Here is a 57,671-nt window from a genome sequence, read left to right on the forward strand (position 1 = left end):
AGATTGGCCTTTTGCAGCCATTGGTAGAGCGATTGATCGGCGAGATCGAAGAGGTTGCCGCCATTGACTGGCGCCTGCGTGCCATCGAATCCGGCCAAGGTAAGCACATAGACCACGTGGTCCTTTTCGAGCTTGGCCACCGTGTCCTGCCAGACCCAGGGGCCACCGGCCAAGCCGGGAATCAGGACGATTGAGCTGCCGTGGTTGCCATGCTGCTCGATCTTGAGGCTGCCCGTAGTGACAGGCGCTGAGTTAGCTGCCCAAAGCGGGGCGGATGCCAGAGCAAGCAACAAAACAAGGGACCATCTACGCATGAGACATCTCCATGTATGTCAAGGAAGCTTGACACGCGCAGATTAGATGCATCCCTCCCGGAATGTCAAGCATGCTTTACATCGGGCGTCTCGCAGGTGTCCGTTACATGCCGTAAATGTCTTGGCACCCCGGCATCATTTCATTCCAGAAAACGCCCTACCACAGATAGACGCCACCATTGTGTCCATGCTTGGCATGCGCGGCCATATCGACCAAGACCATCTTGTAAGGCGCTTCGAGATGGTGCCAAGTCCACTTACCCTTGCGCAAATGGGTGGTCGTGGAGGCCGTTCCTTTACCATGTTTCTTGGCATAGAGCGCATCGCCGATGGCAAAGTGCTGGGCGCGGTTCTTCTTGTCAATCGTCTTGCCGGCATGGCTTAGTTCGACCTCTGAATTGGGTAGTACCGGGTTACTCCATGCCGTTCTCGCACTAGGGTTGGTGAAATCGATCGAGCCCTTCCCGCCCAACCTATAGGAAACGTTGGTGAATTGTCCGAAATTGCTCGAAGCGTACGATTTTGGACCGGACAGCGTCCCGCCCTTGCGGGCCAACTGCGCCACTCCAAACTCGCCCATTATGTACTGGTCGATTCCTTCAGGATTTTCAAAATTATCCAATCCGCCATGATCGGCGACATTCATGGCATCCTCGTCGCTTTCGTTGAATTCGCCGGAAATCCCGCCTTGGTAATCGCCAAAAACATCATCATCAACGCCACGCTTGGTCTTTGACCAGATTCGATTGATGATTTCCTCTATCTCACTCTCCGAGACGCGCCCGCTCAAGAAACGTCTCATGTCAGCGGCATCGTCCTCATCGGTAAAGACGGTTTCATTGATCGTCTTTTGCATCGAGCGCGTTATGACGAATTGGGCAACGCCTGGCGACGATGCTGTGGCTGCTGCCGTGCCAGGTTCCTGATGTTCATGCCCTGGGGAGGGTTTCAATTGGGCCGCCTTCGCGCCCATGACATCAGCCTCACGCTCCAGGTGACGATCGTCGTTGACCAGGGCGCCCTGGTTCATCTGCATCGTCGGCTTCACTCGACCCTGCCGCTGTTGAACCACATGCCACGCTTCATGAGGCAGATGCTGCTCCTGCCCCGGACCAAGATGAACCTCGTTGCCTTGGGCATAAGCCGCCGCATTGAGCTGGGCCGGTTTCGTGGAATTTCGATGCACGGTGACATCTCCCACATCGACGCCGGATAACGCTTCGATGCCGTTACGCAGCTGGCTTGGCAGGCCATGGGGATTTTCGCGCACAGGTTCAGGCTGCAGCTGTTTCAGGCGCTGCAACTGCGCGGCCTGGCGCTTGCTCGAATCCACCAGGCGCTGCAACGGATGTCCCGGTCCCTGCCCCGAATGCCTGTCGAGTTCTATCGGTCGCGCCAAAGCGCGTTGTGCCGGCAGTGCTTCTTTCATTGTGCAAGACTCCATAGGGTCCCACGGCATGGCGAAAACACGCTGAACGCCACGGCAAACACCATCGACATCAGGCGTCCCGAGTGCGGACGCTTGAGGCAAGCAAACAGCATTGCCGCGAAAAGGCCCATCAGGGCCAGTCCTGGGGCGAGGACCATGAACACCAGAATGGACGCCCTAACTGGGTCGGCCTTTCCGTGGTTAATTACTTTGGCAACCTCGTCCGGCGTCTTCACATCATCCCCTTTTGATGACGGGCAAGCTGTGCATGTCGAAGTTTTCGAACTTTATCCGCTCTATTTTCAACTAACAATCCAGTCCCCCTTGCCGATGTTCTGCGCCATTGGCTAAAAAACGACCCCGCCCTCAATCGGGACGCACCGTTTGGCCTGAACGGAGCGGGCAAAGTATGCCCGCTCCGTTCCGTTACCGATCACGCTAATTCCAGGGATTGGCCGGCTGCTCGTTGATGGCGACCCAGAATCGGCCCAGGCCACCGGGCGTCGTGCCATAGCTCCAGTAACTCCAGCCGCCGCCATCATGGAACTCGGCCATGCGCCAACCGCTGCCGAAGGCGGTAGCGCACTTGCCGTCCGCCACCTCCCGGCTGGTCAGCTGCGATCCCGGCATCGCCCCGGTGAAGGCAACCGTACCGCTGGTCCATCCATCGTAATAATCAGTGGTGATGCCATAGGGCAGCGCACTGCTGCCAACGTTGATGCACATTACAGGCAACGCCGAAGTTGTTGCGGTATCCCCGCTGTAGGGATTGGTGCTGCTGTCGTTGCCTACATGGACCAGGCCCGCCGTGTTGGTCGGAAAGAAGCTGGCCCAGGTCATTCCCAGATGAGTGGCCCCGCCGGAGCCGCCGGAAATGAAACCCGGATTGGTGGCGATGAAAGCCTTGGCGACCTGAATGTCGAAGCTGCCCCAACCCGTTGCATCGTTTCGCCCCGCGGTGGCGCTGCAATAGCCGTTATTGCCGGACGTCACGTCGTGGAAAGGAAACATGCCGGCATAGGCGCTCAACGATGGCGGCGCAAAACCCAACGCATTGCCGTTGGCCGTCTCTAGCCGCGCCCAGGCGCCCATGAACAATGGCTAGGCCAAGCTGGTGCCGACGATGGCCTGCGCATCCATGCCTCACTCGCCCTGGCCGGAATCGTCGCCATTGTCGCCGCCGAGGATCACCACCTGGGTCGATACGGCGGCAAGGCCCTGGCCGCTTTCCATTTGGGTCAGGTCGTTGACCGCATTGGTCATGCTGCCCCAGCCAATGATGGCCGCGGTCGTATTGGTCGCGGCCGGTGCGCTGCCGGCGTCGTACACGGTTGCGAATTCCTGCGGATAATAGCCGTGCGCATTGGTGTTGCCGTCGGGACTGGTAACAATGTGGTAGCCCGGGAGCGGCCGCGAAGCCGCCACCGGCTGCATCCGGCCATGCCAGGAGAATGTCTGCGCGTGATCAAGCGTTTGCAGGCTGAGTGCGTGTGAGACCCTCATGGGGGATATCTGAATGAGCACGCTAACTGATTGCCGGGTCAAGAGCTGGAATCAAAGCACCCGGATTATCGATATCGCCTTTCCCCACGCCCTGGATCTAAAAGGTGGGGTCTGCTACGGCAGCTGTGTCGAATGGCTCAAGCGAATCCGACAGGCTACCAATGAGAGCCCTGACAATCGGATGGCCTTCAAGTCATGAACCAACTGATCCAGATCGGCAAATGGAGCAAACGCGCGGGGACAAAAACGTAGGGATATCTCAGCCCCAGCCCTCCCCTGCCAAGCAAGGGGGCGTCGTTTTGGGCTAGGTGACCCCATCGAGTACGGCACGAACTTTGGCGGCTAGATCGCTATACCGGAATGGCTTCGTGATGAGCTGTACGCCACGATCCAATCTACCTTGATGGACGATCGCGTTGCGTGCGTAGCCGGTGGTGTAAAGAACTTTTACTCCCGGCTGGATGGTGGCCGCCTCCCTGGCCACGTCCGCCCCCGTCAGGCCTCGAGGAAGCACCACGTCAGTAAAGACAAGATCGACCTTATGACTGGCAAGCAAGGCGATGGCTGAAGGGCCGTCAACGGCTTCGAGCACCCGATAGCCGAGATCGCTTAACGCCGCGACCGAGTAGCTCCGCACATCCCGATCGTCTTCCACCACAAGAATGGTTTCGCCGAATATTGATTCAGGAACGGCACTAACGTCTTTGACATCTTTGTCCTCAAGCTCTCCCTCAACGCGCGGTAAATAGATCTTTGCGGTCGTTCCTTGCCCCACTTCCGAATATAACTTCACATGACCATGGGACTGTTTGACGAAGCCGTAAACTTGGCTGAGCCCCAAGCCCGTGCCTTTCCCTTCCGCTTTCGTCGTAAAGAACGGCTCGAAGACGCGCGAGACCGTCTCTTCGCTCATGCCGATACCTGTATCGGTGATACTGATGACGACGTATTGCCCGACCGCCACCTCTGCATATCGCGCGGCGTAGATTTCGTCGATATACCCGTTGAACGTTTCAATGGTCAGTTGACCGCCAAAAGGCATGGCATCGCGTGCGTTTACGGCCAGGTTGAGTAATGCGTTTTCCAGCTCGTTAGGATCAACCTCCGCTTTCCAAAGCCCCGAGCCAAGCACGGTCTCGATTTCAATGGTCTCACCCAGAACCCGATGAAACATTTCCGACATACCGTGGACAAGCACGTTGATGTCGATGGATTTCGGGCTAAGCGGCTGTCGACGCGCGAAGGCGAGCAAGCGCCTGGTCAGGGTTGTCGCTCTCTCTGCGCCTGCCATGGCGTTTGCGATTGCACGGCGAAGCCTTCCCATGTCTTCTGGAAGCTGACGTGAGACAAGGTCGAGGTTGCCCACGATGATCTGCAGCAGGTTATTGAAATCGTGGGCGATACCGCCAGTCAGTTGGCCTACCGCCTCCATTTTCTGTGCTTGCCGCAATGCCTCGCTTCGTTCGCGTACTTCCTTTTCCAGGTCGGCATTAAGCGTGCGCAACGTCTCCTCGGCCCGCCGGCGTTCCTCGATTTCCATCTGAGATGCCCGGAACAACTGCACATTGTCGATGGCTATCGCCGCTTCGCCCGCGAGTCCCCCGAGGTTCCGTTCCGACTGGTCCGTGAACACACCAGGCTTGGAATGGCCGAAAAACAAGCCACCTAAAACCTCGCTGGAACGAGAGATCACGGGCACGGCGAGGTAACTTCGAACAGGAAGATGACCCTGGGGCATTCCCGAGTAGGGTGCGTTTTTTCCGTAGCGTGGGTCTTGCATGATGTCGTCGGAACGGACGATCCCTTCGCCTCTGAACGTCGGCCCAAAGATGGCCGTGTTGCGGGGCATGGGGAACTTCGAAAACTCCTCCCGAGGCACGCCGGAAATGGTATAGAGCGTGTATCTCTCACCGGCATCATTGGTCAGGTTGTAGAAAAAGGCACCAAACTCGGCGCCGCTTAAAGCGACACCTGCGTCGGTGACGGCCTGCACGATCGTGTTGAGGTTATTTTCGCGTGCAAGCACCGTACCGGTTCGGTTTAAAATTTCCAAGATCCGCGTTTGCTCCCGAAGCTTCAGCTGAGCCTCATGCTCGTCCGTGCGATCGCGTAGAATTTTCAATAAGCCAACAGTTTGTTGTGCGTCATCCAACAGCGGTTTGGTTTCGCCGATAGCCCAGAGCCGCCTGCCGCTCTTACGAATCCGCCATCCTTCCGATCCACCTCTGCCCAACCGAAGCGCATCGGCAATTTCGTTCTTCAAAAGCTGATCGCCATCGCTTTCCGGAGGGAAAATCCGACTTAGCGACTGACCTATCATCTCCTCCTCCGACCATCCCAGCACGCAGTGGGCACCTTCGCTCCATCCTGTGATGACACCATGGGTGTCCATGGTGATAAGGACTGTCTCCGAAGCACTTCGGAATATTTGAGCGTATCGCTCAACCAGCGAAGATAGCGCTCGGTCATCACTCGCATCGGTAGGCAAGCCAAGAAAATAATCCATGGAAAGCGGTACCGCTGAGCTTCCTGGATGCTTCTCTTGCTCAGTCATGCCTGCCTCGCATGAGCAATGTTGCCCATTTCTGCGGGCCCGTTGTCGGCAAAAAGATCCAGGCTGCCAAGTCGATATAAGGTGGAGTCTTCGCCCACCTGTGCAATGGATTTGGCTTCACTAGCCAGCTGTCGGGCAAGAAATGCAGGTCTCACTACCGAGATTCTCAAGTCTGTCCGTTAAGCACACACCTCAGCATGGAAGGCTTGGACAGATTGGCAAGCTCGCGTGAAGGGTTTGTCGAAGGCCTATCCGCCGATTGACGACGGATTCGCTGTTGAGCTTGCGACCCCAATTTTTTTGGCGGCGCTATTTGCCGCAACCGCCATTCATGCCACGACCTCAACCCCCGATTCACGAAGGGATGACCTTAGTGCGTACTCGTAAAGACGAGGCATGCATCGGGTTTGCCGGAAGCCTCCACCCATACGTGGGAAGGGCTGCGAACGAATTGTTTCGACACGCCGATGTCTTCGTTTCGCAAGAACGGCGCATAGACCATCACGTGAGGTGGATACAGGGGCTTCGCCGTTCCCGTTTTCGGGTCGAATTTCACGAAGTCGTGCGAGAGCATGTAGGCAATGCCGGGCTTAGTGGGCGGTCGCAAACGTCCGGCGCGGTATTCGTCATCGATCATGCGATCGGCGCTCGGTCCATCAACACCGCTCGCCACGATGCGTGCTCGTTCCAGGCTGGCCTGAAGATTGCTGCGCGAACCCTCGGCGTCATAACAGACGGGGGCGGTCACGTGACTGTCGCGTTCGACGAGACAGTTGAAGCCATTACGACTCGCTCGAACCAAAACAAATCCGGAACGCCCCAGCACGTATACACCAGCGTCCGCTTGCAGCTCCGGCGGCGCGGCGCTAAGTGCCATGGCGATTTCTCGATTTCGGTCGAGCTGGGGAATGTCTGTCGGGGTCGGGCTGGCCATCGTGCTCGTTGTGGCCAATAACGTCAGGATGGCGGCAAGGCCTAGCGTGTGATGAATCATTCGCAAGTTTTCTCGTAACGTTGAGATCTAAAAGCGTGCAGCGACGAGAAGCAAGGTAAGACCCCCGCGGCGATTGATACAGATTCAGATGGAATCAAAGTAGACAGGTACAGATTGGCCTACGCACCGACGAGCGCCTGCCACTGATCTAGCACCTGGCGCAGGGCTACGGTGTCGGAGGGAGCTATGGATGCAACTGCCCGCGTGAGGCTCCACCTGCATTCCAAAAGGGGCAGAACACTTTCGTAGAATAAAGTGTTCTGCCCTCAATTTTGCTTTTACTTGATCATGCCTGGGCGCGGCGGCTTGAGCCAATCGATGGCGTAGCCATCCGTGACGCGCCAGTCCCTGCCGTCACTCAACGCGATAATATGAACTTCGCTAGGCAGGGTTTGATCCCTGCTACTGGCAGGGGTCATCGTGCGATTAACCAGAATTTGCTTGCCATCCGGCGACCAGGCAGCGGGTATCCATGCGATATGAACGCCTGCCGGTGGGTGCGGATCCTCCGGGGTGACCTGTCGAAGATGCGTTCCATCGGTATCGATGGTGTAGAGGGCGCCTTCGGCCCCATCGGTTGTCGGCATCGTGAAAGCCACCTTCGACCCGTCCGGCGAAAGCAGTGCCACGGCATACCAATAGTCTGACCACCAGCTGCGTGATAGCTGGTTTTCCCACACATTCTGTGGAAAAAGGTCGGTCACCTTACCCGTGTTCATGTCCTTCACGCACAAGTCGACGCTTTGATATCTGAAATAGTTGAAGTCGCCGCAATGCACCAGGTCGTATTGCTGGTAGAGAACTTTCGTGCCGTCATAAGACACATCGCCCGATGGCGGATCGCTAAGGAGGGAAGCCACTTCCCGGGCAGCACCCGTTCGGACGTCGATTTGATAAAGGGACGCATAGCTACTGCCGCCGATCCCTGGTTGTGACCCAATTGGCCACCCCCAGGCGACGTACGCGAGCAGGCTCTTGCCGTTGCCCGCCCATCGCAGCGATTCCACCGCCAGCGTTGGCGTAGGGCCGCCCGATGTTTGCACTTCCGCCGGTGCACACCACAAGCGATGCCTGCCGCTGCCATCCGGATGCATAAGGTAGACACAGCGGGTCGTGACGGGAATTTCGCTGGTAGAGTCGGTATAGGCAATTTCATTGCTGCCCTCCGGCCCCCAGGCAAGATAGCCTACCCCGGGAGGGGCATTGTCGTTGTGGCCGGGAAACAACGCCTTGGATAGACCTGTCTGCCGGTCCATGACGCGGTACTTGCCGTCGTAGGGACCACCGGAGGTCGGATTGGATGATCGGCCCGCGAAATACTGGATGCTGCGGCCATCGGGCGAGAAATTCCTGGTCGGCCAATAGCCGGTAAGGAGGTTGTTCGCGGGTCCCGCCAAATAAGCAACGCCGCTTGGCATAGAGTAAGAACCGGGTGCCAAAGGGGTGAGCTGTCGTAGTTGGGTTCCGCTGTCCTCAATGGTGAAAAGCCCCGATCCCAGAGGCATACGTGTACCGTTGTAGAAGCCGTTGACGGGGCGAGTGAAGAGAATGGTGCCATCCGCATAAGCAACGGTCGCCGATGCGCAAGTCAGCATCGCTGCGACGGAAGCGCGCAAGAAAAGACGCATGTGGATTTCCTCCTGGAGTGACAAAACGAAAAGCCCCTGCCCTGTCGCGTTACACGCGACATATTGAGATATCGCTGATCATCCGCGACGGGAACCTACGCTGGCGAAAGTCTATGGAGTGTGAGTCAAACCGTTCGATTGGCATGGCGATTTTTTGCTGAATTGGCTCTTTCTAGTTAAAGCTGATGTTATGACGATGCGCCGTCACGACTGGTTATGAAGCGATGATTTGCGATTCATAACGAATTCGCCGCACGTTTGGCGATAGAACGCCCGCTCCCCACAAGTACTCAAGCATGTTTTCGTCTGTCTGCCTGCTCGGGCGGCCTGCTACCTGCTGCCCGCGTCACTAAGCCGAACCACCCTCAGTAACACACGTGCAAGCCACCACCAAGGAGAAAGGGTTATGAGTAACCGCGTATCCCCGAGAGGCACTCGCACCTTTTATTTGCTCGGAAGAGTCATCGCCGTTGTGGCGTTGGCTGTGCTTTTGTCGGCAGCCTGCGTTCAACCGCCGTGGTTCGCAACCTGGTATGCGGCGCCACAGAACTACAACATCCTTTACCCGGGTATCACCGTTCCACCTGCCACCATCTCGAACCAGTCGATCCGCCAGATTGTCCACACCTCGCATGGCGGCAGCCTGATCCGCGTCAAGCTGTCCAATTTCTTCGGAACCACACCTGTCACGTTTGCCGCGGCCCGTATTGCACGCAGCACGGGCAACGGCGGCATCGACCCCACCACTAATCGCACGCTGCGATTCGGCGGACAAGGCGCCGTAACGCTCGCGCCCGGCGAAGAGCGGTGGAGCGACCCGGTCTACCTGCAGGTACCAACGCAAGCGGATCTGGCGATCAGCCTGTACGTGCCCCTGAATACGCCCGTCGTCACTACCCACACGATAGGCATGCAAACCAATTACCTATCCCCGGGCGACCAGACAGGCGCCTCGATGATGGGCAATGCCACGGCAACTACCATGTACTACTGGCTCAGCGAGGTTGATGCATCTACGGTCGATGCGTCCGGTGGCAACACCGACCTGGCGGCGCCACCGTACAAGGTGGTCGTGGCCTTCGGCGACTCGATCACCGACGGATACGGTTCGACTCCCGATACCAACCGCCGTTGGCCCAACGACCTGGACAATCGCGTGCAGTCCGACGCTCAAGACCTGGGCCATGTGAGCGTGGTCAATGCCGCCATCGCCGGCAACCGCTGGATCTACGACGGCGTCGGCCCTGCCGGTGTGACGCGATTCGCCCACGATGTTGCCGGTGTTTCGGGCGCGACCCACGTCATGATCCTACTGGGCATCAACGATATCGGCATCGGCGAACTCATCCCGCAGCAAAACGTTTCCGCCGATCAGATCATCGCAGCCATGCAGGCCACCATCGCCCAGGCGAAAGCCAGCGGGATCAAGATTTACCTGGGGACCATAACTCCTTTCAACGGCGCCTCGTATTACGACGCCGCAGGGGAGGCGAAACGCGAGGCCGTGAATGCCTTTGTGCGCTCGGCGAACGGCGCCGACGGGGTACTCGATTTCGACCAGGTCGTGCGCGATCCGTCCAATCCCACCGCCCTGCTGCCCGCTTACGACAGTGGCGATCATTTGCATCCCAACGACATCGGATACCAGGCGATGGCGAATTCCATCAATCTTGGCGTGCTCGAAAACTGATACTCGACGGCAACCAGCAATCGATGATGGAGGGCGGCGCTGTTTCGGCAGCGACCGCCCTGTTCACCTTGAGGTCGTGCTCAACGTAGTGCGTAGGCTGGGATGACAATCCCAGCTTTCCTTGCCACCTCCTGGATGCTGGGATTGCCATCCCAGCCTACGATGTGAAACATCGCGCATGCATGCCCCGAACAGCTAGGGGCCTTCGCCGGAATGTCGTCTCATCTTGGATCCATGGTTAAGCGAGCGTCTGCTCAATCCCATATCGCATGGCATCTGCGAGAACATCAACGTCTATATTTCTTAGCGTACGGAACTTGATGCAGTACCCCGTTACGCTTGCCTTGCCGATCTTCTTTCCATATTTTTCAGCTAAATACTTTTTGTCCTTCAAGCCCATGATGTAGACGGATAGGCCCGTAGTGTTGGCGCTAATGCCAATTTGATAGAACTCCCTGTCCTTTCCACCGGCATGTCTTATAGCCTGAGACCCATAGCCAATATTCGGATTGGAAACTACCCGGCCGCTTTCGTCCCTGCCATCGAGAAACCATAATTTACAGCCCGGCATGATTCCAAGAATGATGCCATGAAGCTCTTGCATCTCATTTCGTTTTTGCTCCGGCTGAGCGGCTATATAGTCTTTGATTTGCTGGCGTACGTTCATATGCAAAATCTCCGCCTGTCGCCCACTTAGCCAATCCTACCCCGATAGCTTCCCCTGATCACACAGCCCGTAGGCTGGGATGGCAATCCCAGCATCTGCATGCCGTGTGAAAAGCTGGGATTGTCATCCCAGCCTACGCGCATACAGTGCGGTGAGGGATTCTCAACCATCGACCACTGCAATGGCATCAACCTCGATCAGATAGCCAGGGGATAGAGTCTCCACGCCAATCAGCGTATCGACTGGCTTGTGATCCCCGAACAAGGTTACCCGAGCCGCTTCGATGATCGCCAAGTGTTCGTCGCGCCTGTAGTTGACGACGTAGATGGTAATTTTGGCTACATCCTTGGGAGAAGCGCCTGCGGCGGCAAGAGCACGGCCGAGGTTGGCGAACACTTGGTGCGCCTGAACCGCCAAATCACCTTGGCCGACGAGCTTGCCGTGGACGTCTTCGGGCTCCTGGCCGGCGACGAATACTAGCCGTGTGCCCGTCGCGACGACGACTTGAGTGTAGGTTTGCGGCGTGGGAAGATCATGGGGATTGATGCATTCGAGCGCCATGGGTTTGCAACCTTCTGTGTGATTGACATCGATCTGTCTTGTCAGCTTGATCTGCTACCCATCCAGCATAAAGCCATCATCATGGATGGCGCACCTGTTTGGCTGTCGATGGTGGCCAAGCGAGCCAGCTCCCGTTCGCTTCGATTGTTCCGGCCGCTTGTCGAATCCCGGCTTGCTCATTCGTCGGCGTCTTGAGGACCACCCATCGGTCCCAACTTGGGCTAGCCAAATCATGCGAGCTGACATGAAACTCCTTCTAACCTCCGGTGGCATCACCAACCCAAGCATCCATGACGCGCTCGTGGAGCTACTGGGCAAGCCGATTGCCGAATCCAACGCTATCTTCATTCCTACCGCCATGTATTCCTACCCGCGCCATGCAGCGATGGCCTGGCGGGCATTCGGTGGAAAGGCGCGAAGCCCCTTGTGCGAACTGGGCTGGAAGTCTCTGGAAGTGCTGGAACTCACGGCATTGCCCACGATCGACCAAAAGGATTGGGTCCCCATGGTGGAGGAGACGGATGCCCTGTTGGTGTGGGGTGGCGATCCCGTCTATCTCGCATACTGGATGCGTCAGTCAGGCTTAGCCAAGCTTCTAGTATCGCTCCGTAACCGGCTCGTTTACGTGGGCGTGAGCGCGGGGAGCATGGCGACGTCTTCAATATTTGGGGAAAACTACACCGGGACGCCAAGCGGTCATCACGACCCCCTGGCTTCCGAAGCCTTCTCGTTCACCACCGTAGAAGGTGAAGTCGCTAGCCGCCTGGTCACCGCCCGCGGAGTGGGACTGGTCGACTTTGCATTGATTCCGCATCTTGATAACGAGAATCACCCGGATGCCTCATTGCCCAACGCGGAAAAATGGGCTGCCAAAATACCGGCACCGGTCTATGCCATCGATGATCAAACCGCCATCGCCGTGATGGATGGCGAAATCCACGTCGTTTCCGAGGGGCATTGGCGATTGTTTTCGGCTGACGCCTAGATTAGTCACCTGCGAAGTAGGCCTTGGCTTTAGCACCCAAGACCATTGACCATACGTAAGCCACTATGCCGAAAGCGATCGCTACGTTAGCGGCATACGCGCCGGCCTGCTCCGCACCGGGAGCAATCGGGAACAGCGGGTGCGGATCTGGGAAAGCCACGCTGTAACCCATAAGCGCACTGAATGCCAAGGCAAACACCATCGAAATGGGGCGGCCCCAACGGGGACGCTTGAAGCAAGCAAACAGCGTTGCCGCAGCGAAGCCCATGATTGCCAGTCCCGGGGCGAGGGCGACGGCCAGCACAAGGATTGATCTCACGCCATGCAACGTGTGCCCAGCCAAGACAGGCAGACGCAAGGTTCCGACCACACCTATAACCAATAAGAACGCCGCGAAGATAATCGTAACGATGATTGCTGCCGGCTTACGCCGCTTTACCGTCCTGTTAGGATCTGCCTTCCTGCGATTAATTACCTGGGCAAACTCGTCCGGCGTCTTCACATCATCCCCCTTTTTGATGAAGTGCAAGGTGTACGTGTCCAAGTTCCGAACTTTATCCGCTCAATATCCAACTAACAATCCAGCAGTCAGCTACGAGAAGGCCGTTCTGCGCGGCGGGCGAATGATTCATGGCGCGAGGGCTTCCAGCGCATCACAACAAGGCGGCCCGAACCGTTTTCACCGTTATCGAGTTCCCAGAATCCTTGCCGCCGCCCTTCCACCAATAGGAGCCAAAAGGGAGGGATGGTTATGCCGGGTAGCTTTGTGACGCGCCGAGCGTAAAGGGTTTCAGCCACAGACTCCGAGATCGTCATGGCGCGCTTGGCAAATGAGTAGTTCCCGTAAGCCGTAAACAGGTGCGCAATATGGCGAAGCAACTGCTCAAAGCTGATAGGACTCGTCATAGCCCTCACCAAGCAGCCCGTTGGCCTGACTAAAATCCTAGTCACCCATCGTCAACGAATTGTCCAAAAGCGGCGAGCAATGCGCGTGCTCTATCACAGGTTCAGAGATGGGTTAGAAATCTTTTAGAGCGTATTCAGCTATGCAAGCAAGACGCGCGTACGAAAGGGTTTGCACGAATCTGCGCAGCACATAGGCTGGGATGCTAATCCCAGCTTCCACACGGCATCCCGATGCTGGGATTGTCATCCCAGCCTACGACAGGGAGGGAGCAAGTACTCGCCGCTTTCTATCTTGTGGTGACCGGCCGCCCCCACGACGAAGGCGCATCGCCAAGACGGAACTCGAGTACCCCGCCCTTCCTCACCCGGTCGAAATCCATCCAAGTCGACGTCAAGGCGGTGCCGTTGAGCGTAACGCCCTGGACGTAAGTGGAACCCGCGTGGCTGGCGTCGATCTGCAGGGTTTTGCCGTCGGCAAGCCGGATGGTCACATGACTGAAGAGTGGCGTGGCCAGCGTGAAGCCTGGGACGGCGGGGACTTCCGGATACAGTCCAAGCGCAGCCCACACGAACCAGCCGGAAGTGGCGCCTTCGTCGTCATTGCCCGGCAGCCCCGACGCCGCGGTGGTGAACTGTTCGTTGATGATTCGACGTACGAGAGCCTGCGTCTTGTCCGGCCGGCTCGTCCAGTTGTAGAGCCATGGCGTCGCAAACGACGGCTCATTGCCGATCCATAAGTGCGGGCTGCGCGAGCCGGCATTCAAGTAGGCGTTGAAGGTGTCGAGTCTAGGTAGTACTGCGGCGTCGCCGCCCAGGGCGCTGATCAATCCGGGAATGTCAAACGGTATCATCCAGGTGTATTGCTCGACATTCCCTTCGACCTCATCGTATGAGGTCGCTACCCAGTTGCCGTTGCGATTGCGATCGGACAGGCGCGCTGGCGTCGTGCCCGACGCGGGGTGGATGACATGCTTCCAATTTGTCGACCGCGCCAGCATTTTCGCGGCATCCGTGGCGTCGCCGAGTGCCAGTGCGTAACGGGAGATTGCGTAGTCAGTGGTCGCGTATTCAAGCGTCGTCGACGCAGTGCCGCCGTTGTGGCTGCTATCGATCCGAATGTTCGCATCGGCGGGCAGATAACCAAGCTGCTGGTACAAATTGAGCCCAGGCAGCGCGACTACGTTACGGCACGTCGTGGCGGCGCCGGAGGCCGTGCGGAGCATGATTGACAAGGCCTTTTGCGTGTCGAAGCCGGTGGCGCCGTACATGTAGCTCTGCGCAACGACGATCGGCACGTTGTCGCCCGGCATGACATCGCTGCTAGTGTTGCCTTCCACCCATTTGGGAAAGGCCCCGCCGCAGGTGTCGGCATCGTCGACGAGCGACTGCATCATGTCGCTGGCTGCAGCTGGCTTGAGCCAGGCAATCAGAGGCATCAGCGAGCGATAGGTGTCCCAGCTCGAGAACGTGGTGTAGTGCACATGGCCGGCACCTACGCGGGCTATCTTGCCGTTCATGGCCGAATAGTCGCCATTGACGTCGCTGAATACGCTTGGGGCGAGCAGCGCGTGATAGAGAGCTGTATAGAATTTCTTGAGGTTGTCCGCATTGCCACCCGCCACCTCGATCACATTGAGTTCGCGGTTCCATGTGGCATCGGCTTGTTTCGCAATTTGATCGAAACTGCGTGCCCCGCTCTCCTGCTGCAGGTTGTCTTTTGCGTTCTGGATACTGACGTATGAGACGCCAACTTTCATGTTTACCGTCAACGGCGCATCAGGCTTCGACGCGAACGTGAGCAATGCATTGCCGGCGGACAGTTTCGGGGTGAATGGCTGGTCGAGCTTGGCGTAGAAGTAGATCTTGTACGTCTGCCCGTCGTCGCAGAAGTTGCCGCCGACCATCGAGCCGGACAATGCCCTTGGATCGTTCGGATCGATCGCGACCGTACCGCCCTGCGACGACGCATCGGTCTTAACCGTTATGTTGAGCTGGCCGGCCTGACCGGCAGGCCAGGCGAAGCGTCCGGCGCCGCTGCGCAGCGTCGCGGTGAGTTCTACGCGGATACCATTATCGAGTGTTACGCCGTAGTAGCCAGGCCTTGCCGTTTCATTGGCATGCTTGAACGGCACCGCGCCGGCTTGCCCTGCAACGGTTGGCAATATTGGCAGGGCGCCGCCACCACTGCAGCCAACCCCGCTCAGGTGGGTGAGGCTGAAGCCGGTGATGCTCGTCTGGCTGTAGTGATAGCCCGGTGGGCTCCAGCCATTTGGCACGGAAGGTGTATCGGGGCCCCATTGCACCATGCCTGCAGGCAGCGTTGCGGCAGGCGCCGTGAAGCCACCGCCCAGGTTTTCCGGTGATGGCTGGGTCTTCGCGATGGCGGGGACGAGGGGTGGCGACTGGTCCGTACCGATCATCGGATCGACGTATTGCGTCAGCGCCAGGTCCTGTTTGCCGGTCGGACTGCTGGCATATCCCGTGTTCAACAACGTGGCCATTACGGCGCCCCATACCCAGCATGCATGCTTCATCACTTGGCTTCTCTTCTTGTTGCGGCGGTCGCAATATTGCAGACACCCGCTCCATTTGAACACTGCCATGGTGCGTAGGCTGGGATGCCAATCCCAGCATCCTGATGCTGGGATTGGCATCCCAGCCTACAAATTACGCGTGCAGTTTGCTGGTCAGCACACGGCCGATGGGTGCGCGCACCTCGTGATCGAGCATGCTGAAGTGATCGGCGGGCACATCGTGGATTTCGATACGGCCGGTGACGTAAGGCACCCAGGTGTCGACGGAGGGCGTCCACTGCCCTTCCGGCACGATTGCCGCACGGAAGAACAGCAGGTCGCCCTTGAACGCGCGAGGTTCGAAGGTGGAAGCCAATGCGCTGCTGCGCTCGAACGAACGCAGCATGCGTGCGATGGTCGGTCGATCGTCCGCTGGCAGGCTACCTTTGGCGACCAGGCTATCCAGCAGTTGGTGGTGGTCATCGACCTCGTCCGGCGTCAGGGCTTCGCTCACCCCGAAGCCTGACAGGATGCTCTTGACCGCGTTGTGCCTGATCGATTGCGTATGGCGCGCTGCCACCGCGTCACTCAAGGTCACGCCCCCCATCGGGTAGGCATCGAGGATGACCAGGGTGTCCACGCCCTCCCCCTCCGCCTGCAAGGCGGTGGCGATGGCATGCGCCAGCAGGCCGCCGATGGACCAACCCAGCAGATGGTAAGGGCCCTGCAGCTGGATGCGACGAATTTCCGCCACGTAATGGCGCACTTCATCCTCGATAGTCAAATACGGCGCATGACCGCCGGCCTCGGGCGGCTGCAAGCCGTAGATCGGGCAATCGGCAGCTATATGGCTGACCAGGCCCGCGTAGCACCAAGATAAATTGCCGCCCGGCGGCAGACAGAACAACGGAGGTTTCGCGCCAGCCGTACGCAGTGGCAACAAGGTCTGCGCATGGGAGGCTCGACGCAGCTGCAGTGCAAGGCCCGCCACGGTCGGCGCTTCGAACAGTGCACGCACAGGCAATTCGATACCGAGTGCGACACGAATCCGGCTTACCAGGCGCATCACCAGCAGCGAATGACCGCCTAGATCGAAAAAGTTGTCGTCGATACCCACCCGCGGCAAACCGAGCACTTCGGCGAATAGTTCCACCAGCACCTGCTCCTGCGGGTGGCGTGGCGCACGATAGTGTTCGCCGGAGAAGTCCGGCGCGGGCAAGGCCTGGCGATCCAGCTTGCCATTGACGGTCAGCGGCAAGCTGTCGAGCAGCACGATGGCCGATGGCAGCATGTATTCGGGCAACTGCTCGGTGGCATAACGGCGAAGTTCGGCGAGCTGGTCGAAATTGGCGGGATCGTTCGCGCAGGTCGCCAATTCGCGCCGCGTAGCCATGGGCCGATAGAGCCCGTCCAGCGCAAAGGAGGCCGGCAGTTGCGTAGCATCGGCGAACACCGCGTCCATACCGCCATCGCCGGAATTGCTCCATGTCAGCCAGACGCGATAGCCCGCCTGCCCGCCCAAAGCATGGAACACTTCCGGCTCAATCCCAGCATCGACACTCAGTCCACTCGGTGCGCCGGCCTGCAAGGCGCGGTGGGCTGCCCACTCTTGTGCCAGGCGCGCATTGGGAATCTGCTCGACGCGAAGGCTGGGTGTTTGCCGCTCACGCAGCAGCGTGGCCAGCACTTCGATGCTGCCCAGTTCCGCCCAGCTGCGCCGTGGTGTATCGACAAATGACAGCACCCGCGCCGGGCCTTTGCGCAGCACCACTTCATAGCGGTAGCGAGTAAGTTCGTTAGCGGCACGTCCGCGCTTGAGTTGGATATCCACCGCGGCAATGGCGGGGTACCTGGCCGGTAATGAGGTAAAGAACTCCGGTGCCAGCAGCAATTCTTTCTCCGCCAGTACGCTTTGCCGCACGCGCCGGCGCAACTCGTCCGCCGTGGTTCCGGGCGCAGCCCGGAAGTTCTCCACCGCGCAGGCGAAGCTTGCCAGCAGGTCAAGATGGCGCACGTCGCCAAGGTAGAGGGTGCCGCCTGGCGCGAGCCTGTCCAGGGCTTTGCCGATCACTTCCAGCAGGTACGCTGCGCTGGGGAAATACTGCGAGACCGAGTTGATCACCACTGTGTCGAAATAGGCATCCGGCAAGCCATCAGCCACGTGCGCATGCTGTACGCGCAACGACACGCGATCACGCAAGTCAGGGCGATGGTGCAACTGCTGCCGCAAGGCCGCGATGGTAGGAGCGGAGAAGTCCGTTCCCCAATAGGCTTCGCACTGGCCCGCAAGCTGTGCCAGCAGCAACCCGCTACCGACACCGATCTCCAGCAACCGGCGCGGCCGCAGCATGGCGATACGCGCCACGGTCGCCGCTCGCCACTCACGCATCTCATCCAGTGAGATGGGCTCGCCGCTATAACTGCTTTGCCAGCCGCTGAAGTTCTCGCCAAAAGGCAACTGCACGGCATCGTCGTACAGCTTGTCGTAAATACCTTGCCACTCGTCGACCTGGCCTTGCTCCTGCGCCGCGTTGCGCTGCCCGTCATCGGAGTGGCTAAGCACTACGTAACCAACTAACTGCTTGCCGCCGGATGGATCGTCGCGCACCACCACAGCCGCCTGAGCCACTGCCGAGTGACGCCGCAGCACGGCCGCAACCTCGTCCGGCTCGATGCGAAAACCGCGGATCTTCACCTGATGATCGGTGCGCCCCATGAAATCCAGCGCGCCATCGGCGCGCCAGCGCACCAGGTCGCCGGTGCGATACAGGCGCTCGCCGTGATCGAACGGGCTGGCCACGAAGCGCTCCGCAGTCTGTCTTGCCCGCCCCTGGTAGCCACGCGCAAGGCCGGTGCCGGCAAGGTACAACTCACCGGGTACACCCACGGGCACGCACTGCAGTGCCTGATCGAGTACGTAAGCACGCGTGTTGTCCATGGGCGCGCCGATCGGCGTACCCAGTTCGGCGCGGTAAGGTGCACGCAGCGCGAGCGCTGTAGCGAAGGTGGTGGTTTCGGTGGGGCCGTAGACGTGCATCAAGGTGATGCCGGGGTGCTGGTCGAGCACAGCACGAAATGCCGAAGGGTCGGCCGCTTCACCGCCGGTCCAAACCTCGCTCACCCCGGCAAAACAAGCCGGCCGCTCCTGGGCCAGCAGGCCGAACAAGGCAGTGGTCAGGAATAGCGCACTCACGTGATGCAGCACGATAGCTCGCGCCAACAGGTCCACGTCCGCATCGCCAGGCGGCGCGATGGCAATCCGCGCGCCGCTGAGCAAAGGCACCCACACTTCATAGGTGGAGGCATCGAACGCATGCGGGGAGTGCATCAGCACACAGCGTTGCCCTCCGTTTTGGAAACGCCGATCGCTGGCCAGCGCTACGACCGCTTGCTGGCTCACCGCCACGCCTTTGGGCAAACCCGTGGAGCCGGAGGTATACATCACGTAGGTGAGCTGCTCGGGATTCGCCGCTGGGGGTATCCAGGAGGAAGCGTCGGGATCAGGCGCACCGAGGTCGAGCTGATCGATGCGTATTGTTGGGATAGAAAACCCGCTGACACGTGTCTCGATCACCTGGTCCGCGATCAGCACGGCGGCGCCGGTTTCGCGCAGGATCAGCGCAAGCCGCGAATCCGGATAGGCGCTATGCAACGGCACATAGAAACCGCCAGCCTTGATGACGGCAAGCAGCGACACCACCAGCGCCGGCGAGCGTTGCTGCAGCAGAGCCACACCGCGCTCCGGCCCAATGCCGTGCACAACCAACTGCCTCGCCAGACGCGTGGCCTGATGGTCTAGCTGGGCATAGGTGAGTGAACCTGCCTCCGACGTGACCGCAACTGCACCCGGGTGGCTGGCAACCCGCTGCGCGAACAAGCGCGCAAGATCAGGCACCGGCAGCTCACATGCGGTGTCGTTCCAGTCGAGCAGGAGTTGTCGGCGCTCATCGGGATGGAGCAGATCGATGGCGCCGATGGCGCGGTGCGGGTCAAGCGCGATCACTTCCAACAGGCTGACCCAGCGTTGCGCCAAACCCTGTACCGTCGCGCGGTCGAACAGATCCGAGGCGTACTCCACCTCGCCATCCAGGCCTTCCTGATTGGCCCGTTCGGCCAAGGCGAAGAACAGGTCGAACTTGGCCGCACGCGTGCCCGTAGCTTCGAGACTGGCCTCCAAGCCGGCAAACGCAAAGTCGGGCATGCCCTGGTTCTGCAAGGCCAGCGTCACCTGAAACAAAGGATGGTGCGCAGTGGATCGTGACGGATTGATCAGCTCCACCAGTCGCTCGAAAGGCGCATCCTGGTGGGCGTAAGCCTCCAAGGCGCGCTCACGCACACGCGCAAGTAACGTGACGAAATCCGGATCGCCCGAGGTATCGGCGCGCAGCACCCAGGTGTTGACGAAAAAACCGACCAGGTCGGTTAGCGCATCGTCCATGCGCCCGGCCAACGGACTGCCCAGCGGGATATCTGTGCCGGCACCCAAGCGAGTCAGCAAGGCCGCCAAGCTCGCTTGCAGTACCATCGACAAGGTGGCGCCGTGTGCCTGCGCCAAATCCGCCAATCGTCGATGCAGCGACGCATCGATGCCGAAGCCAAGGCAGTCACCGTGATAACTCGCCACGTTCGGTCGTGGGCGATCACTTGGCAAGGCGAGCTGCTCCGGCAAGCCAGCCAGCGCCTCTTTCCAATAGCCGAACTGACGGCTGATCAGGCTGTCCGGGTCGCCCTCATCGCCGAACAGTTCGCGCTGCCACAGCGCATAGTCGGCGTACTGCACGGGCAATGGGCCCCAATCGGGCGCGCGGCGCACCAGACGCGCAGCATAGGCACGCCCCAGGTCGCGCGCCAAGGGTGTCATCGAAGAGCCGTCGCCTGCGATGTGATGCAGCAGGAACAGGCAGACATGCTGCTGCTCGTCCAAGCGCAGCAGCTCCACGCGCAAAGGCAGCTCCGCGCCCAGGTCGAAGCAGTAACCGGCCGCCTCCCCCAGCGCGGCAGCAAGCGCCGCTTCGCTGTCGACGCGGGTCACATGGAGCACCGGCAACGCTTTCTCGACCGAAACAATGCGTTGCTCAGGCTCGCCTTCGCATTCATCGATCATGGTGCGCAAGCTTTCGTGGCGCGCAAGCAAATCCGCTACCGCCTGACGCAGCGCATCCACGTCCAAGGGTCCGCGCAAGCGCAAGGCCAGAGGGATGTTGTAGGTTGCGCTAGGGCCTTCGAAGCGATGAATGAACCATAGCCGGCGCTGCGCATAGGAGAGCGGGATACGTGCCGGCCTGGCCTTGGGCTGCAACGCCTGCCTGAGCACGCCACGCCCATGCAGCCGTCGCGACAACGCCAGTACAGTAGGCGCCTCGAACAGCGCCCGGATCGGCAACTCCAGCTGCAGCACCGTGCGAATGCGGCTGACCAGCCGTGTCGCCAGCAAGGAATGCCCGCCCAGATCAAAAAAGTTTTCATCGATGCCGACACGCTCGAGCCCGAGCACCTCGGCGAACAAGGCGGCCAAGGCGCTTTCCTGCGCATTGCGTGGCAAACGCTGGTCGCGAGCCCGATACGCTGGTGCCGGCAAAGCCGCGCGATCGAGTTTGCCATTGGCAGTCAGCGGCAGCGCGGCCAGTTCGACCACGGCCGTCGGCACCATGTACTCAGGCAACTTGTCGCTTAATTGGCGACGCCACGCGTCACCCCTTCCCTCTTTGCTATCGGCCGCCAAGTTGCCGACGGCATAGCCCACCAATTGGCGCTCGCCCGGACGATCTTCGCGCAGCACCACCACAGCTTGGGCGACGCCCGGCAGGCTGAGCAGCGCAGCCTCGATCTCAGCTGGCTCGATGCGAAAACCGCGAAGTTTCAGTTGCCGGTCGATGCGATCGAGATAATCGAGCTGTCCATCGTCGCGCCAACGAACGCGGTCGCCGCTGCGATACATGCGCTCGCCAACCACGAACGGATCGGCCACGAAACGTTGCGCGCTCAATGCCACGCCATGCAAATACCCCATGGCCAACCCCCGGCCCGCGATGTAAAGCTCGCCAGCCACGCCTACGGGCACGGCTTGCAGATTGTCGTCGAGCACATAAAGCCGCGTGCCCGCAACCGGGCGCCCGATCGGCGCCGAGGCGCCGCGTAACGGCTCGCTGAGACTTGCGCACACGCTCGACTCGGTAGGGCCATAAGCGTTGACTATGCGGCGCCCACGCGACCAGCGCTCGGCCAGTGCGGGTGCGAAGGCTTCGCCGCCGGCCGCCAGCATCAGTGAGGTCGGTAGCGCCTCGGGCTCCAGGGTCTCCAGCAGCGCAGGTGGAATCACCGCATGCTCGATCGCCTGGTCGCGCAGCGTTTGGGCCAGTTCCTCGCCGGTCAGCGGACCAGGGGGCGGCAAGACCAGGCAGCCGCCATAGGCGAAGGCAGCGACCAGCTCCCACACCGAAGCATCGAAGCTGCACGAGGCCAGCTGCAGCACACGCAGCGGCATCGCAGGGAGGAATCGGCGCTGACTCGCAGCCAGGCTGGCCAGGCCCTGATGCGTCATCACCACACCTTTGGGGCGACCGGTGGAGCCGGAGGTATAAATCACATACGCGGGCAAGCCCGGATGGCGGCGCCCAGCGATGTCGGCGCCCGTCGGATTGTCATTGCCGTAACCGACTTCGTCTTCGTGCATGGCCATCGCGAGCACGCCAGGATCGAGGCCATCGATGGCGCGGCCGGCATGGAGCAGGCGCGTTGGGCGAGCATCGGCAAGCATCGAGTTGAGGCGCGTGACGGGATAGTTGATATCCAGCGACAAGTACGCCGCGCCGCATTTGAGTATCGCCAACCACGCCACCACCAGTTCGATCGAGCGCGGCACCGCGACAGCAACGATGTCGCCAGCCGCCACGCCTTCGGCCAGCAAGCGGCGAGCCAGTCGGTTGGCACGCGCATTCAGGGCGCCGTAGCTGAGTTCGTGCGCTTCATCGATGGCCGCTATGGCATCGGGAGATTGCCGTGCGTGGCGCTCGAACGTATCGGCAAAGTGTTCAGAGGTGATCGCCTCGCCACCGGCGTGACCATAGCGCATGACCTGTTGCCTGGCTGCATCGCCGAGTGGTGGGATGCTGCGCACAGCCAAATCTGCGGGTTCGGTCATTGCCTGCAACACGCGCGCATAGCAATCGGCATAGCGCTTGAACGTTGCCGTGTCATAGCTGTCCAGATGCCCGCTGATCCAGCCGGATAAGCCGTCTTCCGAGCCCTGGAAGTTCACCTGCAAGCCGAAGCTGTTGTCGCCGCCGCCATGACCATCCATGCGATCCATGGACATGTGGGCATGCTCATGCGCCTGGAAGTTGGTGTAGTTGAACACCACACCCAGGCGTTTGCGCTGCCCTAGGTCTTCCATGATGCGCGCCAAGGGATAGTGCCGGTGTGGTGTTACATCGCGCTCTGCCTCCAAGACGCGCCGGATCAGCTCGTCCCAGCGCTCACCCTGTATGCGCAGGCGGAAAGGCACGGCATTGAGAAAAAGGCCGATCAGCCTGTCGCCATCAGCCACTTCGGGGCGGCCATGCATGACTAGGGCGGTCACGATGTCGCCGCTCCCGCAGATCGCACTCAATGCGGCCATGTGCGCCGCGAGCAGCACCGTTTTCAGCGGCGCCCTCACCTGTCGGGCAAGCGCGTGTAGCGCAGCAGCAGTGCTTTCGTCGATGCCCAGTGACACCGTGTGGGTAAGCGCCTTGGAGGTCGCCTCTGTCTGCGGCAGCGAACGCAAGGGTTCGGACGGTTCGGCGCCCTCCAGCCATTGCTGCCAAAACGTGCGACTGGCTATGGAAGCCATGGCTTGGCGTTCCAGCGCGATGTAGTCGCGGTAGCGCGCCGACAGTGGCGTCTCCGGTAAGGACGTGCCTTCCAGCTGCGCGCGATAACGCCGCACCAGCTCGGCCACCAGGCTGGCCTCGCTCCAGCCGTCGATGATGGCGTGGTGGCAGGTCAGCGCGAGATGGAAGCGGCGCTCGCCAAGATGGTGCGCGTGCATGCGCAGCAGCGGCACGGCGTGTTGGTCGAAGGCGCGCAAGCCTTCGCCACTCATCCAGGCTTGCAGCGACGCCTGCTGCGCGTCGGGCGACAAGCCGGCAAGATCGCTTTCGGAAAGGGGGATCTCGACCTGCGCATGCACTAGCTGCAGCGGTTCGCTGTAGCCATCCAACATGAAACGGGTGCGCAATATTTCGTGACGGCGACTCAAGGCGTCGAGCGTCGCCCGCAATGCGCGCATATCCAGCGGTAGGTCGATCACCAGGCCCGTGCAGGCCCGGTAAAGCGTGGTGTCATGGTCGTATTCGCCATGGAAAAACATGCCTAGCTGCAATTGACTGAGCGGATAGGCATCCACCACATCGGCCGGCAGGTGTTGACGGTCGGCCGACGATAACCAGGCGTATGGCGCCGTGCTGGCTGCGATGTCGGCGTGGGAGAAGCTGGCTACCGCGGCCAGCGCCGCCACGCTTTGGTGATCGAATAGTTGCGCCAGTTCAAACCCGATGCCGCTGGCTTGCGCCTTCACCTTCAGTTGCAAGGCCAGGATCGAGTCGCCGCCGAGGTCGAAGAAGCTTTGCTCGATGCCGACCGCGGTCAAGCCCAGCACCTGCGCGAACAAGTTGGTCAGCGCTTGCTCGCGATGATTGCGCGGCAAAGAGCCTGCCTCCATCACCTCGAACATCGGTGCGGGCAGCGCCTTGCGATCAAGCTTGCCATTGGGTGTCACCGGCAATGCCGCGAGGCCGACGATCGCAGCAGGCACCATATAGTCGGGCAGCTGACCGGCGAGCGTTTCACGTAACGAGACGATATTTAACTCTTCGTTGGGCACGACATAGGCCACCAGCTGGCGATGGCCGGGCCGGGCCTCGCGCACGATCGCCGCAGCCTGCGCGACACCCGGCAGCCGCAACAGATGGGCCTCGATTTCGCCCAACTCGATGCGAAAGCCGCGCAGCTTCACTTGCTGGTCGGCACGGCCGACATAGTCGAGCTGGCCATCGGCACGCCAACGCCCGAGGTCGCCAGTGCGATACATGCGTTCGCCCGGCGCGCCAAAGGGACAGGCGATGAAGCGCTGTGCAGTGAGTCCCGCTCGGCGCAGATAGCCGCGCGCCAGGCCGGGGCCGGCGATGTACAACTCGCCCGTGACACCTTGCGGTACCGGCTGAAGCCGGTCGTCGAGTACGTAGACCCGCGCATTGAACAGCGGGCTGCCGATGGTCGGCGTACCCTCTTCGTGCAGCGCGCCGCTGAGCGTTGCGCCTACCGTTCCTTCGGTGGGGCCGTAGGAGTTGAACAACTGCACTTGCTGGTGCCAACGTTGCACCAACGACGGTGGGCAGGCCTCCCCCGCCACGACCAGCTTGATGCCTTCCGGCAAGCCGTACTCGGACAGCAAGCCCAGGACGGTCGGCGTCAATGCCAGATGGGTAATCCCCTCGCGCACCAGCAGCGCGGCCAGCGCGGGACCCGGTTGCAATTGCACAGGTGGAGCGAGCACCAGGCAGGCACCCGACAGCACCCCCATGCACAACTCCCAGAACGCGGCATCGAAACTGGCCGAAGCCAACTGCAAGACTTTCGCACCCGGACCCACGCCAAGCTGCCGTACCTGGCAGGCCAGCAGATGAGGGATGCCCTGGTGCGTCACCGCCACGCCTTTGGGCTGCCCGGTGGAACCGGAGGTGTAAATCACATACGCCAGATGCGCGGGGCGCAACTCGATCGATGGCGGTGTTGCCGGTTGCGTATTGATCCACGAACGCTGCGCATCGATCAGCAAGTCCTGCCGCCCTGCTTGCGCAGGCAGGCGTTCCACCAGCATCGCGGTACTCAACAACACGGGCGCACCCGCATCGCCGAGCATGTAGGCGAGCCGTTCGGCGGGATACTCCGGATCCAACGGCAGATAGGCACCGCCAGCCTTCATCACCGCGAGCAGGCCTACCACCAGATCGAGCGAGCGTGGCAGGCAGACGCCGACCACAACATCGGGCCCCACACCCAGCTCACGTAGCGCATGGGCAAGTTGATTGGAGCGCGCATCGAGCTCGGCGTAGCTGAGGCTCGTTTCATCAAAGACGATCGCATTAGCGTCCGGCGTTGCCGCAACGCTGGCGCTAAACAACTGGGGCAAAGTGGCCTCGGGCACCGGCAACGCGGTGTCGTTCCACTCCACCAATACCTGTCGCCGCTGCTCGGGGCTATCGACCTCGATAGCGCCCAGGTGCACGTCCGGATCGTTGGAGACCGTCTCCAGCAAGCGCAGCAGCCGCTCGCCATGGCGTATGACGCTGTCGCGCTCAAACAGATCGTGGGCGAACTCGATTACGCAGGTCATGCCATCCGGCGTGCCGTCAGGCCGAAACTGCTCGATGAAATTGAAGCCGAGGTCGCAGGTCACGGTGTCAAGCTCAAGCTGCTCTTGGCGCACCGCCAGGCCAGCCAGCGCCCAGGCAGCGTAAGTTTCCGTTTCCAGCGAAAGCTTGACTTGGAACAAAGGGTGGTGCGCGCTTGAACGCACGGGATTGACCAACTCGACCAAGCGTTCGAACGGCAGGTTCTGGTGCGTATAAGCCTGTAAATCCGTTTCGCGCGTCCGCGCCAGCAGCGTGCGGAAGCTCGGGTTTCCGGAGGTGTCCAGGCGCAGCACCAATAGGTTGACGAAGAAGCCGACCAGTTCTTCCAGCGCTTCGTCATTGCGCCCGGAGATGGCCGATCCCAGCACAATGTCGTTGCCGCCACCCAGTCGCGACAGCAGCGCAGCCACTGCCGCATGCAACAGCATGAACAGGCTGGCTTGGCCTTCGCGCGCCAAGACCGACAGATGCTGATGCAGCGGCGCGCCGATCGGGAACGTGACCTGCCCGCCACGATGGCCGGGTGTGGACGGCCTGGCGTGGTCGGTGGGCAGTTGTGCCAACTCGGGCGAGTCGGCCATGGCGGACATCCAATAGGCGATATCACTGGCTATCTCGCTATCCGCTGCGCTCTCTTCAGCCATCCATTCGCGCTGCCACAGGCTGTAGTCGGCGTATTGCACGGGTAGCGGCTGCCAACCTGGCGCCCTACTCTCGCAACGCGCGGCGTATGCGGCTTGCAGGTCGCGTCCTAGCGGTGCCCATGACCAGCCATCGCTGGCAATGTGGTGCATCAGCAGGCATAACACATGACGCTCGGCGCCCAGCGCAAACAAGGTGGCGCGAAGAGGTATCTCCCGCGTCAGATCGAAGCGATGGGTCGCGGCGGCGAACAACGCCGACTCAAGCGTGTCGGCCGACAGCTGTACCCGATCAAACACCAGCTTCGCGTCATCGGCATCGAGCACGATTTGTCGTGCTACACCGTCATCGTCTGCAAACACGGTGCGAAGGCTTTCGTGCCGGGCAACTACATCGCCGAGTGCCAGCGCCAACGCATCTGCGTTCAGGGGGCCGTCCAAGTGCAGCACGATCGGCATGTTGTAGAGACTGCCGGGCCCTTCCAGCCGATGCAGAAACCACAGGCGCTGTTGCGCGAACGATAAGGGAATTACGTCACTCATTCGCCACCCCGCATCGGGCGCAGCGGCTTGCGGGTGATCCGGCCGGCCTGTGGCAAATGCAGTGCAAGTTCTGCAACGGTTGGCGCCTCAAACAGCGTGCGTATCGACAACTCCACCTTTAGCCCGGAGCGGATCCGGCTGATCAGCCGGGTAGCCAGCAGCGAATGACCGCCAAGATCGAAGAAACTGTCTTGCGTGCCGACGCGTTCCAGGCCCAACACTTCGGCGAACAGGCCCGCCAAGGCATGCTCCTCCGGCGTCGCGGGCACACTTTCGCTTTCTGACCGGAACACCGGTGCAGGCAAGGCGCGCTGATCCAGCTTGCCGTTGATCGTCAGCGGCAAGGCATCCAGCAGCACCACGGCCGCGGGCACCATGTACTCCGGCATGGTTCCGGCAAGCGCGCGACGCAAGGTCGCGACGTTCAGAGCAGATCCCTGCGCAGCGACCGCATACGCCACCAATTGCGGCTGGCCTGGCTGATCCTCCCGCACGATCACGGCGGCCTGCCCGACACCTGGTTGCCTGGCCAAGACGGCCTCGATCTCGCCCAACTCGACACGGTGGCCACGGATCTTCACCTGATGGTCGGTACGCCCCACATAGATCAGCTGGCCATCTTCACGCCAACGTACGCGGTCGCCAGTGCGATACATACGCTGCCCCGGCGGCCCGAATGGGCTGGCGACAAAACGCTGCGCGGTAAGCGCCGCGCGCTTCAAGTAACCGCGCGCCAGGCCGGTGCCGGCGATGTATAGCTCGCCGGGTACGCCGACCGGTACTGGCCGCAAAGCATCGTCCAGCACGTAGACGCAGGTGTTATCCAGCGGTCCACCGATCGCTATCGGCGCATCGCTCACTGGAGCGCGCACGCGATAACAGGTAGCGAAGGTGGTGGTTTCCGTCGGGCCGTACACATTGACCGCATCGATGTGCGGATAGCGCGCCAACAATTGGCGAAACACACGTGGCACGGCGGCCTCGCCACCGCTCCATACAGTGCGCACGTTGCTCAGGCAGTCGCCATGCTCCTCCACCAGCCATCGAAACAAGGCCGTGGTGATGAAAAGCGCGCTGACTTGATGCCGGGCAATAGTGTCTGCAAGCACCGGCAGATCGGTTCGCCCCGGTGGCGCCAGTATCACGTGCTGGCCGCTCAGCAACGGTACCCAGGTTTCGTAAGTGCAGGCATCGAACACCTGCGGCGAATGCATCAGCACGCGCTGCTGTGCGCCATCGCGCCAACGACGATCCCACGCCAACTCCACCACATTGCGATGGCTCACCGCGATGCCCTTGGGCGCGCCGGTAGAGCCCGAGGTGTAGATCACATACGCCAGGTGGTCTGGATGGAACGCGATGGGCGGGGCGCTCTGCGGCAAGTCGCCGATAGCCTCGCCACAGTCATCGAACGTGAGCGAGGTGACACCGCACAAGCGCAGTCGTGCGACATGCTCGGCCTGGGTTATCACCAGCTGCGCTGATGTCTCCTCCAGCATGAGGGACAAGCGTGCCCCGGGGTAGCTCGGGTCCAGCGGCAGATACGCACCACCCGCCTTGAGAATAGCCAGCATGGCGACGAGCTGATCGAGCGAGCGCTCCATGCACAGACCCACCATCTGGTCCGCCCCAACGCCGAGCGAACGCAGGTAATGCGCCAACTGATTGGCGCGCGCGTCCAACTCACGATAGCTCAGCGTGCTGGCACCCTGGCTGGCCGCCGGCGCGTCGGGCGTGTGTGCGGCCTGCGCGCCGAACAGTGCGGGTACGGTGGCGTTGGGAACGGCATGGGTCGTGTCGTTCCATGTCTGCAATAGCGTGTGACGCTCTTGCGCAGTCAGCAGCTCGATATCGGCAAGCGAGCGATCAGGCTGCGCCATCACCTGCGCAAGCAGATGCCGCAGACTGTCCGCGAAACGCTGCACCGTGCTGCGGTCGAACAGCTCGGTGGCGTACTCCAATTGCAGGGCCAGGCCATTGGGCCTGCCGGCCGTGTCGAACAACTCGGTGAACTCGAAAGTCAGGTCGTACTTGGCCGTTTCGGTCACCACAAAACTTGCCTGCGCCGACAAGCCGGGAACCTCGAACAACGCATCCCGATTGTTCTGCAGGATCACCGCCACCTGGAACAAGGGATGCCGCGACGTGGCACGCCCGGGGTTGACGATGTCCACCATGCGCTCGAAAGGCAGCTCCTGGTGAGCATAGGCGTCCAGGTCGGCGTCACGCACGCGCGTCAGCAGCTGACGGAAGCTGGGCCGCCCGGAAACATCGGTGCGCAACACCAACAGATTGACGAAGAAGCCCACCAGGTCATGGAGTGCTTCATCGCTGCGCCCCGCTACCGGCGTGCCTAGCGGCAGATCCTCCCCCGCCCCGAGCTTGAACAACAACGCGGAGACCAAGGCATGCACGCCCATGAACAAGCTGCCGCGCGCATCGCGCGCCAACTGGCGCAACGGGCTTGCCAGGGACTCGTCCCATCGCGCCTGCACCGTCGCGCCATGTTGGCTGGCGCGCGCTGGTCGAGGCCGATCGAACGGGAGATCCAGCTGTTCGGGCAGGCCAACCAAGCAGCGCTTCCAGTACGCGACTAGTTGTGCGACATCGCTGTCTGGGGTATCTGCCTGCGTCATCCACTCACGCTGCCACAGGCTATAGTCGGCGTACTGCACCGGCAGCGGCGTCCATGCGGGGGCATGACCGCCTTGCCGCGCCGCATAGGCTTGCGCAAGATCTCGCAGCATCGGCGCCCATGACCATCCATCGCTGGCGATGTGATGGACCACCAGCAACAACACGTGTTGTTGCGGTGCTAGTCGATACAGCATCGCGCGCAACGGGCTCTCCCGCTCCAGGTCGAAGCGACGGCTATGGAAACGCCGCATGGCGTCGTCCAGCTCCGCCTCCGCCTGGTCGGCAGTGCTCAAGACCACTGCCGCACGCTCGCACGGCAAGACGACCTGGTAACCGGCGCCCTCTTCGTCAGTGAAGCAAGTGCGCAAGCTTTCATGCCGCGATAGCAAATCGGACAAAGCGGCCTGCAGGGCAGACGCATCCAGGGGGCCAGTCAGGTGCAAGGCCATCGGGACGTTGAAGGCAATGCCAGGGCCATCCAGCTTGCCGAGAAACCACAGGCGCTGCTGCGCGAATGACATCGGGATCATGGGAGAGGCTGCTCGGTGGATCGCATGGGCCGCAACGGCGCACGCGTCGCGCGTGGGGCCTGATCAAGTTGCGGCGCCAGCGCGGCGACGGTGGGTGTTTCGAACAGGGCACGTACTGGCAGCTCCGCGCCGCAGGCCTGCCGCACCAGGGCAACCAGGCGCATCGCCAACAAGGAGTGCCCACCCAACTCGAAGAAGCTGTCATCGATGCCGACGCGATCCAAGCCAAGCACCTCGGCAAACAATCCCGCCAGTAAGCTTTCCTGCGGCGTGCTTGGCTCGCGGCTATCCTGCCGGCTCAACTCCGGCGCCGGCAACGCCGCGCGATCGAGTTTGCCGTTGGCGTTCAACGGCATGCTCGGCAGCACCACGATGGCGGCGGGGATCATCGGTGCGGGCAAACGCTCTGCAAGATAGGATCTGAGCGTGGCGGCCAATGCGCGCGCGCCACGCCCGTGATCAAGGCGATTGGCATAATTGCTGGGCGGTAGCGGGATGGGATGATCAGTGCGATAGACGTCCGTCAATGCCTGCGTTTGTTCGGCGAAGAACACGGCATCGAAACGATCGTCCTGCCCTACCCTCGCCCAAGTCGTGACCACCTGGTAACCGAGGCGATGGGCAAGGCCGTGCAAGTCTTCCGGGTCCACGCCCGGTATCCCCGCCTGGGGAACAAGGCTACGCGTTAGCACATCATGGCCAGATTCCCACACCGCTCGCATCGCCGCGATTTCGTCCGACAGCCGTGCGTTGGGTAGGCCACTTACCCGCAGCGTTGGTGGCTTCTTGCTTTGAAGATAAGTGGCGATCTGTTCCAGCGAGTCTACGTGCTGTGACCAAACCAACTCGGCACCCTCTACAAGGGAGACAGGCGACGCTCCGCGTTTATGCAGCACCACATCATAGCGATGACGGGTCAGCTCATTATGGCAACGGCCCCGCTTGAGCTGGATATCCACGCCTGCAAGGCCGTCGATCCATGCCGGCAGCGCGGCGAAGAATTCGGGATCGAGCAACAGCTCGTTTTCCAGAGCAAGCTCCTGCTCTACCGCGCGACGCGTTTCACCGACGCTATGCCGTGCGGTCTCGGCACGCTGCCACGCGATGGCCGTGGCAAAGCAACGCAGCAAGCGCAGGCTGCGGATATCGCCCAGATAAATGCGCCCGCCGGGTGCCAGCAGCTCCACGCATAGCCGCAAGACGCCAAGCAGATAGTCCACTCCCGGGAAATACATCACCACCGAATTGATAATGATGGTGTCGAAATGCTCCCGCGGCAGGCCATCGCCATCGTGCGCCGGTTGATGGCGCAAATGCACGCGATCGCGTAGCGCCGGCTGGCGTGCTACGCGATCGCGCAGTGAATCGATGACCGGTCGCGAAAAGTCCGTACCCCAGTAGCTCTGGCAATGCGGCGCCACCTGCCACATGACCAGACCGGTGCCAACACCTAGCTCCAGCACGTGGCCCGGTTGCATGGCCAGCACGCGATCGACCGTCGCCTGGCGCCACTCACGCATATGCTCAAGCGCGATCGGCGTGCCGTCGTAACTGCTGTTCCATCCGGTGAAATCTTCTTCACCCGCCAGCTCGGCCTGGTCCGCATAGAAGCGATCGTGCAGGTGTTGCCACTCGCTGACGTGCGCCACCTCAGCGACTTCATCGGGTGACTCCAGTGCAGGCTGTCGCTGCGCGACGTAGCCGATCAATTGTGGTTGGCCGGGGCGATCTTCGCGCAACACCAGCGCCGCCTGGGCTACCTCAGGATGACGCAGCAGACAGGCTTCGATCTCACCCGGCTCGATGCGCAAGCCGTGCCATTTGATTTGCTGGTCAGCACGACCGACAAAACTGATACAGCCAGCCTGGCGCCGCACCCGGTCGCCACTGCGATACATGCGCGAGCCAGGTGGTCCATAGGGATCGGCGACGAAACGTTTGCTGCTCAATGCCGCGCGATGCAAATACCCGCGCGCGAGACCTGGGCCAGCGAGGTACAGCTCGCCTTCTTCGCCGTCGGCCACCTGCCTCAGCGCTTCGTCCAGCACATAAACGCGTGCCTCTCGCACCGGCTCGCCCAGTGGCACGCGCGAGCTCTCGTCGCCATCCAGCGGCGCGGAAATCAAGGCGTCCACCGTGATCTCGGTAGGACCGTAGGCGTTGATAAGGCGGCGCCCCGTCGACCATGTCTTTGCCAATTGGGGTGGGCAGGTTTCACCACCCACCACCAAGGTGCGCACACCAGGCAATGAGTCGTGCGCCATGGTCGCCAGCAAGCTGGGTGGCAAGGCCAAATGGGTGATGCGTTGGCGCTGGCACGTCTGCACCAGCGCCGGGCCGGGCACCAAGTCGCTCGCCCGCGCCAGCACCAGACAGGCACCGAGACCGAGCGCCATGCCGATTTCCGCAAACGAGGCATCGAAGTTCAGCGAAGCGAACTGCAACACGCGACTATCCGCATTGATCCGCAGGCGGTCCCGATAGCTGCACAACAACGGCCCGACACCGGCATGCGTGATCGCCACACCCTTGGGTACACCGGTGGAACCGGAGGTATACAGCACGTAGGCAATCTGCAATGGCTGAAACGCCCTTTGCACCGCTGGCCCTACCTGCCTGGGCTGCGCAGCGATGGTGGCAACCACATCCGCGTCACCCAGATAAACAGTGCGTGCAGCTGATATCTCCACGCCCGCATCGCGCGAACTGAGTACAAGTAGCGGCGCTGCATCGCGCAGCATGCTTTCCAGGCGGTGCCGGGGATAGTCGGGGTCCAGGGGCAGATAGGCCGCCCCCGTTTTCAGCACGGCAAGCACAGCCACGATGGCGTCGACCGAACGAGGCAAGGCAATGCCAATCAGCCGCTCCGGTGCAGCGCCCTGCTCCACCAGCCAATGCGCGAATTGATTGGCGCGGGCATTGAGCTCGGCGTACGTCAGTTGCTCGTCGCCCAGGCACAGGGCGACGGCATCTGGCGCACGCGCTGCGTGCGCTTCGAAAAGCTGCGTCAACCTAACGCTGTCATCGACAGCACGACCGACGCTTTCGGCGGCCGTCGACGGCACGCCTGTCTCGTGAATGTTGTGCACGACCCCTCCATCCGTGCAAAGGCACAATGAGCCGATGGCGCCGCAGGCGCCATGCATCACGTTATGCTTAGGCTTCTGCTGTCGACGCCAAGGCCTCAATGAGGCTGCGCGGGCGCATGTCTTGCCAATTTTCCTCGACGTAGTCGAGACACGACCGGCGTGCCTCCGGTCCAAATACCGGCTCCCAGCCTGCGGGAATCTGCGCGAATTGCGGCCAGAGCGAATGCTGGCCTTCATGGTTGACCAAGACGAAGAAACTCTGCTCTTCGTTATCGAAGGGGTTCGTCATGACGCTTGCCTCTTTTGATATCCCTGTCGTGCGTGTCATCCGATACTTGAGCGGACACTACGCGAAGATCTATTGCATTCTCTTGCGCATGCATGTAGGGCTACATGCCAGCACCGAATGCAGGCGCGGAGATTAGGCAGAGGCAGGTTAAGACGGCGTAGACAACAAAAAGAGCTGCGTTAGGGGTATTTGTATAACTAATTGCTTTTATTGAAATTTAATTGCCGCAGTCGTGCTGACTATGCGGAGCAGACGCAAAAATTCATACCGAAGTCGTTTCAGGGCGTAAGCCACCACCCCTCATCCAAGTTCCTGCGCAAGTCCAATGAGCAGCCCTTCAGGGCCTCGGATATAGCAGAGCCGATAAGCGTCTTTATACTGAACCACTTCGCCCACAAGCTGCGCACCACGCTTGCTGAGTCGCTCAAGCGTCTCGTCAATGTCGTCCACGGTAAACATGACGCGCAGGTAGCCTAGCGCGTTCACCGGAGCGTTCCGATGATCCGCAACGACAGGCGGCGTGAGAAACCGGGAGAGCTCGAGTCGGCTGTGGCCATCCGGCGTACACATCATGGCTATCTCGACGCACTGATCGCCAAGCCCAGTGACCCGTCCGGCCCATTCCCCTTCGATCGTGGCCCGCCCTTCGAGCTCCAGGCCGAGTTCGCGAAAGAAAGCGATCGTCGTTTCCAGGTCATCGACGACGATGCCTACGTTGTCCATCCGTTTGAGCGCCATGAGCCCAATCTACAAGGCAATCCTATTTCCGACAACGGACCGTGGGGCAACGCATCTTGGCGGCCAATGCTGCATGAGTTCGATGTAGCGCACACGCATCGCAAATGTGGAATCTTCTCCTGCAACAAGAGCTGCCAGGGAGCGTCGCTTTTCAATCCATTGGCGATTGCTCAGGCGATTCATCAGCACGCAATCTCCCGGCGCCTCTCCATGCGCCATTGGACTCAACAAAACAATGCGCAGCCATAACCGGGTAACACCCGGATGACAGGCCGTATGCATGTTCCAGCTTGAAACGCGCCGGCGATTGAGTGGCGCCATTGCCCTTCCGAATTACTGCAAGACGTAGTGCGCGACCGTTTCCCTACCCTGTTTATCCACCTATGAAAACAAATTTCATACTTGATCTTGTCAGCCGCCTGCGCCTATGCTGCCAGCGCCCCTCGACAGGAATCGAAGGCTTTTCGTCGAGTTGCCATCGAGCAAATCGGTAGAGCCCCAAGCTTCGACATCCTGCGTACCCGGCCAGGGTGCCAGGGGATTTACGCCGAATCATGACGAAATCATCGCAGCGGGAAGCCGCGATAGCGCGGTGCCTGGCTGGAATCGAAAGGTCTCATTGGGTTCGGTTGTCCCCATTGATGGTGAAGGAGGTGCTTTGAGCTCAGTCGTCACTGCAAAGAAGTAAATCGACGCGGGGAAGGTTTTTCTACGCATTCACGTCCACTCGACCAGCTGCGGAAAGCAGGCACTGGGGCGTGCAGTCTTGCGCATTTTTTTTCCGGGTTCATGGGCGTCACATTCACAACCCGCGGCCACGCTTCGTAAATACCGCGCTGAAGAGCAATCCCGCTCCGGTGCATACGCAGCCAACTTCAGAAGGGAGTTCGTGTTATGCGGAAAAAGTGTGCTTTAGCTGTGGCCGTCCTGGCCGGCATCCTGGTGAACGCAGCGCCTCTTGGCGCGAAGGCGGCAACGACCACCGCCTCGACAACCAATGTGCTGTCCAATATTCCGCAGTTTGGTATCTACAACTCGTCGATGCCGGCCAATTATTCGCCGCCAGCGGGCGTGGTGATGATCTATACGAACGGGACGTGGTATTCGCTTGCAAAACTGACCACGACACAGCAACAGGAGCTTGGATCGGATCTTTCAGCAAAGCTCACCTACTTTGCCGGGTGCGATAATTACGATCGCAATGGCGGACTGGTTTTCCTGGCCATGCCCAATGGGCATCAGCCGACAGCGGCCGATATCGCCAGCAGCAGTACGGAAATGGCCCATTTCCAGACCACCTTCAACGATTACACGCAAGCGTATCCGACCTACGTCTTTCCGTTGATAAGCATCCAGCAATACGCAGCTTTTCTCGCCGATACTACGCACGACATCTGGGTAGGCATTTCCGGTGGCGCCAATCCCTACAACGGCGACGTATGCCAGGACAGCAACGGCAACATCAATCCTTCCACACCGGTTGCCTCCTACCCGACCGGCCTCACCAAGGCGCAAGGCCAGGCGATCTACGCAGCATCCGGCTTCGCCTATTCCCTGGACCTGAGCTGGACACAAGCGCCAGTCACGGCCAATGCGGATGCGGTCGTCACGGCCGTTGCCACGGTAAAGACGGGCGCGTCAACCTCCACCAACGTGCCGCTCTCCTACTATCAATACGGAAACAGCAGCTACGCAACGCTTCCGATCGCCGGCACGATCACCGTACCCGCACCCGGTAATGGTGCATCGACCGTTACCGGCACGATCACGGTGACCATCGACAGCCACGGACCGAATGCGGAATATTTCTACAACACGCCAAATACGCTGAAGATCAATGGCGTTCCTGTAGGCGCATCGTTCAGCACGCTCGCGGAGTGTTCGGCCTACGCCAATTCCACCATCAATCCTGGCAATCCGTACCTGGACGCACCGCCGAACACAAGGAACTGGTGCAACGGGTCGTCCATCAGGCCCACGCCTGCTGACACGTCCGCGCCCATGACCTCGGTGGTGATTCCCAACGTTACGCTCAATAGCGGCTCCAATACCTTTGAACTGGATCTGGGAGCGGCCACCGCGCCCTCCTACGGATCAGGGGTCTATACGCCGGGTAGCGGCGACTACTACCTGACGTCCATCAACTTTGCACCGTCAGCAACCGGCGCGACCAGTCCGCCCCCTACGGCGGTCGATCTTTCCAGCTACTTCAATGTAAATGGCATTTATACCGACGGCACGTCGTTCAGTACCGGCGGATTGGATAGCGACGGCTATGCTTATTCGTCGCAGGCATTGGGGACATCCCTGACGTTCAACGGGCAGTCCTTTGCGCTTGGTGCTGCCAACTCGCCGGATGCTGCTTCCGGCGGAACCATCACGCTACCTGCCGGGCAGTTTTCAACGCTCTCACTGCTGGGGACGGGCATCAATGGCAACCAGGTTTCCCAGAACTTTATCGTCACCTACACGGATGGCTCTTCCACGACGTTCACGCAAAGCGTGAGTGACTGGTACACGCCACAACAATATGCCGGGGAAGCGGTTGCGGCGGCGACCGCTTATCGCGACGCCTATAACGGCACCCAAGAAAACCAGACCTTCAACCTTTACGGATATTCGTTCAATTTAAACAAGTCAAAATCAGTCAAGAGCATCCAGCTGCCTGCCAACAGGAATGTGGTCATTCTTGGCATGGGCCTGCAACCCTGACAAGTTGCTGGAAGCGGTAGATATTCGGCGCGCGGAAAGCGGGCAGGCAATCACCAGCGGCACCAGGGATCATCCCTGGTGCCGCTGTGTGCCTTCCAACGCTTGAGGACCGGCAAGAATCCGTGGCTCTCTACTGTTTAGCCCTTAGTAGGGAGAATTCGATCTTCAGTTTGGCGAGGTCCGCGCCGTTGCTCATAGCGGCAAAGCCGCCGAATGCCGCCTGCTTTGATCACCGGCTACGGCATCGGAGTCGCCAGGAATGTATGAACGTGATTGGCTGTGTCAGCCTGATTCACGTCTGCATCGTAGTAGTTACCCATCAGCACGCCCTTGTTGTCGATGGAGGCCAGTGCCGTGGCGTACTCACCTGGAATAGCGAAAGCGGTATAGATGCCATTTTTCAGGATGAATCCCTGCATGCCTTCGCCACCCGTTGCGAGGCATTGGCTGGTCGGGCAATAACTCCCGACGATCTCGCCAGCATCGTTGATTCCCGTACTTGCGGTATAAACCGCGCCAGGGAAGTCAATCGAGGTGTAGGTTTCCCCACGCCGCAGGAAGCCGTGAACAGCGCCGTTCGCATCGGCGTAAGAGCCGACGATGTCCCCGTCACTATTGACCGCAAGATACAACTGAATCTGGCCACCACCCGGGTAGTCGAACGAGGTATAGCTACCTCCGATCCGCGTGTAGCCATGCGAATTTCCAGCGCTGTCGGTCCACCCGCCGACAATTTCGCCCTCGTCGTTGATGGCTGGCGAGAAGGTGCTGACGGCGTCGGCAAAGGGTACGTTCAGCGGCTTGAATTTGTCGCCGTCCAGCTCATAGCTATGAAATATATAAGCGCCACCGATCTCACCGCTGTAGTAATCGCCGACAATCTGGCCAAAATCATTGATGCTATAGGCCTGTTGTACCAGTGTGCCGTCAGGGTCATTCAATAGATCGTAGGTCTCGCGAACGGGCTTGGTTCCAGCCACGCGAGCAAGAAAGCCGGCCTGGGATGTCCCGTCAGGCGAAAACCATGCCCCGACGACTTTGATGTCGGATTTATCCGTTCTGCCCAGTCCATCCCAGTCCCGATCCAAGGCGCCCGGATTGATGCCGACACCCTGTGTGTCAAGACTGCCCGGATAGCTAAGCAGAGTGTAAGTATAAGTCGGCGAATCGGACATCCGTACGCTGGCCATCGCATTAGGTGTTGCCATTCGCTCACTTGGAAACTTCGCGGCCGGCTTAAACCCGCCCGCAAAGCTGCTTGATGCAATCAAGGCCGTCCCCACCAGGCCCAGGGCTATTCCAAAATTCCTCATGCCGCAATGCTTCACAAAGCCTCCTCGATTTCCCAAGACGACGGCGCTAGTAGGTTGCTCCAGGACACTCATGGAATGCCCGTGGCGGCAACTTGGTCGAAGCCTAATGGACCGCACGACGACCAGAAGACCCCATGCGACGAGACCTGGTGATTTTGCGGTGAAGCGTGCATTCGGCACGGCCAAAGGGTGTAGAACAGGGACCGCCTCCTATAGAATCGCGGCATGCCAACTCACGCGATTCCCCGGCGCTTCGTATCTTTTTGGCCACTGCAAATCGGCGGCTGGACGCTCTATACGTTGGCGACTGCGATCACGTTTGGCCCTTACAGTCACACCGGCGCTGAAGTGCTTGGGATAGTCGCGGAGCTCGGAAGCTGCTTTTTTGCCAGCTTTCTCTTGTATTTTCTTTGTCGATATCTATGGAGCAAGGGTGTACCACTTTTCCGTGCCCTCTCCGCTTGCGCGACCGTCTCCTATGCATTAGGTGTTGTGTGCACGATTGCTTCGCGCCTAACCCAGATGCACTGGGCCGACCAGACGTTGACGTTTGACTGGCGTTTCGCGCTGACCGAGGCCATGAGCGTCTGCCTTACTCTTGAGGGATGGTGCGCACTCTATTTCGGCATAAAGCATTATCAAACCGTCGAGCAACAAAAGGAAAAACTGCTTGCAATAGAGGCGACAGCGCGCGATGCACAGCTGTTGGCACTGCACTATCAGCTTCAGCCACACTTCTTTTTCAATACGCTCAACGCCATTTCCTCGTTGGTGGTAAGCAACCAGCCATTGTTGGCCACGGAAATGATTTCAAGGCTAGCCGCTCTTCTACGCAACACGCTTAGTTTTCCCGACACCCACACGGTGACGCTGCGAGACGAGCTTGCCGTGGTCGACGAGTATCTAACCATCGAGCGCATACGCTTCGGTTCGCGACTTAGCGTATCCATCGATGTGATTGACGAGGCGAACGATGCGCATGTGCCACGCTTCCTGCTGCAGCCGCTGATCGAAAATGCCATCCGACACGCCATCGCCTTGTCACCGGCTGGCGGCGAGATCACTATCAGTGCGCGCCTTGCCGGGCATAGATTGCAGATCGACATTGCGAACGACACGTTTGAGATGGAATCGACCGACGCTCACCAAAGTCATGGGGTGGGATTGGCGAATACGAGGGCTCGACTAAAGCAGATCTACGGTGCCAACAACGCCACACTGGTTTTGTCGGGTGGAGCAGGACGATTCGTGGTTTCGCTACAACTTCCGCTGATCACGGAGCCGGTTGTGAACTCGGCGGTGGTTGGATGATGACTATCCGGGTCCTCGTGGTCGATGATGAACCGCTGGCACGAATTGGGGTGGTCACGCGATTAGCTGCGTACTCTGACATGATTGTTGTCGGCGAATGCGATACGGGAGAGGAGGCGCTGCGTGCCATTCCTCGCCTGGCGCCAGACCTTGTTTTTCTTGATATCGAGATGCCCGGCATCACGGGCATAGAGCTGGTACGACTCATGCCCAAAGGCTGCGCGTCGCACTTCGTGTTCCTCACCGCGCACGACGAATATGCGTTAAGTGCCTTCGATATCGAGGCCCTCGATTATTTGCTCAAGCCTATCGATAACGAACGCTTCGCTTCCTGCATTGATCGCGTTCGGCGAACGGTTTCGCTGCATCGACAAGAGGGTCAATACGGCCTCCTTTATGAAGAGCTGATCGCCAAACATACTGGCACAGATAACCAGCCGATTCGTCGCTTTACGGTTCGCCGGGGCAACGATATTACGTTTGTGAAGACAGATGACGTGGATTGGATCGAAGGATTGGCCGATTACGCCGGCTTACACGTACAAAGCAAAACACACCTGATTCGCGAAACGCTCAACTCCCTGGAATCCCATCTGGATAGCTCGCAATTCCTGCGCATCCATCGTTCCTCCATCGTCCAGGTCGATCGCATCGTTCGCGTGCAGGCGCTCGCCAATCGCGATGCGCTCGTCACCTTGCGCGATGGACAGACGCTGCGAGCAAGCCGCAACTACAGCGCAGGCCTTCACGATCTGCTACGGAATCGACGTTCATTACGTTGAGGGAAAGCTGTCGGGCCACGGTCTACCGCATCACCAACACTGTCTTGCCGCGCGAATGCCCGGTCTCGATATGCCGATGCGCATCGGCCGCCTCTTCAAGAGCGAAGACGCGGCCGACCGGCACCCGCAACTTTCCCGCTTCATAAAGCGCTGCCAGGAAGGAAAGGCGCTCGGTCGAGCGTTGAGTGCCGACCCGTTTGACCCCGTAGCGCTCTGAAGCTGGGTCGAAAGCGACCGTAACGACGCGCGCTGCATCGCCCGTAAGTGCGACCGAAGCGCGGATCGGCTCCTCCCCGCCAACCGCGATCAGCGCCGCATCGATGCCCTCGGGCGCGGTGCCGCGCAGACTAACCTCCAGGTCGTCGTGATAGTCGACCGGAACAGCACCCAACTCTCGCAGATAGGCGTGGTTATCGGGGCTTGCCGTGCCGATGACCCGCACCCCATGCGCAACAGCGATCTGCGCGGCGAAGCTGCCGACGCCGCCGGCGGCAGCATGGACAACGAGCGTCTGCCCGGCTGCCAGCCCCAGAGCATCGAGCGCGGTGCTCGCGGTCTGACCCGAAGCCGACAGCGCACCCGCCTCGGGCCAGCTCATCGCGTCCGGCTTGCGAATGAACTGCCCGGCTGGGACAACGATCGCTTCCGCATAGGCGCCATCCAGGGACCAGCCCAGGATCGCATCGCCAGGGTCGAAGCCCGCGACCTTGCCGCCCGTTTCGATGATCGTGCCGGCAAACTCGAGACCCAGCGATTGCGGGAATTTCGCGGGCGCCCATTGCCGGACGGCACCTGAGCGATAAGCGGTGTCGAAGGGCTGCACCCCGGCGGCCTCGACGTTGACCAGCACCTCGCCCTCTTTCGGGATGGGACGCGGCCTTTCGACGATTTTCAGAACGCTAGGTGGACCATAAGTTTCGAATATGACGGCGCGTGGCATCGCTGCCTCCTAGGCAAAATGTATGGTGAAAACGAAAGCGTAGGGAGATTGCCGCGGGGTACCTGAGAGGCTGGAGTAACAAATTTGGCGAGATGTGGAGAGTCGATGCGCCTACCCAAGGGTTTTAGGGCTACGCGGCCACCTTTCAAGTCGCCGCTGCGGATGGCTACTTTCGCCTCATGGATACCGTGCAGTCCGGCATAATGTCCGTACCGAATCCGACTAGAAAGACAATCCGATGGCTACGCGGACAGGCTCCAAAACAGTACTCCTAGTGGTTGACGTTCAGGCTGGCGTGGTGGCGAGCGCTTGGCAGCGGGACCGAGTAGTCGCCAATGTGGCAGTTGCCGTAGATCGGGCGCGCGCCGCTGGAGTGCCGATCGTATGGGTACAACATAACGACGATGAACTGCGGCGCGACACGCCTGAGTGGCAGTGGGTGCCTGAACTCAAGCCCCTGGAAAGCGAAAGCCGCATCCACAAGCAGTTCAACTCATCCTTTGAGGAAACGCCCCTGCTCTCTCTGTTGGAACATCACGGCGTCTCTCACATCGTCTTGGCCGGTGCTGCGAGCAATTGGTGCATTCGGGCCACTGCCTACGCTGCCTTGGAGCGGGGTTTTGATCTGACTCTTGTGGAGGATGCGCACACAACGGGCGATATGGAACTGGAGCCGGGTCGCCTGGTCGCGGCCCAATCCATCGTTGAAGACTTGAACGCGGTGATGCGCTGGATCTCCTACCCCGGTAGAAAGAGCGGGGTTGTACATGCAGCCGAACTCAGCTTTGGCTCGCCCGCGGTTGCTGCATAGCCTCTTGCGACCCGAGGACCGGCTGGATGGCGATCCTTTGCGTCTCTGATTGAGGTGAGGCCTAGCGCACGGGTAGCGGGCTAATTGCGCTGAAATTTTCAACTGAAGCGGAGAAACGATGGGGCACGGGGTTTAATGCTTTCCCCATTTTTCGCCCGCAGCTGTGCTTTTGCTCGTCATTCCGGCTTTCGCCGGAATGACGGTGCGCTCCGGAACAGGATCAGCGTGAACTTCAACGTTCGTCTACTACTTACTGGCCTAGCCTGATCATCACAACCCCATGCGGCGCTACCTTCGCCGTGAAATGACCGGTGACGCTACCTAGCGACTTGTGCGCCCACAGATCACGCACCTTGAGCGCGACGTTGGCTGGAAAACCGAGGTCGGTCCAGTTTGCGGTGATGTCCGCCGGCCGTTCGCTGCGGTTGAAGAGGACTACCGCCCGGCCGCCGTCCGCCAGCGGCCTAGACCACACCTCCAGATCGCCATCCTTGCGCACGCGGTGCCCTGCATGCCCCAGGCTATCCTGGTCAACGGCGATCACATCGCGGTTGAGCAGGATGGCACGGGTTGCATCGCTCATCTGGGAGATGTCGTTGCCGGCAATCAGGGGCGCGGCAATCATCGCCCATAGGCTGAATTGCGCATGGTACTCGACGTCGCTCATGCCGCCGTTGCCGATCTCCAACATGTCCGGATCGTTCCAGTGTCCCGGGCCGGCATAGGCATACAGCGGCTCGGTGAGGTCGAGGATGTTGACCATGCCCAGGCTGGTGCCCTTGCGTCCCGCCCAGGCATCGTAGATGTCTTCCGTGGTACGCCACAGGTTGCCGATTTTCTCGCCCCACTCCCACGGCATGGACTTGTCGACCATCGTGGGCCGGCTGACACCCCAATCGCAGATCGAAAAGACGATGTCACGCCCGGTGGAGCGCAGTGCGTCCGCCATGAGCGCGTAGGCCTCCTCGCTGTTGCGCGTACCGGTGTAGCACCAGTCGTATTTCAGGTAGTCGACGCCCCAGCGTGCGTACGCAAGGGCATCCTGGTACTCGTGGCCTTGGCTGCCGAGGCGCCGGCCACACGTCATGCTGCCCGCGTCCGAATAGATGCCGAACTTCAGCCCTTTGGAGTGCACGTAATCGGCCAGCGCCTTGATGCCGGAGGGGAACTTGGCCGGATCGGGCAAGATGTTGCCGTCGGCATCCCGCTTGCCCTGCCAGCAGTCGTCGATGACAACGTACTGATAACCGGCATCGCGCATACCGCTCGCTGCCATGGCGTCCGCGACCGCACGCACGGTTTTCTCGTCGATGTTGCAACCGAACTTGTTCCAGCTGTTCCACCCCATCGGCGGCGTCTTGGCCAGGCCGTTGGCGGTACGCGCCGGATCATGGGAAGGCCGGAAGATCGAACGGTTCGGCCCCATCTCCATATTGAACAACTTCTGGCTGCCTGGGTCGTTGCCCGGCGGCGTCTGCGCCGAAACCCGCATGGTGGGCGCCAATAGGAGCGAGAGCAACATGAGCATCCATGTCTGCCAACGCTGACCTGCTTTTGATTTGAACATCAACGATTGTCTCCGATACGGTTGGCACGTCTGTTCAACTGGCTTGGATTTTAGATGCGCGGGCCCATCCCATCTCCACCGCTATCGATGGGCCGGTGCCGCAATGACGTTAGTGCAGCAAGAGCAGGTAACTGGCGGCAGCCCAACTGAAGTTCGCCGATTGGTAGCCCTGCCCGGTGAGCGGATCGTAATTTTCATACATGGGAGCCTGGGTGGTGACTCCCCTGGCATTTAATACGAGGCGGCGCGCCATGTCGTCGGCCTGTTTCGCATAACCGTAACGACGAAGCGCCGCCACGCCAAAATAAGCCTGGTCGAGCCACACCGGACCGCGCCAATAGCCGTTGACCGGAGAAAAATGCGGGTCGTCCTTCGCCAGTGTCGGAAACGGTAGATAGGTCGCGAACTTGTTCGGGTCAAGCATGACTCGAACGACGTGTGCAGCCTCCTCCGCACTTGCCGCACCCGCCCACAGCGGCGCCCAGCCATCCGAGCCGTAAACACGCACGAGATCGTTGCTGACAAGCCGGGCGTCGAAGAAGTAACCGCGATGAGGGTCGTACAACCGCGCCTGGATCGCTTTGCGCATCGCTGCCGCTTCCTTCAGCCATTGGCGAGCGTCGCCCTCTTTGCCGATCGCCTTGGCGATCTCGGCAAGATCCAGCTTCTCCTGGTAGAGATACGCGTTGAGATCGGCCGATTCCTGATCCATCGACCACGCGCCTTGGCCGTTTTTCTGCATGGCGATGCTGTCGAAGCGCACGGCATTGTCCATGCCGCTTTCCCATTTGGCCGCGATGGCGGTGCCGTCGGTGGCGCCGTATTCGGCCAGTCCGTTGTGGTCATGGTCGCGGGCCGCGAACCACCAGCGGTGGTAACGCACCAGTTTGTCGTACATCTCCGAGAGAAACGCCTTGTCCCCGGTGGCGCGGTAGATGGCCAAGGTGGCCCATGTCGCGAGCGGCGGCTTGCTGTCACGCCAGTTGTTGCCCGACTTGTCCAGGTAAATGCAGTCGGGAACCATGCCGTCGGCAGCCTGGTAGTCGAACATCGCTCGCACCTGGTCGCGCGCCAGATCCGGCGCGAAGGACGCGAGCGCCGCGGCGTGTTTCCACGAATCCCAGGCCCAGAAACCGTTGAAATCCGGGTTGGAGTAGGAAGGAATAACGCCGTCGTGATGCAGGTCGCCGCGCGCCGCACGCCAATTGCCGAGCAAGGTGATCATCGCCTTGGCCGCTACATGCCGTGCCGTGTCGTCGGGCAAGCCAGCCAGGTGGTACGACGAGAGCGATGCCAGGTAACCCGCCCAGCGTTCGCGATTGTGCGCCCACGCCGCCACCACATTTGCCGCCTGCGGCTTATCGGATTGCGGGTTATACGTCAGCATCTGATCGACATAGACCACCGCGGTCTGACCGGGCACCAGATGCAACGACCGGTTCAAGTCGATGCGGTAGTCGGCACGCGCCAGCGTCACGTGACCGGCATTGGCCGTGTCAGTGTGCAGACTCGTGCTCAGCACCGAGGGAGAGCCCGCAAAGGTCTGCACCACCTCTCCGTCATGCGTGGCGAGGTGGCTCGCCTCATCAGGCATCACCTGCCCCACAATGCCCACGTCGATATCCATCGTGCGCGCGGCCTTGAACTCGACGCGCACCAGGGCATGCCATGAATTGGCGAAGAAAAGAATCTGACTTACGCTGACGTCTGGAGAAACAAAGCGGCGAACCAGATAACCGGGCGCCGCATGGCTCTCGATCGGCACCAGCGGGATGTCCCGATGGCTCGCCGCATCCCGCAGCACCAGGCGCGCAAACTGCTTGCCCGCCCATCGACCGTCGCCAAGGCTATGCACGAAGGGGCCGACAAAGCCGGTGCCCTCGTCACCCTTGGGCGGAAGACTGTAACCATGCCAGGCGCCGGCATCGAAAAAGATGTTGAAGCTGCGATCCACCGGCGACGCGGGCATGCCGTGCATGTCCATCACGTCGAGATAGCGCGCATCCGGCTCCGTGGCCTGCGCCATGCCGCCGGCGCAGGCGAGGAGAAGCCCTGCAACGATGATCATATTCTTCAGTTGTGCGTGCATGGCATCATGTTCGGCGATGCCGGCGCACAAAGCCAGCGTTGCCCTACTCCCCGATAACAAGGACTAATCGCCCTTCCCTGACTCAGCTCCTGAACCCGTTTCAGGTTACGCCTTACGACCGACGCAGGGCGCGAAAAATCGCAATGCCCAGGAAAAGACCCACCTGAGCGAGCAGTAACAGTCCCCAACCTCCCTTAAAAAGATAGGCGACCACGAAAGAAAGCGCTGCCGATAGAGCGGCCCAAAGTACGCCGTGGTGGCTGCCGCCTTGCTGGGCTTCATAGGCGCCGAGAACGTAGTACGTATAGGCCGAAACGACGGCCAGCACCATAGTCGAATTGAGAAAGTCCAAATTTGTCCCCTAAAAATTCGGCTCTTCTACTTTCATTCACGGCCACCCATCTTTATCCGGTTCTGGTTGCGGATTCAGCCGGTCGATGCAACAGATTGATGAAATCATTCGCAGAATGACAAGCAGTAGCTTTTTTTACAACCGAACTCAATCCCATATGCCGATCTGATGCGGACTCGCCAAAGGCAGCTGCACTCGCACCAATCCATAGTAAGGCCCCCATTCGCCGCTGTTGTAGTAGACCGAGGCACCATCCGGCAAGGACCAGGCGATCTGCGCGGAAGTGAAATGATTGCCTGGGATGTTCTGTATCGCAGGACTTGCTTGCGGCTGACCGAAAGCCTCTACAAGCCAACGGACATCGTAACCGTCACGCATCGTGCCGTGCGTCTTTGCTGAAACACTGACCACCAATCCATCTTTCAAGCCAACCACGACATCCTCTCCGCTCATGTAGTTGGGGCGGTCTTCCACGGGCAAGTTGACGATGACCTGCCCGTCTTTCGGAAGGGTATCCTCCGATGTCGAATTAGCACCCAATTTAAAACACTGCTCATGATCATCGGAAAGATACATATCTTGCCGTTTGAGACATTCAGACATACTCAAGGGCGCATGGAGCGTAAGGCCGAGCACATCGGTGGCGCTGCTCGCAGAACTCCAGCCAAAGGCTATCGCGACTATAGCCAAGTAACAGCGAAAGTGATTCATTTCACTACTCCAGTCATCTGGGCGAGCGCAAGATAGCAGGCTTGGGTAGAACCGCAGAAGGCCGGAAGTAATAGCTTGGCGGCATCGCAGCAGGTCGCCGTCGACGCCGATCGCTGGGCTTTTGGAACGATCGCATTGGGAAGCGGACGTCCCAGACTGCTTACAAATCTGATTGCTCGCAAGATGTTGGTCTGCCACTCCGGCTTTCGCCCCTCCAGTCGGCAAGTCACCACCTGACACACGACAACGACCCAATCGTCTTGACCCAGAATCTGAGTTGGTCGAGCGCGGACAATCTTTCCGAATCCCGCCAAGCTTGTTACTCCCACCCTTTGAGTGCCCGGCGGCAATCTCTTCGCCGATCGCCAAGCACCGGAGACGACCGGTAACGGCACGACACGAGGAGAATTACCATGAAAAATATCGCCGTATGGGGCTTCAGTTGGGTGCCGCCCTTTGCCCAGGGTCTGGTGCGCGATCTGCGCGTGCGCTGGGCGCTTGAGGAGGCAGGGCTTGCCTATGAGAGCAAGTGGGTCGACGCCGATGAGCGGAACTCCGAGGGCTACCGGCGCAAGCATCCTTTTGGAATGGTGCCCGCGGTCGAAACCGATAGCGGAACCCTGATCGAATCCGGCGCCATCGTTCATGCCATCGCCGAGCAGAGCGAAGTGCTCATGCCGCGCGACCGGCGCACTGAAACGCTCGCCTGGATGTTTGCCGCGCTCAACACAGTCGAGCCACCGCTTTGGAATCTTTTTGGAGTTGACCGACTGCATGGCGACGAGGCTTGGACCAAGCTACGCCGCCCCGGCGCCGTCGACGAAGCGAAGGCCCGGTTGGCTGTGCTTTCGGCTTGGCTCGATGGCCGCGAGTATCTGCTTGGGCGTTTCACCGCGGCCGATATCCTGATGGCGACCACGTTGCGGTTTGTGCGGCATACGGATCTGGTGGCGGAGTTCTCGCCGCTGAACGACTACCTCAAGCGCTGCGAAGCTCGGCCGGCATTCCAGGCTGCCTTGCACAACCAGACGGAAGGTTACGCGCGCCACACTCCCGCCGCTGCCTGAGTTCGAAACCGGCGCAGGCTCCCCTTGGTGGCCATCGCTTTTAATATGCCTGGCATGGCCGGTCGCGAATGATCGGCCATGCCCAGTACCCAACGCGTAGGCTGGGATGATAATCCCAGCGCCCGCACGCCAGCCCAATGCTGGGATTGTCATCCCAGCCTACGACTGACCGATGCGCTTCGATACCGTGCGCCCAACGCTTAGGTGGAGGCTGTTCCGGGGCCAGTCGAATCAGGGTTCCGAGTGCGCATTCCGGGAAGCGCACTCGGAACCCTGAAGTCGACGTCAGATCACTTCTGTTTGACGAGCTTCTCAAGCACCAACGTTCGCTGGACCAAGTCATTCAACTCAAAATCCTCCGATTCCATGAAGGCCATGTCCCCAATATCTTCCGGCTGGGCAGCCAGACGGTGGGTCTCGCTTAAATGATGCTTGAGCCATGCTCTTTGTGCTTGCTGCAATTGAGTACGCTGCTCGCCGTTGTACCTATGCAGTAGCGTCTGATAGGCCGCATTCAGTCTCGGGTCCCATCGGGCGACTTCCGCCTTATGGCAATCCAAGATGGCCCCGGCAGCGCCTTCGGCTTGATCCAAGCATGCGCTGAATGCATCCGTCTGCAGTGCGCTTGCAGGCAATGCGGCGATACAGAAGGTGACACCCAAAACGAAAGATGATTTGCGGAACATCCTGGCGATCCTTTGCGTCTCTGACTGGGGTAAGGCCTGACCGGCAGATAGTGGGCTATTTTCGCTGCAATTTTCAAGTTCCGGAGAGTCGGAATAGAGTCAGATAGGGACATCCATGATTTAGACCAGGATGCCCCGTTTTCCGTGCAAAACACACAACTGCGCGCAACATCTTTTGCGCTGATTGGCGATGTCGCGGATTAGTGATTGGTCCCGGCAGCGAAGATAAAGGAATAATCGCTGGCGTAAGTGCTGGTCGTCTGCTTTCCTAACATGACCTGGCGCTGCATGCTGCCGTTTTGCACGCGCATAAGCGCTACGCTGGAGGGCGTGGCAATGGGCGCATTCATGTGACAGCTCATGCAAGTGTGGGTGTTTTGCACATAGGTCTCCGCCGTGGTGTTTGCGGTGATCAGCGTGGAGGCGTTCGGAGTGATGTCTCCGGTGGTAAGGGGCGTGACGGAGCCAGGCGGAAGCGGTGCGGGCGCGTTCGGCCACTGCACTTCGATCAGGCGGTAGTAGTTGAATACGGATTTCGCTGGCATGAGTGTCCAGGCGTAACCGGTGGCGCTGTTGGCAGTGGAGTCCACGGCGTAGATGCGCGTGACCTGGATCGGAGCGTTGTAGGGATCACAACCGGATGGCTGGTAAGGCGGCGCAAGTGTGGTGCAAGGAGTACCCGGCAGCTCATTCGGTTTGCACTGGTAAAAGGGATCCGATTGCGAGGTGCAGCTGGCGCTGTAGAACTGATAGCCAGTGGCAGGCTGCTGGTTGGGGTTGGGCGGCAGTTGTGGTGGTTGCGGGTTACCGTTGTTGTTGTCAGGGTCGTTGTCGATCTGCTCGAAGGTGGCCCAGACAAACTGCGGCCCGCCCTGCAACTTGTGGACAATGTGCAGCCCAACCAGTCCGACCGTGGCGGTGTAGGGTTGGCCGATGGGAGGCACGATGTTGGCTTGGGTGGTGAGGTAGCGATAGTCGAGAGAATGGTCGACAGGCAACTGCACCCAGGCCGATTTGAGCTCGATGGTGCCGAGGTTGAGCCCGTAGGTTTGAGGATTGCCCGAGCAGTCGGTGTCTTGGTTGCCGCCTTGCGGGAGATTGAGCCCTCCCACGCCTTTTTGTTGCGCTTGCTGATTGCTGGCGCAGGCCTGCTGGCCGGCAAACGTGGTGAGCTGGTTTTGCTGGATGAACTGGGCTTCGTCCAGGTTGAGGCGCACGTCGTAATAGACGAGATCACCGCCTTGCGAGGTGAGCCACTTGCCATTGCCCGCCTGGCCGATAGACAGCAGATGGATATTGGCGAGTTCGGAGGTGTAGGCGAGCTGCAGCAGCTGGGAGGCTGAAGATTTGCTTGCCATTTTAGAGGATTGGGGCGCGAACACCTGCTCCAAGCTCTCATAGCTTTCCCAGACTTTGGGTTGTAGGTCCGTTGGCAAACCAAAGTCCGCGGCGCTAGCGGTGGGATCAGGGTTGCCCGGATTGCCAGGCTGGGCGCGCCAGTTCAAATAGATGAATTCCTGCCAGGCAAGGCAATCGGCACCGATCTGATTGCCGCTGGTGAGGAAGAGCGTGGGCATGATGGCCTGCATCTGGATCGTGGATGAGGCCGGGCAAGGATTGGCGGTGCTGGCAGCACTATCCTGCGCGGCTTTTTCCTGATGATTTTCAGCAGCGACCTCTTGCTTGGCTCCCTGCCCCGCCGGCCCCGAAGCACACGCGGCAAGAGTGAGCACAAACGCCGTTAGGAAGGAAAAAGTGAGGCTGCGGTGATTCCGCAGCCCCGTGTAGACGCGGGTGAATTGACCAAGGTCCATGGACGGAGGTCCTCATTCAATTTCGGGAATGAAGACAGCGTCAGGCAGAACGCTCGAGTTGCCGTTGACGGTGATTTGCACCGAGCGCAGCCCGGGCGCACTGCTTGAGCCGACGGTGACCGAGAGCGAAAGGGCAAAATAATTGTCCGGGTAGGAGTTGCCGGGAACGGCATAAGTGACGGGCGTGGCCGCGTTCACCGTCACACCGATACTGGAGTCGGGATCGCTGCTGTCCGGCAGCAGGAACGCCACTTGCAGATCGGAGAGCTGGCTGGGAATCGTCGTGCACGTCAGGGTAAGTGCCTGGGCTTTGCCGTTGGCCGGCAGCCAAGGCGCGACAAAGGTGGTGTTGCTGGCGAGGGAGAGTTTCGCTCCCGTTGGGGCAAGCTCGGTGATGGGGTAATAGCCATTCCAGAGCTGCGAGTACATGCATTGCAGCGGCGTGTACGCCGGGCTCTGCGTACTAGTGCATGGGTTGACCGGAGGTGCCGTGCTGCCTGCCGGCAGCGGCCGTGCGTACAGCGTCATGTTGAACGTTTCGGCGATTTGGCCGGCCCACTGGATGGGGCGGCCATTGATAAGAATGTCCGCCAAGGTCAGGTTGGGATTGGCCTGCAGCCACGCTAGCGGGATCTGGCAGGCGGCATGCAGGATCATGTTGCCCGGGAAGGCTTGGCCGGTGACCGGATCGATGCAGGTTTGGGAACCGCGGACGATCTGCCAGATGTCCGAAGGCTGCGCATTGGCGGGAATGCCACCCTGGCCGGGCACGACGTTTGAACCGAACGTCCAGTTGGCGAAATTCGGCAGCTGGATATAAAGGCCGAAGGGATTGGCGAGATTGGCCAGGTTGTAGGAACCGGAGTTGGGGTTCACCGCTTGCGAAACGCTCTGGCCGATATGCGGATCGCTGTGGCGATACTCCTGGCCGAAGTTGCCGCAACAGATCAACGGCTGTGGATAGAGATTGCCCGAGGCGTACTGCACGGATGAGGCGCCGGCGAGGCCGATTTCGGTTTGCAGCGTGTTGGGCGTGCTGGTCAGATGCATCGCGCCACCGGAAGAAGTGGACCCGCCGCGAACGGAAATGGGTCCGCTGTTCCATTTGTTGAGAGGGTTGTACGCGGGACGGCCGGTATTGGGGTCGATCACCGGTTTACCGCTGGCATCGGTGAGCTGAAGGTCGGCAAGCGTGACGGTGATTTGGTTCTGCGATTGGGCATTCGCGTTGAGGGTGGAATTATAAAGTTCCACCACACGCTCGGGACTGACCTTCCACAGCGTGGTCCAGTACTCCGGGTTTTCGCAGGTGAAATCCACACGAACGACCTGGTTGGCGGTGTTGCGGAAAACCGACCATTCGCAGTATTCGTCTTGCCATCCGCGCGGCCCGTACGGGCCGAAGGTTTTTAAGGGGCCGCTCCAATTGGCTTGCGGACACAAGGTGGCGGGAATGTTCGGCAGAGCAATGCTCTTGTTGCTGCTATCGGTGTAGTAGCCGGTGTCCGCCAAGGAATAGACCTGCGTGGCATTGAGCTTGTAAGGGTTGGCCGGAGCGACGGGTGGATTGGCGGAGTAAAACTGCTGGATGCGCCCGGAAAAAGCGTTCCATTGAATGGCCACCGAGGCTGCATCGGAGGGGATGTTGGTAGTGGCCGGGTCATAGAACCAGCTCGGCGCAGCGGGCATGGCCTGTGCGACCCAGCTGGTCAGGTTCAGGGTCCACCAGTTGTTGAGTTCTTCCTGCAACGCGGGTTGATCGGCAAGGTCCTGCACGAAGGCGGGAGTGAAGTACTCGTAAGCAGCGCCGGCAAACTGGCCGGAGCGGGTGGCGTTGAACCCTGTTTTTGGCCCCAGTTTGGAGGCGGATTTGCGGAGGGAGTCGGGAGCTGAGCCGGTATGCGTGTCAGACATGGGAATACCTCCTTGTGCGGCCGTATGCGGGCCGGCTGTTTTTTGGGATAGCTACACCTGCACCGAGGGAGACGCCCAAAACCCGCATACTTGCACTGCTTGAGCCTGTGAACACGCCGCCTAAGCCCGACTTTCCTTAACTCGCGCGAGGTACTGGGCGTCACATTGCTTCGACATTGTTTCGACGGCGTTGTCGTTGAAACGTGAACCGGCCTACGTGCACCCGATCGCCGATGCCTTTGCTCGTCATTCCGGCGGAGGCTTAGGATTCAGCGACTTGCAGTTCGTCTAAGTCACTGGGGCCCGGCTTTCCTCCACCTCAAAGCCAGGCACACCCATGTGCCTTCCCCTCGTGCACCTGGGCGACGAAAGAGCGATTCAAAGCGGATTGGGAGCCCCATGACCTTTTGTAGGAATTCGCCTACACGACAAAGCGGAGGCTCCCGATACCGCTGACCCAGGGGTTCACAGAGAATAGCTCCATGCCCCGGGAGTCCCGCCGACACGTCGGCTGGTGGAACGGATGCCAGGTGCGGCAAGGAGGTCGCGCCGACAAACGGGGCATCATCATGGATGATGGCGTTTCCCAAGCCCCGGCCTAGCCGGGGCTTTTTCGTTGCTGATCGCTGCAGATCGGGACACCCATGATTCGCTGCAGATCGGGACACCCAATGCAGATCGGGACACCCATGATTTAGGACGGGCGAAATCTTGTCCCCATTTTTCCGTCACGACATCGCGCGTGCCGCGCTGCGCTTCTTGAAGGTGAGCCACAAAGCGGAAGCCAGGAAGTAAAAACCACCAAACGCGGCGTAGCCGGTGAGCTGAACGAGGCCGGGCGCGACGCGGAGCGACTGGTAAATAAAGACGATACCTGCGAGCGCCGACTGTGCGCCGCTGATCATCATGAAGACCTGGCCGCCGAGCTTGCGACGCGCGATGCCCACGATCAGCTGGAATATGCCCGCAAGCAGTGCCCAACTGCCAAAGACCAGCACGCCGCCCGCGTTTCCATGCAGGGGCACGGCAATGCCCATGCAAACAGCTGTTACCGCACTGACGATCAGGTTGAACGTCTGTCCTGGGTTGAGCTGCATGCCACCGCTGCGCTGTGCGTCCAACCAGTTCGCCAAGGCATCCCACGCCGGATAAATCACAAGCAATGCTGTTGCCAGCCCCACGGACGCTGGCGCCGTTACGAGGACAAGCGCCACCCAGACGGCCGCTCCGCCGGAGCGGAGGAAATAGAACTTCTGCAGCCATGTCATGGTGCGTACTCCTGGAAAAGTATCGCCATCCTACTAGTAGGTAGATTCCCGGGTCAACTGTCTACCTAGTGGTAGGATGAGCACATGAGCACCCAGCAAAAATTGGTTGATACAGCCCGATACCTCATCCAAACAAAGGGTTACAACGGGTTTAGCTATGCGGACGTGGCTGAGCAAGTCCAGCTGCGCAAGGCAAGCATTCACCATTACTTCCCTGCCAAATCCGATCTGGCGCGAGCCGTGGTGGAACAATCCCGGGGCGTGATTGAGGAACAAGCACGACGGCTTACCAGTGAGGATTTCGATCCCCAGCAGCAACTTCTCTTCTACACGGGCTACTGGGAGAAATGCATTGCCGACGCGACTGCACCGTTCTGTGTCGCCGGCATGCTCGCCGCTGAAATGCCCACCCTGCCCGACGACTTAGCCCAAGCGGTGCAAGAGCATTTTCGAACGCTGTCCTATTGGCTGGAGACGGTGTTGACCAAGGGCTCGCAACTGGGTGTCTTTCGATTGCGCCATTCCGTGCGCCGGGAAGCGGAGGCTTTCATGTCGACGGTCTATGGCGCGATGCTGATCGCTCGCGCCTACGCAAGCCCGCGCACGTTTCCAGAAATCGTGGAGCTTGCGCTCAAGCAGCTTTTGGGCACCTCGCAAGGCCACCACGACGACGCTTCCAGAGCATCATGAGAAGCGTCGGTCAATGGCGATAAAGAAGATTGAGCCAAGTTCCACACGCGCATGCATCCGATGTTTCATCTCCAATATGCGGCTACCAGTACATGGATATAGACGTCACGACTGATCAGCGCGGGCTGTGCCTGTTTCATTGCCATACACGGCTGCACATGGATTTCGGTTTCATGGCCTTGTTCGACTGCGCATGAGCGGGGCTTTTTCGACGTCGCCACCCGCTTCGCTTGGACCCGCCCGGGGCACACCCTGGGAAGTGGGCGCGGCCTTCCTCAAGCTTGGCTTGACCTCGTTCGGCGGCCCGATTGCGCACCTGGGATACTTCCATCGCGAGTTCGTCGTACGACGACACTGGCTGGATGAGGAGCATTTCGGGCAACTGCTAGCGCTGTGCCAGTTTCTGCCCGGCCCGGCGAGCAGTCAGCTGGGCTTTTCGATCGGCCTGCTCCGCGCCGGCTGGCCGGGTGCCATCGCTGCCTTTATTGCTTTCACTCTGCCCTCTGCACTGCTGTTGTTTGCGTTTGGCGCCTTGAGTCACTTTCTTGGCGGACCGTTGGGCCAAAGCATCGTACATGGGCTGAAACTGGTAGCGGTCGCTGTCGTCGCCCAAGGTGTGCTTGCGATGGCCCGCAATCTCACACCGGATAGGCCTCGCGCCTTGATGGCCGCGGTAGCAGCCAGCCTGATTGCCATCAGTTCCAGTTCGGTGATGCAGCTCGCCGTGGTGGCAGGCGGCGCCGTACTCGGTCCGTTGCTATGCAAACCTGTTACGTCACGACAAGGCGAGACCTTTCCTCTTCGCTATGGCCGTCGCACAGGATTGGTGCTGATCGGTACCTATGCCGCCCTGCTGTTGCTCGCCTTGATTGTCGCCCCGAGCCTGCCGCCCTTGGGGCGCGTGGCCGCCGCGTTCTACCGCACCGGCGCGCTGGTCTTCGGTGGCGGTCATGTCGTACTGCCTTTGCTCAAGCAGGCCGTCGTCACACCTGGCTGGGTCAGTAACGATACGTTCCTGGCCGGCTATGGCGCGGCACAGGCCGTTCCCGGTCCGTTGTTTACCCTTGCGGCGTTTCTGGGCGAGCAATATCAGGGCGGACAAGGTGGCGCCCTTGGTGCCTTAATCAGCCTGCTGGCTATCTTCTTGCCCGGATTGCTAGTGGTGTCGGGGGGCTTGCCCTTCTGGCGTGAACTGGCGTCACGCGATCAGGCCGCCAGGATATTGGCCGGCGTCAATGCGGCGGTGGTCGGGCTGCTGGCCGCGGCGCTCTATGACCCGGTCTGGGTCAGTGCGGTGCACGATGGGAAAGATTTCGCGATTGCATTGGTCGCCTTTACGTTGTTGGTGGCTGCCCGGTGGTCCGCGCTGTCTGTTGTGATGTGGTGCGTCATCGCGTCGATAGCTCGACTCTTCGTGGGCATTTAGATGACAGCAACGGTAAGTCGCATGGACCGAAATGACACCACCTAAGGTTCTATCACCTGCCTCATATAGTGCGTAGGTGTAATACCCAGCATGCGATGAAACATGCTGCTGAAAGCACTGCAACTGGCGTAGCCCGCATCACGTGCCACCGTTTTAATGGCATGCCCCTGGCTGATCTGGCTTAGCGCCCTGGCCAGCCGGACATGCTGCCGCCAGTGCACGAATGACATCTTCAACTCGCTCTCAAATAGCCGCGCCAAGGTGCGACTGCTGGCACCGACATGGGCTGCGAGCTGTTCCAAGGTTTCTACCCGTGATGACCCTGCGAGTAGGCGCTGACATACGTTTTTGAGCCGTGGGTCGGTCGGTACCGGTATATGCAATGCCTCTACGTTTGCCTCCTGCAGTTCGTGCAACAACAACGGCGCGAGGACACGTATACGCTCCCGGTGCTTCTCTGCATGCGCCTGTACGGCAGCCAGAATCAGTTCCCGCAATAACGCAGGCACCGACAATACCTTGCAATGCAAACCGAACAATGCGCTGTTGGAGCGATCCAGATACAGCATACGCACAGCCACCTGCCCTTCCATTTGAATCTCGTGTTCCATGCCTGGCGGTATCCATAAAGCTCGCTGTGGCGGGACGATCCAGATTCCCTCGCGCGTGGTTACATGCATGACGCCCGCCTTGGCGTAGATCAGCTGACCGCGACGATGCCGATGCCTGGGCACATGCCATCCGCGCGGGTAGTCCTTGGCGAGCGCCGTAATCGGCCAGGCTTTTAGCTGTGCAGGCTGCTGTCTGAAACGCGACACAAGATGGCAACCTTTCGAAAGACGGACGGGGCTAGGCTACGCCTGAATCCGTCGCGCAGGCAAGCAGCCAGCAGATTGCTGAATGCAACGGCGATCGCGCCAGTAGCCAAGTCGAATGAGGCAAGCCCACATGTATTTCCCCAGCATGACACGACGCAGCTTCCTCAAGGCTGGCGCTGCTTTGACCGGCACACTGGCCCTCGGCGATTGGCATCTGCTGGCGAAACCAAGTCGCCATTCCGAACGCCCTACCCTGGTTGTGTGGTGGCTAAACGGTGGACCTGCGGGTCTATTCAACAGTGCAGACGCTTTCCTTGCCAACGGCGCATTCGGCGTGACACCAAACAATGTGCGCGGCTTGGGCAATGGGCTTTATGTCGATGCTGGTTCACTGGGTATGCTACCCGCCACGGCATTGAGCCACATGGCGTCGGTGCACTTCCGGCATGGGCTTTATTCGCACAACGATTCGCGAGTAGCGGTGCTGCAGTCGGGTTCGCGCAGTCAGCTGTTACGCATGGCCGCAGCAATGCCGCACAGCGCGGTTTCGTGCGCGATCGTCAACAACCTGGGCCTGCCGGTGGGTGTCGCTGCCAATCCCCCCACGGAAGAAGGTATCGGTTTCGCACGCATAGAAAAACTCGACGATGTCCGTCGCTCACTCTCCGTCGCGCAATTCAACGATATCCGCGAAGCCTATGGTGCATTCGGCAGCAACCCCGCTATCGATAGCCAGCGCGCAAGCTTCGCTGCAGTGGAAGCACTGGTCCATGAAGGCGCCAGCGTGATCTACGC

At 60.2% G+C, this 57,671-nt stretch carries 40 protein-coding genes (2 of these 40 only partly in view); 11 read left to right on the plus strand and 29 right to left on the minus strand.

Annotated features, from left to right (window positions below; genetic code table 11):
* The 8 genes from QQJ96_RS13350 to QQJ96_RS13385 all read right to left on the minus strand — a co-directional run.
* Positions 1-314, minus strand: the start of a protein-coding gene (locus QQJ96_RS13350; protein ID WP_284332502.1) for an alpha/beta fold hydrolase. Its footprint begins 586 nt before the window's first position; the window shows 314 of its 900 coding nt (coding positions 1-314); its start codon is at positions 312-314; its stop codon lies beyond the left edge, outside the window.
* Between the two features lie 157 nt (positions 315-471).
* Positions 472-1,743, minus strand: coding sequence for an eCIS core domain-containing protein (locus QQJ96_RS13355; RefSeq protein WP_284332503.1), 1,272 nt, complete (start codon positions 1,741-1,743; stop codon positions 472-474).
* A complete protein-coding gene (locus QQJ96_RS13360; RefSeq protein WP_284332504.1) occupies positions 1,740-1,979 on the minus strand; it encodes a hypothetical protein in 240 nt (79 codons plus the stop codon). Before QQJ96_RS13360 ends, QQJ96_RS13355 begins: the two co-directional genes overlap by 4 nt.
* Positions 1,980-2,181: 202 nt before the next feature.
* Complete coding sequence (locus tag QQJ96_RS13365) at positions 2,182-2,835, minus strand: hypothetical protein (RefSeq protein ID WP_284332505.1); 654 nt, start codon at positions 2,833-2,835, stop codon at positions 2,182-2,184.
* A gap of 51 nt (positions 2,836-2,886) precedes the next feature.
* A complete protein-coding gene (locus QQJ96_RS13370) occupies positions 2,887-3,246 on the minus strand; it encodes a hypothetical protein (protein ID WP_284332506.1) in 360 nt (119 codons plus the stop codon).
* Between the two features lie 304 nt (positions 3,247-3,550).
* Positions 3,551-5,800, minus strand: coding sequence for an ATP-binding protein (locus tag QQJ96_RS13375; RefSeq protein ID WP_284332507.1), 2,250 nt, complete (start codon positions 5,798-5,800; stop codon positions 3,551-3,553).
* Between the two features lie 370 nt (positions 5,801-6,170).
* On the minus strand, positions 6,171-6,794 hold the full coding sequence (locus QQJ96_RS13380) for a hypothetical protein (RefSeq protein WP_284332508.1): 624 nt from the start codon (positions 6,792-6,794) through the stop codon (positions 6,171-6,173).
* 278 nt (positions 6,795-7,072) lie between these two features.
* Complete coding sequence (locus tag QQJ96_RS13385; RefSeq protein ID WP_284332509.1) at positions 7,073-8,422, minus strand: TolB-like translocation protein; 1,350 nt, start codon at positions 8,420-8,422, stop codon at positions 7,073-7,075.
* A 406-nt stretch (positions 8,423-8,828) separates the two neighbouring features.
* Here QQJ96_RS13385 and QQJ96_RS13390 point away from each other — a divergent pair, with 406 nt between their 5' ends.
* Positions 8,829-10,112: an SGNH/GDSL hydrolase family protein gene (locus QQJ96_RS13390; RefSeq protein ID WP_284332510.1), complete on the plus strand. Its 1,284-nt coding sequence runs from the start codon at positions 8,829-8,831 to the stop codon at positions 10,110-10,112.
* Between the two features lie 238 nt (positions 10,113-10,350).
* Here the strand turns inward: QQJ96_RS13390 and QQJ96_RS13395 are convergent, their stop codons facing one another.
* Both QQJ96_RS13395 and QQJ96_RS13400 read right to left on the minus strand, forming a co-directional pair.
* A complete protein-coding gene (locus QQJ96_RS13395; RefSeq protein ID WP_284332511.1) occupies positions 10,351-10,779 on the minus strand; it encodes a DUF1801 domain-containing protein in 429 nt (142 codons plus the stop codon).
* 162 nt (positions 10,780-10,941) lie between these two features.
* Positions 10,942-11,340, minus strand: a complete 399-nt coding sequence (locus tag QQJ96_RS13400) for a RidA family protein (RefSeq protein WP_284332512.1) — start codon at positions 11,338-11,340, stop codon at positions 10,942-10,944.
* A gap of 232 nt (positions 11,341-11,572) precedes the next feature.
* Here QQJ96_RS13400 and QQJ96_RS13405 point away from each other — a divergent pair, with 232 nt between their 5' ends.
* Entirely contained in the window at positions 11,573-12,325 is a 753-nt protein-coding gene (locus QQJ96_RS13405) for a Type 1 glutamine amidotransferase-like domain-containing protein (RefSeq protein ID WP_284332513.1), read from the plus strand.
* 1 nt (position 12,326) lies between these two features.
* Here QQJ96_RS13405 and QQJ96_RS13410 read toward each other — a convergent pair whose 3' ends face one another.
* From QQJ96_RS13410 to QQJ96_RS13445, 8 genes are all read right to left on the minus strand, one after another.
* Entirely contained in the window at positions 12,327-12,869 is a 543-nt protein-coding gene (locus tag QQJ96_RS13410) for a hypothetical protein (RefSeq protein WP_284332514.1), read from the minus strand.
* A gap of 44 nt (positions 12,870-12,913) precedes the next feature.
* Positions 12,914-13,231, minus strand: a complete 318-nt coding sequence (locus QQJ96_RS13415; protein ID WP_284332515.1) for a hypothetical protein — start codon at positions 13,229-13,231, stop codon at positions 12,914-12,916.
* A 287-nt stretch (positions 13,232-13,518) separates the two neighbouring features.
* Positions 13,519-15,732 carry a GH92 family glycosyl hydrolase gene (locus QQJ96_RS13420; protein WP_284332516.1) on the minus strand — a complete coding sequence of 738 codons (2,214 nt, stop codon included), beginning with the start codon at positions 15,730-15,732 and terminating at the stop codon, positions 13,519-13,521.
* A gap of 166 nt (positions 15,733-15,898) precedes the next feature.
* Positions 15,899-27,322 (minus strand): non-ribosomal peptide synthetase, encoded by an 11,424-nt coding sequence (locus QQJ96_RS13425; protein ID WP_284332517.1) that lies wholly within the window; start codon positions 27,320-27,322, stop codon positions 15,899-15,901.
* Entirely contained in the window at positions 27,319-30,489 is a 3,171-nt protein-coding gene (locus tag QQJ96_RS13430; protein WP_284332518.1) for a non-ribosomal peptide synthetase, read from the minus strand. Before QQJ96_RS13430 ends, QQJ96_RS13425 begins: the two co-directional genes overlap by 4 nt.
* The gene (locus QQJ96_RS13435) at positions 30,486-33,578 is read right to left on the minus strand and encodes an amino acid adenylation domain-containing protein (RefSeq protein WP_284332519.1); all 3,093 of its coding nucleotides are present in this window, start codon (positions 33,576-33,578) and stop codon (positions 30,486-30,488) included. Before QQJ96_RS13435 ends, QQJ96_RS13430 begins: the two co-directional genes overlap by 4 nt.
* 67 nt (positions 33,579-33,645) lie before the next feature.
* The gene (locus QQJ96_RS13440; RefSeq protein ID WP_284332520.1) at positions 33,646-33,867 is read right to left on the minus strand and encodes an MbtH family protein; all 222 of its coding nucleotides are present in this window, start codon (positions 33,865-33,867) and stop codon (positions 33,646-33,648) included.
* Between the two features lie 300 nt (positions 33,868-34,167).
* Positions 34,168-34,605 carry a VOC family protein gene (locus QQJ96_RS13445; protein WP_284332521.1) on the minus strand — a complete coding sequence of 146 codons (438 nt, stop codon included), beginning with the start codon at positions 34,603-34,605 and terminating at the stop codon, positions 34,168-34,170.
* An 894-nt stretch (positions 34,606-35,499) separates the two neighbouring features.
* Between QQJ96_RS13445 and QQJ96_RS13450 the strand changes: the two genes are divergently transcribed.
* The gene (locus QQJ96_RS13450) at positions 35,500-37,317 is read left to right on the plus strand and encodes a hypothetical protein (RefSeq protein ID WP_284332522.1); all 1,818 of its coding nucleotides are present in this window, start codon (positions 35,500-35,502) and stop codon (positions 37,315-37,317) included.
* A 236-nt stretch (positions 37,318-37,553) separates the two neighbouring features.
* Here the strand turns inward: QQJ96_RS13450 and QQJ96_RS13455 are convergent, their stop codons facing one another.
* Positions 37,554-38,702: a hypothetical protein gene (locus QQJ96_RS13455; protein WP_284332523.1), complete on the minus strand. Its 1,149-nt coding sequence runs from the start codon at positions 38,700-38,702 to the stop codon at positions 37,554-37,556.
* A 153-nt stretch (positions 38,703-38,855) separates the two neighbouring features.
* On the opposite strand from QQJ96_RS13455, the gene QQJ96_RS13460 reads away from it, so the two are divergent.
* Positions 38,856-39,941, plus strand: coding sequence for a sensor histidine kinase (locus tag QQJ96_RS13460; RefSeq protein ID WP_284332524.1), 1,086 nt, complete (start codon positions 38,856-38,858; stop codon positions 39,939-39,941).
* The gene (locus QQJ96_RS13465) at positions 39,938-40,723 is read left to right on the plus strand and encodes a LytR/AlgR family response regulator transcription factor (protein ID WP_284332525.1); all 786 of its coding nucleotides are present in this window, start codon (positions 39,938-39,940) and stop codon (positions 40,721-40,723) included. Before QQJ96_RS13460 ends, QQJ96_RS13465 begins: the two co-directional genes overlap by 4 nt.
* Before the next feature lie 22 nt (positions 40,724-40,745).
* Here the strand turns inward: QQJ96_RS13465 and QQJ96_RS13470 are convergent, their stop codons facing one another.
* Entirely contained in the window at positions 40,746-41,663 is a 918-nt protein-coding gene (locus QQJ96_RS13470) for an NADP-dependent oxidoreductase (protein WP_284332526.1), read from the minus strand.
* Between the two features lie 274 nt (positions 41,664-41,937).
* Between QQJ96_RS13470 and QQJ96_RS13475 the strand changes: the two genes are divergently transcribed.
* Positions 41,938-42,474: a cysteine hydrolase family protein gene (locus QQJ96_RS13475; RefSeq protein WP_284332527.1), complete on the plus strand. Its 537-nt coding sequence runs from the start codon at positions 41,938-41,940 to the stop codon at positions 42,472-42,474.
* Between the two features lie 250 nt (positions 42,475-42,724).
* On the opposite strand, the gene QQJ96_RS13480 is transcribed toward QQJ96_RS13475, so the two are convergent.
* The 4 genes from QQJ96_RS13480 to QQJ96_RS13495 all read right to left on the minus strand — a co-directional run bounded on the left by QQJ96_RS13480 (position 42,725) and on the right by QQJ96_RS13495 (position 47,193).
* A complete protein-coding gene (locus QQJ96_RS13480) occupies positions 42,725-43,996 on the minus strand; it encodes a glycoside hydrolase family 27 protein (RefSeq protein ID WP_284332528.1) in 1,272 nt (423 codons plus the stop codon).
* Positions 43,997-44,150: 154 nt separating this feature from the next.
* On the minus strand, positions 44,151-46,130 hold the full coding sequence (locus QQJ96_RS13485) for an MGH1-like glycoside hydrolase domain-containing protein (protein WP_284332529.1): 1,980 nt from the start codon (positions 46,128-46,130) through the stop codon (positions 44,151-44,153).
* 112 nt (positions 46,131-46,242) lie between these two features.
* Positions 46,243-46,482 (minus strand): hypothetical protein, encoded by a 240-nt coding sequence (locus QQJ96_RS13490; RefSeq protein WP_284332530.1) that lies wholly within the window; start codon positions 46,480-46,482, stop codon positions 46,243-46,245.
* Between the two features lie 147 nt (positions 46,483-46,629).
* Positions 46,630-47,193: a hypothetical protein gene (locus tag QQJ96_RS13495; RefSeq protein ID WP_284332531.1), complete on the minus strand. Its 564-nt coding sequence runs from the start codon at positions 47,191-47,193 to the stop codon at positions 46,630-46,632.
* A 413-nt stretch (positions 47,194-47,606) separates the two neighbouring features.
* Between QQJ96_RS13495 and QQJ96_RS13500 the strand changes: the two genes are divergently transcribed.
* Positions 47,607-48,260 carry a glutathione S-transferase family protein gene (locus QQJ96_RS13500; RefSeq protein WP_284332532.1) on the plus strand — a complete coding sequence of 218 codons (654 nt, stop codon included), beginning with the start codon at positions 47,607-47,609 and terminating at the stop codon, positions 48,258-48,260.
* Positions 48,261-48,550: 290 nt separating this feature from the next.
* On the opposite strand, the gene QQJ96_RS13505 is transcribed toward QQJ96_RS13500, so the two are convergent.
* From QQJ96_RS13505 to QQJ96_RS13520, 4 genes are all read right to left on the minus strand, one after another.
* Positions 48,551-48,946 carry a lysozyme inhibitor LprI family protein gene (locus QQJ96_RS13505; protein WP_284332533.1) on the minus strand — a complete coding sequence of 132 codons (396 nt, stop codon included), beginning with the start codon at positions 48,944-48,946 and terminating at the stop codon, positions 48,551-48,553.
* Positions 48,947-49,146: 200 nt separating this feature from the next.
* On the minus strand, positions 49,147-50,523 hold the full coding sequence (locus QQJ96_RS13510; protein WP_284332534.1) for a hypothetical protein: 1,377 nt from the start codon (positions 50,521-50,523) through the stop codon (positions 49,147-49,149).
* A 249-nt stretch (positions 50,524-50,772) separates the two neighbouring features.
* Positions 50,773-52,674 carry a hypothetical protein gene (locus tag QQJ96_RS13515; protein WP_284332535.1) on the minus strand — a complete coding sequence of 634 codons (1,902 nt, stop codon included), beginning with the start codon at positions 52,672-52,674 and terminating at the stop codon, positions 50,773-50,775.
* 728 nt (positions 52,675-53,402) lie between these two features.
* Complete coding sequence (locus QQJ96_RS13520; protein WP_284332536.1) at positions 53,403-53,942, minus strand: hypothetical protein; 540 nt, start codon at positions 53,940-53,942, stop codon at positions 53,403-53,405.
* An 84-nt stretch (positions 53,943-54,026) separates the two neighbouring features.
* Here QQJ96_RS13520 and QQJ96_RS13525 point away from each other — a divergent pair, with 84 nt between their 5' ends.
* From QQJ96_RS13525 to chrA, 3 genes are all read left to right on the plus strand, one after another.
* Complete coding sequence (locus QQJ96_RS13525) at positions 54,027-54,632, plus strand: TetR/AcrR family transcriptional regulator (RefSeq protein WP_284332537.1); 606 nt, start codon at positions 54,027-54,029, stop codon at positions 54,630-54,632.
* Positions 54,633-54,724: 92 nt separating this feature from the next.
* Positions 54,725-54,829 (plus strand): multicopper oxidase domain-containing protein, encoded by a 105-nt coding sequence (locus QQJ96_RS23615; protein ID WP_404649110.1) that lies wholly within the window; start codon positions 54,725-54,727, stop codon positions 54,827-54,829.
* A complete protein-coding gene (gene chrA / locus QQJ96_RS13530; protein WP_284332538.1) occupies positions 54,826-56,058 on the plus strand; it encodes a chromate efflux transporter in 1,233 nt (410 codons plus the stop codon). The genes QQJ96_RS23615 and chrA overlap by 4 nt, the downstream gene beginning before the upstream one ends.
* A gap of 41 nt (positions 56,059-56,099) precedes the next feature.
* Here the strand turns inward: chrA and QQJ96_RS13535 are convergent, their stop codons facing one another.
* Complete coding sequence (locus QQJ96_RS13535) at positions 56,100-56,876, minus strand: AraC family transcriptional regulator (RefSeq protein ID WP_284332539.1); 777 nt, start codon at positions 56,874-56,876, stop codon at positions 56,100-56,102.
* Between the two features lie 130 nt (positions 56,877-57,006).
* Here QQJ96_RS13535 and QQJ96_RS13540 point away from each other — a divergent pair, with 130 nt between their 5' ends.
* On the plus strand, positions 57,007-57,671 hold the 5' portion of the coding sequence (locus QQJ96_RS13540) for a twin-arginine translocation signal domain-containing protein (RefSeq protein WP_284332540.1). The gene runs 421 nt beyond the window's last position; the window shows 665 of its 1,086 coding nt (coding positions 1-665); its start codon is at positions 57,007-57,009; its stop codon lies beyond the right edge, outside the window.

Source organism: Dyella flagellata (assembly GCF_030160275.1).
In the GTDB taxonomy this organism is placed as follows: Bacteria; Pseudomonadota; Gammaproteobacteria; order Xanthomonadales; family Rhodanobacteraceae; genus Dyella_B; species Dyella_B flagellata.

Coding starts and splice junctions, on each gene's coding strand:
- QQJ96_RS13520 (WP_284332536.1), bottom strand. CDS start 53,942: ATGACATGGCTGCAGAAGTTCTATTTCCTCCGCTCCGGCGGAGCGGCC.
- QQJ96_RS13440 (WP_284332520.1), bottom strand. CDS start 33,867: ATGACGAACCCCTTCGATAACGAAGAGCAGAGTTTCTTCGTCTTGGTC.
- QQJ96_RS13415 (WP_284332515.1), bottom strand. CDS start 13,231: ATGACGAGTCCTATCAGCTTTGAGCAGTTGCTTCGCCATATTGCGCAC.
- QQJ96_RS13395 (WP_284332511.1), bottom strand. CDS start 10,779: ATGAACGTACGCCAGCAAATCAAAGACTATATAGCCGCTCAGCCGGAG.
- QQJ96_RS13505 (WP_284332533.1), bottom strand. CDS start 48,946: ATGTTCCGCAAATCATCTTTCGTTTTGGGTGTCACCTTCTGTATCGCC.
- QQJ96_RS13445 (WP_284332521.1), bottom strand. CDS start 34,605: ATGGCGCTCAAACGGATGGACAACGTAGGCATCGTCGTCGATGACCTG.
- QQJ96_RS13385 (WP_284332509.1), bottom strand. CDS start 8,422: ATGCGTCTTTTCTTGCGCGCTTCCGTCGCAGCGATGCTGACTTGCGCA.
- QQJ96_RS13375 (WP_284332507.1), bottom strand. CDS start 5,800: ATGACTGAGCAAGAGAAGCATCCAGGAAGCTCAGCGGTACCGCTTTCC.
- QQJ96_RS13510 (WP_284332534.1), bottom strand. CDS start 50,523: ATGCCCACGCTCTTCCTCACCAGCGGCAATCAGATCGGTGCCGATTGC.
- QQJ96_RS13525 (WP_284332537.1), top strand. CDS start 54,027: ATGAGCACCCAGCAAAAATTGGTTGATACAGCCCGATACCTCATCCAA.
- QQJ96_RS13380 (WP_284332508.1), bottom strand. CDS start 6,794: ATGATTCATCACACGCTAGGCCTTGCCGCCATCCTGACGTTATTGGCC.
- QQJ96_RS13460 (WP_284332524.1), top strand. CDS start 38,856: ATGCCAACTCACGCGATTCCCCGGCGCTTCGTATCTTTTTGGCCACTG.
- QQJ96_RS13515 (WP_284332535.1), bottom strand. CDS start 52,674: ATGTCTGACACGCATACCGGCTCAGCTCCCGACTCCCTCCGCAAATCC.
- QQJ96_RS13420 (WP_284332516.1), bottom strand. CDS start 15,732: ATGGCCACGTTGTTGAACACGGGATATGCCAGCAGTCCGACCGGCAAA.
- QQJ96_RS13500 (WP_284332532.1), top strand. CDS start 47,607: ATGAAAAATATCGCCGTATGGGGCTTCAGTTGGGTGCCGCCCTTTGCC.
- QQJ96_RS13465 (WP_284332525.1), top strand. CDS start 39,938: ATGATGACTATCCGGGTCCTCGTGGTCGATGATGAACCGCTGGCACGA.
- QQJ96_RS13405 (WP_284332513.1), top strand. CDS start 11,573: ATGCGAGCTGACATGAAACTCCTTCTAACCTCCGGTGGCATCACCAAC.
- QQJ96_RS13355 (WP_284332503.1), bottom strand. CDS start 1,743: ATGAAAGAAGCACTGCCGGCACAACGCGCTTTGGCGCGACCGATAGAA.
- QQJ96_RS13470 (WP_284332526.1), bottom strand. CDS start 41,663: ATGCCACGCGCCGTCATATTCGAAACTTATGGTCCACCTAGCGTTCTG.
- QQJ96_RS13495 (WP_284332531.1), bottom strand. CDS start 47,193: ATGAATCACTTTCGCTGTTACTTGGCTATAGTCGCGATAGCCTTTGGC.
- QQJ96_RS13365 (WP_284332505.1), bottom strand. CDS start 2,835: ATGGGCGCCTGGGCGCGGCTAGAGACGGCCAACGGCAATGCGTTGGGT.
- QQJ96_RS13390 (WP_284332510.1), top strand. CDS start 8,829: ATGAGTAACCGCGTATCCCCGAGAGGCACTCGCACCTTTTATTTGCTC.
- QQJ96_RS13425 (WP_284332517.1), bottom strand. CDS start 27,322: ATGAGTGACGTAATTCCCTTATCGTTCGCGCAACAGCGCCTGTGGTTT.
- QQJ96_RS13400 (WP_284332512.1), bottom strand. CDS start 11,340: ATGGCGCTCGAATGCATCAATCCCCATGATCTTCCCACGCCGCAAACC.
- QQJ96_RS13480 (WP_284332528.1), bottom strand. CDS start 43,996: ATGTTGCTCTCGCTCCTATTGGCGCCCACCATGCGGGTTTCGGCGCAG.
- chrA (WP_284332538.1), top strand. CDS start 54,826: ATGAGCGGGGCTTTTTCGACGTCGCCACCCGCTTCGCTTGGACCCGCC.
- QQJ96_RS13370 (WP_284332506.1), bottom strand. CDS start 3,246: ATGAGGGTCTCACACGCACTCAGCCTGCAAACGCTTGATCACGCGCAG.
- QQJ96_RS13430 (WP_284332518.1), bottom strand. CDS start 30,489: ATGATCCCGATGTCATTCGCGCAGCAGCGCCTGTGGTTTCTCGGCAAG.
- QQJ96_RS13485 (WP_284332529.1), bottom strand. CDS start 46,130: ATGCACGCACAACTGAAGAATATGATCATCGTTGCAGGGCTTCTCCTC.
- QQJ96_RS13455 (WP_284332523.1), bottom strand. CDS start 38,702: ATGAGTGTCCTGGAGCAACCTACTAGCGCCGTCGTCTTGGGAAATCGA.
- QQJ96_RS13450 (WP_284332522.1), top strand. CDS start 35,500: ATGCGGAAAAAGTGTGCTTTAGCTGTGGCCGTCCTGGCCGGCATCCTG.
- QQJ96_RS23615 (WP_404649110.1), top strand. CDS start 54,725: ATGGATATAGACGTCACGACTGATCAGCGCGGGCTGTGCCTGTTTCAT.